At 50.9% G+C, this 52,528-nt stretch carries 47 protein-coding genes and 1 pseudogene (1 of these 48 only partly in view); 32 read left to right on the top strand and 16 right to left on the bottom strand.

The genetic code is table 11. From position 1 onward, the window contains the following. Positions 1–33 precede the first annotated feature (33 nt). Entirely contained in the window at positions 34–1,176 is a 1,143-nt protein-coding gene (locus tag DEP07_RS15135) for a chromate transporter (protein WP_287102686.1), read from the top strand. A 211-nt stretch (positions 1,177–1,387) separates the two neighbouring features. Here DEP07_RS15135 and DEP07_RS15130 read toward each other — a convergent pair whose 3' ends face one another. Then, complete coding sequence (locus DEP07_RS15130) at positions 1,388–2,431, bottom strand: zinc-binding alcohol dehydrogenase family protein (RefSeq protein ID WP_287102682.1); 1,044 nt, start codon at positions 2,429–2,431, stop codon at positions 1,388–1,390. Positions 2,432–2,555: 124 nt separating this feature from the next. On the opposite strand from DEP07_RS15130, the gene DEP07_RS15125 reads away from it, so the two are divergent. Further along, the gene (locus tag DEP07_RS15125) at positions 2,556–2,933 is read left to right on the top strand and encodes a winged helix-turn-helix transcriptional regulator (protein ID WP_063231639.1); all 378 of its coding nucleotides are present in this window, start codon (positions 2,556–2,558) and stop codon (positions 2,931–2,933) included. Between the two features lie 424 nt (positions 2,934–3,357). Here DEP07_RS15125 and DEP07_RS15120 read toward each other — a convergent pair whose 3' ends face one another. From DEP07_RS15120 to DEP07_RS15060, 13 genes are all read right to left on the bottom strand, one after another. Beyond that, positions 3,358–3,915 (bottom strand): GNAT family N-acetyltransferase, encoded by a 558-nt coding sequence (locus DEP07_RS15120; protein WP_063231638.1) that lies wholly within the window; start codon positions 3,913–3,915, stop codon positions 3,358–3,360. 232 nt (positions 3,916–4,147) lie between these two features. Beyond that, positions 4,148–5,182, bottom strand: coding sequence for an ATP-grasp domain-containing protein (locus DEP07_RS15115; protein ID WP_287102681.1), 1,035 nt, complete (start codon positions 5,180–5,182; stop codon positions 4,148–4,150). Next, the gene (locus DEP07_RS15110; protein WP_233454152.1) at positions 5,183–5,863 is read right to left on the bottom strand and encodes a vWA domain-containing protein; all 681 of its coding nucleotides are present in this window, start codon (positions 5,861–5,863) and stop codon (positions 5,183–5,185) included. It abuts the gene before it with no gap. A 65-nt stretch (positions 5,864–5,928) separates the two neighbouring features. Then, positions 5,929–6,828 (bottom strand): TerC family protein, encoded by a 900-nt coding sequence (locus tag DEP07_RS15105; RefSeq protein WP_280648785.1) that lies wholly within the window; start codon positions 6,826–6,828, stop codon positions 5,929–5,931. A 17-nt stretch (positions 6,829–6,845) separates the two neighbouring features. Beyond that, positions 6,846–8,069, bottom strand: coding sequence for a TerD family protein (locus DEP07_RS15100; RefSeq protein ID WP_122962278.1), 1,224 nt, complete (start codon positions 8,067–8,069; stop codon positions 6,846–6,848). A gap of 129 nt (positions 8,070–8,198) precedes the next feature. Then, entirely contained in the window at positions 8,199–8,783 is a 585-nt protein-coding gene (locus DEP07_RS15095) for a TerD family protein (protein WP_122962279.1), read from the bottom strand. A gap of 36 nt (positions 8,784–8,819) precedes the next feature. Then, positions 8,820–9,401 (bottom strand): TerD family protein, encoded by a 582-nt coding sequence (locus DEP07_RS15090; RefSeq protein WP_063231632.1) that lies wholly within the window; start codon positions 9,399–9,401, stop codon positions 8,820–8,822. A gap of 59 nt (positions 9,402–9,460) precedes the next feature. Beyond that, positions 9,461–10,066, bottom strand: a complete 606-nt coding sequence (locus tag DEP07_RS15085) for a TerD family protein (protein WP_287102680.1) — start codon at positions 10,064–10,066, stop codon at positions 9,461–9,463. A 155-nt stretch (positions 10,067–10,221) separates the two neighbouring features. Further along, positions 10,222–11,037, bottom strand: coding sequence for an HAD family hydrolase (locus DEP07_RS15080; RefSeq protein ID WP_280648786.1), 816 nt, complete (start codon positions 11,035–11,037; stop codon positions 10,222–10,224). Beyond that, positions 11,034–12,179 (bottom strand): cysteine protease StiP family protein, encoded by a 1,146-nt coding sequence (locus DEP07_RS15075; RefSeq protein ID WP_287102679.1) that lies wholly within the window; start codon positions 12,177–12,179, stop codon positions 11,034–11,036. Before DEP07_RS15075 ends, DEP07_RS15080 begins: the two co-directional genes overlap by 4 nt. 23 nt (positions 12,180–12,202) lie before the next feature. Beyond that, the gene (locus DEP07_RS15070; protein ID WP_287102678.1) at positions 12,203–13,582 is read right to left on the bottom strand and encodes a phosphoribosyltransferase family protein; all 1,380 of its coding nucleotides are present in this window, start codon (positions 13,580–13,582) and stop codon (positions 12,203–12,205) included. Beyond that, the gene (locus DEP07_RS15065) at positions 13,515–14,720 is read right to left on the bottom strand and encodes an HpcH/HpaI aldolase/citrate lyase family protein (protein WP_173597215.1); all 1,206 of its coding nucleotides are present in this window, start codon (positions 14,718–14,720) and stop codon (positions 13,515–13,517) included. The genes DEP07_RS15070 and DEP07_RS15065 overlap by 68 nt, the downstream gene beginning before the upstream one ends. 88 nt (positions 14,721–14,808) lie before the next feature. Then, positions 14,809–15,264 carry a tellurite resistance TerB family protein gene (locus tag DEP07_RS15060; RefSeq protein WP_063231626.1) on the bottom strand — a complete coding sequence of 152 codons (456 nt, stop codon included), beginning with the start codon at positions 15,262–15,264 and terminating at the stop codon, positions 14,809–14,811. A 691-nt stretch (positions 15,265–15,955) separates the two neighbouring features. Between DEP07_RS15060 and DEP07_RS15055 the strand changes: the two genes are divergently transcribed. The 30 genes and pseudogenes from DEP07_RS15055 (at position 15,956) to DEP07_RS14910 (ending at position 51,180) form a co-directional block, all read left to right on the top strand. Beyond that, positions 15,956–17,500: a malate:quinone oxidoreductase gene (locus DEP07_RS15055; RefSeq protein ID WP_287102685.1), complete on the top strand. Its 1,545-nt coding sequence runs from the start codon at positions 15,956–15,958 to the stop codon at positions 17,498–17,500. 268 nt (positions 17,501–17,768) lie between these two features. Then, positions 17,769–18,539, top strand: a complete 771-nt coding sequence (locus DEP07_RS15050) for an SMI1/KNR4 family protein (protein WP_229049778.1) — start codon at positions 17,769–17,771, stop codon at positions 18,537–18,539. 130 nt (positions 18,540–18,669) lie between these two features. Further along, a complete protein-coding gene (locus tag DEP07_RS15045; protein WP_173598930.1) occupies positions 18,670–19,671 on the top strand; it encodes an ABC transporter substrate-binding protein in 1,002 nt (333 codons plus the stop codon). A gap of 308 nt (positions 19,672–19,979) precedes the next feature. Beyond that, a complete protein-coding gene (locus DEP07_RS15040; protein WP_173597218.1) occupies positions 19,980–21,167 on the top strand; it encodes an ABC transporter substrate-binding protein in 1,188 nt (395 codons plus the stop codon). Between the two features lie 61 nt (positions 21,168–21,228). Beyond that, complete coding sequence (locus DEP07_RS15035; RefSeq protein ID WP_287102677.1) at positions 21,229–22,251, top strand: ABC transporter substrate-binding protein; 1,023 nt, start codon at positions 21,229–21,231, stop codon at positions 22,249–22,251. Next, complete coding sequence (locus DEP07_RS15030) at positions 22,248–23,063, top strand: alpha/beta hydrolase (RefSeq protein WP_242773498.1); 816 nt, start codon at positions 22,248–22,250, stop codon at positions 23,061–23,063. The genes DEP07_RS15035 and DEP07_RS15030 overlap by 4 nt, the downstream gene beginning before the upstream one ends. Before the next feature lie 184 nt (positions 23,064–23,247). Then, positions 23,248–24,393 carry a VanZ family protein gene (locus DEP07_RS15025; RefSeq protein ID WP_280648791.1) on the top strand — a complete coding sequence of 382 codons (1,146 nt, stop codon included), beginning with the start codon at positions 23,248–23,250 and terminating at the stop codon, positions 24,391–24,393. Positions 24,394–24,545: 152 nt separating this feature from the next. Beyond that, complete coding sequence (locus DEP07_RS15020) at positions 24,546–24,905, top strand: YxeA family protein (protein ID WP_173597222.1); 360 nt, start codon at positions 24,546–24,548, stop codon at positions 24,903–24,905. A gap of 18 nt (positions 24,906–24,923) precedes the next feature. Then, complete coding sequence (locus DEP07_RS15015) at positions 24,924–25,961, top strand: DUF418 domain-containing protein (protein ID WP_280648792.1); 1,038 nt, start codon at positions 24,924–24,926, stop codon at positions 25,959–25,961. 147 nt (positions 25,962–26,108) lie between these two features. Continuing rightward, the gene (locus DEP07_RS15010; protein WP_122962291.1) at positions 26,109–26,819 is read left to right on the top strand and encodes a response regulator transcription factor; all 711 of its coding nucleotides are present in this window, start codon (positions 26,109–26,111) and stop codon (positions 26,817–26,819) included. Between the two features lie 3 nt (positions 26,820–26,822). Further along, positions 26,823–28,229, top strand: coding sequence for a sensor histidine kinase (locus tag DEP07_RS15005; protein ID WP_242773516.1), 1,407 nt, complete (start codon positions 26,823–26,825; stop codon positions 28,227–28,229). 323 nt (positions 28,230–28,552) lie between these two features. Further along, entirely contained in the window at positions 28,553–29,941 is a 1,389-nt protein-coding gene (locus DEP07_RS15000; RefSeq protein ID WP_122962293.1) for an amino acid permease, read from the top strand. Positions 29,942–30,132: 191 nt separating this feature from the next. Then, positions 30,133–31,182 carry an LLM class flavin-dependent oxidoreductase gene (locus DEP07_RS14995; protein ID WP_122962294.1) on the top strand — a complete coding sequence of 350 codons (1,050 nt, stop codon included), beginning with the start codon at positions 30,133–30,135 and terminating at the stop codon, positions 31,180–31,182. Between the two features lie 168 nt (positions 31,183–31,350). Further along, positions 31,351–31,878 (top strand): hypothetical protein, encoded by a 528-nt coding sequence (locus DEP07_RS14990; protein WP_122962295.1) that lies wholly within the window; start codon positions 31,351–31,353, stop codon positions 31,876–31,878. A 4-nt stretch (positions 31,879–31,882) separates the two neighbouring features. Continuing rightward, positions 31,883–32,806, top strand: a complete 924-nt coding sequence (locus DEP07_RS14985) for a helix-turn-helix transcriptional regulator (protein ID WP_242773518.1) — start codon at positions 31,883–31,885, stop codon at positions 32,804–32,806. Positions 32,807–32,880: 74 nt separating this feature from the next. Next, positions 32,881–33,603, top strand: a pseudogene (locus DEP07_RS14980) (alpha/beta fold hydrolase); the annotation flags it as partial. A 45-nt stretch (positions 33,604–33,648) separates the two neighbouring features. Then, positions 33,649–34,494, top strand: a complete 846-nt coding sequence (locus DEP07_RS14975; RefSeq protein ID WP_287102684.1) for a DUF2785 domain-containing protein — start codon at positions 33,649–33,651, stop codon at positions 34,492–34,494. A 217-nt stretch (positions 34,495–34,711) separates the two neighbouring features. Then, complete coding sequence (locus tag DEP07_RS14970) at positions 34,712–35,491, top strand: DeoR/GlpR family DNA-binding transcription regulator (RefSeq protein ID WP_173597228.1); 780 nt, start codon at positions 34,712–34,714, stop codon at positions 35,489–35,491. Positions 35,492–35,519: 28 nt separating this feature from the next. Continuing rightward, positions 35,520–36,383, top strand: a complete 864-nt coding sequence (locus DEP07_RS14965) for a class II fructose-bisphosphate aldolase (RefSeq protein WP_063231603.1) — start codon at positions 35,520–35,522, stop codon at positions 36,381–36,383. Positions 36,384–36,426: 43 nt separating this feature from the next. Beyond that, positions 36,427–37,518 carry a bifunctional phosphoglucose/phosphomannose isomerase gene (locus tag DEP07_RS14960; protein ID WP_287102676.1) on the top strand — a complete coding sequence of 364 codons (1,092 nt, stop codon included), beginning with the start codon at positions 36,427–36,429 and terminating at the stop codon, positions 37,516–37,518. Between the two features lie 2 nt (positions 37,519–37,520). Then, a complete protein-coding gene (locus DEP07_RS14955; protein ID WP_287102675.1) occupies positions 37,521–38,465 on the top strand; it encodes a 1-phosphofructokinase family hexose kinase in 945 nt (314 codons plus the stop codon). An 18-nt stretch (positions 38,466–38,483) separates the two neighbouring features. Next, on the top strand, positions 38,484–39,494 hold the full coding sequence (locus tag DEP07_RS14950; RefSeq protein ID WP_287102674.1) for an ROK family protein: 1,011 nt from the start codon (positions 38,484–38,486) through the stop codon (positions 39,492–39,494). A gap of 14 nt (positions 39,495–39,508) precedes the next feature. Continuing rightward, on the top strand, positions 39,509–42,613 hold the full coding sequence (ebgA, locus tag DEP07_RS14945; protein WP_287102673.1) for a beta-galactosidase subunit alpha: 3,105 nt from the start codon (positions 39,509–39,511) through the stop codon (positions 42,611–42,613). A gap of 91 nt (positions 42,614–42,704) precedes the next feature. After that, on the top strand, positions 42,705–44,438 hold the full coding sequence (locus tag DEP07_RS14940) for a cache domain-containing sensor histidine kinase (protein WP_217022004.1): 1,734 nt from the start codon (positions 42,705–42,707) through the stop codon (positions 44,436–44,438). After that, positions 44,410–45,600, top strand: coding sequence for a response regulator (locus tag DEP07_RS14935; RefSeq protein WP_173597234.1), 1,191 nt, complete (start codon positions 44,410–44,412; stop codon positions 45,598–45,600). Before DEP07_RS14940 ends, DEP07_RS14935 begins: the two co-directional genes overlap by 29 nt. Positions 45,601–45,719: 119 nt before the next feature. Further along, positions 45,720–47,021 carry an ABC transporter substrate-binding protein gene (locus tag DEP07_RS14930; RefSeq protein WP_287102672.1) on the top strand — a complete coding sequence of 434 codons (1,302 nt, stop codon included), beginning with the start codon at positions 45,720–45,722 and terminating at the stop codon, positions 47,019–47,021. Between the two features lie 57 nt (positions 47,022–47,078). After that, positions 47,079–47,999 (top strand): carbohydrate ABC transporter permease, encoded by a 921-nt coding sequence (locus tag DEP07_RS14925; RefSeq protein WP_173597297.1) that lies wholly within the window; start codon positions 47,079–47,081, stop codon positions 47,997–47,999. Next, positions 47,996–48,808 carry a carbohydrate ABC transporter permease gene (locus DEP07_RS14920; protein WP_083955838.1) on the top strand — a complete coding sequence of 271 codons (813 nt, stop codon included), beginning with the start codon at positions 47,996–47,998 and terminating at the stop codon, positions 48,806–48,808. The genes DEP07_RS14925 and DEP07_RS14920 overlap by 4 nt, the downstream gene beginning before the upstream one ends. 13 nt (positions 48,809–48,821) lie before the next feature. Further along, positions 48,822–49,493 carry a YesL family protein gene (locus tag DEP07_RS14915; RefSeq protein ID WP_274874607.1) on the top strand — a complete coding sequence of 224 codons (672 nt, stop codon included), beginning with the start codon at positions 48,822–48,824 and terminating at the stop codon, positions 49,491–49,493. Beyond that, positions 49,483–51,180 (top strand): amylo-alpha-1,6-glucosidase, encoded by a 1,698-nt coding sequence (locus DEP07_RS14910; protein ID WP_287102671.1) that lies wholly within the window; start codon positions 49,483–49,485, stop codon positions 51,178–51,180. The genes DEP07_RS14915 and DEP07_RS14910 overlap by 11 nt, the downstream gene beginning before the upstream one ends. 63 nt (positions 51,181–51,243) lie before the next feature. Here the strand turns inward: DEP07_RS14910 and DEP07_RS14905 are convergent, their stop codons facing one another. Further along, positions 51,244–51,756 carry a hypothetical protein gene (locus tag DEP07_RS14905; RefSeq protein ID WP_122962309.1) on the bottom strand — a complete coding sequence of 171 codons (513 nt, stop codon included), beginning with the start codon at positions 51,754–51,756 and terminating at the stop codon, positions 51,244–51,246. Between the two features lie 79 nt (positions 51,757–51,835). After that, a protein-coding gene (locus DEP07_RS14900; protein WP_287102670.1) for a hypothetical protein crosses the window boundary here: on the bottom strand, positions 51,836–52,528 show its 3' portion. 630 nt of this gene lie beyond the right edge of the window; only the last 693 of its 1,323 coding nucleotides appear in the window; its start codon lies off the right edge, out of view; its stop codon occupies positions 51,836–51,838.

Genomic DNA, 52,528 nt, shown 5'->3' with positions numbered 1-52,528 from the left:
AGAATTAGATTAGCATTCACAATAGAGGTATTAATGGTTTCAACTAAGCTTGGTTTGACTTCCTTCGGCGGTCCCGTTGCTCATCTTGGATATTTTCATAATGAGTATATTAAGCGAAGAAAATGGATGGATGAGAAAAGCTACGCCGACCTAGTTGCGCTATGCCAGTTTCTTCCAGGTCCTGCGAGCAGCCAAGTCGGAATTGGTATTGGGGTCATGCGTGCTGGGTTGTTGGGAGGAATAGCTGCATGGATTGGGTTTACCCTCCCTTCCATTATCGCCTTAGTACTATTTGCTCTTTTCCTACAAGGCTTTGATATCGGAAGCGCTGGATGGATTCATGGGTTAAAATTAGTCGCGGTAGCAATCGTAGCTCACGCAATATTAGGTATGGGACAAAAACTTACTCCTGACCGAAGCAGGGCTACTATCGCCATATTAGCTGCCGCAGTTGTTTTATTATGGCAAACGGTGTTTAGCCAGGTGATCATAATTCTTGTGTCGGGTTTAGTTGGTTTGGTTTTGTTTAAAAATCACAATATTACTGAGCTTTCGAAAATCCATACTCCTATTAAGCGTCCGCTCGCGGTAACTTGCCTATTACTATTTTTCGGCTTATTAATTTTATTACCGTTACTAAGGGGAGTAATTTCTTTCCATTGGCTTGCTGTTTTTGATAGCTTTTACAGGGCTGGTTCTCTTGTTTTTGGTGGAGGACACGTTGTCCTTCCTCTTCTCGAAAGGGAGGTAGTGCCAACCGGCTGGTTGTCAAAGGAAGACTTTCTTGCCGGATATGGTGTTGCCCAAGCTGTACCGGGACCATTATTTACATTCGGCACCTATCTTGGAGCCATTATGAATGGTTGGTTAGGGGCTATTGTAGCTACTTTCGCAATATTTTTACCGGGTTTTTTATTAGTCGTTGGAGCCTTGCCCTTCTGGGATTCGCTCAGAAGATTCTCGAAGATTCAAGGCGCACTGGTCGGCGTAAATGCTGCGGTGGTAGGCATTTTATTAGCTGCTTTCTATAATCCAATCTGGACAAGCTCCATATTGGCACCTGTAGATTTCACAATGGCAGCGATACTTTTTATTATGCTCGTTTTTTGGAAGACACCGCCTTGGATGGTGGTCATTGCTGGAGCCGTCGGTGGTACAGTTATTGGCTATCTTTAATGACGAACAAGGGGGAACAAATCATAACTGCTGGATTACTTTTTTAGAGAAGGGTCGTACACAGTAGCGAGTTGTTGCTGATACAAACAATTTGCCCCCAACCCCATACCGTTTATACTCAAAAAGGCCCCACATTAGCAGGGGGCCTTAAAGCTGTCTATTCACATTACCGCTATTTGGAACCAAACGTGACTACTTCGTCTTCGCAGTATCAGAAGTTTTCTAAAACAATTTTCCCAATGGTCCGTCCGGATTCCAACTTTTCATGCGCGAGACGAAGGTTTGCTGCATTAATGGGCTCCAGTCGTTCAGCCAGTGTGGTTTTTATTTTTCCATCATCGATTAAGTTCGCCAGTTCATTCAACAATTCGTGTTGTTTCATCATGTCATTGGTTTGAAGCAAGGACCGTGTGAACATGAACTCCCATACAAATGTTACACTTTTAGAAAACAGCAAGTCCATTGTCAGGCTCCCTGCCCAGGTAGCTTTATTTACAGGAACGATCGAGCAAATTTTACCTTGGGGCACGATGACTTCCGCCATATTTTCAAGATGTTGAACAGTATCACTCAAGCAAAAGATATAATCTACAGCGTCAATGCCAACTTCCTTGAGCTGAGGGTGAAAAGCGTTGTTGTGATTTATGGTAAAATCCGCACCGAGATTTTTGACCCATTGAATTGACTCTGGACGTGAAGCCGTACCGATGACGGTCAAACCTGCTGCTTTTGCAAGTTGAATGGCAATCGATCCTACTCCTCCAGCTGCACCGATAATCAGTATGTTTTTGTTTTCACCTGTATTTGCGCTAATTGCCAAACGATCAAACAGGCCCTCCCATGCAGTTATCGAGGTAAGCGGTAATGCAGCGGCGGCTGCGAAATCCAAACTTCTCGGCATATTTCCCACAATACGTTCATCAACCAAGTGAAATTCACTGTTACTGCCTGGACGAGACACACTGCCCGCATAATAGACCTTGTCCCCAGGTTTAAACAATTGGCAGTCCGGACCAACTTGTTCTACGATTCCAGCAGCATCCCAACCAAGAATTTTCGGTGACTCGGCTTCGTAGTTATGTGTTTCGCGAACGCCTACGTCTGCAGGGTTGACTGCGATTGCTTTTACACGTACAAGCAAATCGCGGCCTGTAGGTTCCGGTTTATCCAAGTGCAGATCAATAAGGCTTTCCGGATTGGAGATGGGGAGGTATTGGTTAGCGCCGACAGCTTTCATCTTTTGGTGAGTATTCATGGGTATCATCCTCTCAAATAGGAAATGTTGTATAGTTGCATTGTAAATGGACGCAATTACTTTAAGTAAGTACGCATATTTTTATGGTATAGTATTAAAAATCAAACCATTGGGGGATAAGCTGATGGGAGACCGGAGAAACAAATATGGAGCAAGTCCGGATATGCAAGCATGTCCGGTTGAAACAACGCTGGATGTTATTGGTGGAAAATGGAAGGGGATCATTCTCTATCAGCTCCTAAACGGAACGAAAAGATTCAATCAATTAAGGCGCCTCAATCCGGGAATAACGCAGTTTATGCTCACAATGCAGTTAAGAGAGCTTGAACGGGATGGCATCATTCATCGCGAAATATATAAAGAGGTTCCTCCGAGAGTGGAATACTCCCTTACTGATTTCGGAAGCACTTTGGAACCGATCATTATGTCAATGAAAGCATGGGGGGAGTCTTATAAAGTACGGCTTACTGAAAATCGAACGATACAAGAGGAGGAGAGCTAAAGGGAAGTGGGGCTCCTTAGTATAATTGCCTGTCGGGTGGAATAGACAAGCTGATTGCTCTTAGAAGTGCAAGTGTCTCTTTTTCCCGGACAGATACGCATATGGCTGAAGGAGTGAGGGGATTGAGATCTATCGATCTCAATCCCGCGGCTTGCTACAGCATGAAAATCCTTTAGTTCATTCAAGCTTTTTTTGGCTCGATGAACAGTGTCTTTTCAGATGCTGTTCTTCCGTTCATAGCGGAAATGCATCCATGTCCTACTTCTGGAAAATTTCTTTTCATTCGCTCATTGATAGGAATTTCATCCTTGACTATTAAGATAATAGCCACTCCGATCATTTTAAGAGGAGGATAGCATGGGGATGTCATAGGGGTGGAATATCGTAAATGAGATAGATGAGTTAAATCCAAAATTCATTAAATTCAGGAAACTACTTCTGTGACCAACACTTCCGAAAGCGGAGGACATTCCTCTCTCATCATAGACAGGAAATCCAGGTCATGGTATTTCCCTCGTGCGAAGAACGCTTTTCTCATCGTTCCTTCCAAGACAAAACCGCATTTTTCGGCAATTCTTCTCGCTGCTGCATTTTCCTTCACTGTGCATATTTGAAGCCGCTGGATTGGCTTTAGCTCAAACAGGTAGGAGCAAAACAACCGGAGCGCTTCTGTCGCGTGGCCTTTCCTGCGATCCTCCTCTCTGTAGATTTGAAGGCCGATTTCATATCCTTCGCTGTCGCCTACTCCCTTGAAGAACGTGATCGCTCCCAACATGCGACCGGACTTGTCTGCAATCAACATTCTGCCAAAATCTTTTTCCCAAAAGCCTGCCTCTGTGTAGTACTTTTGTATTTTCGTTTCATGATGCAGCTCGATTCCCAGGTAGTCCCCTCTCTGATGCAAATTATTCATCAGAGCAAGCAATTCTGGCAAATCCTCCTCGTGAATCAATCGAAGATTCACGTTTTTCCCGGTCAACATATCCTTACCTCCCTTTAAAATAAGCAACTTTTGCGCTCGCAGTGAATCTTTTCCAGCGATCTCCTTCTCTTCATTTATATCTTTTGTCATGTGGATATTCAAGCTGTCCCAATCATGAAATCAATAACGATTTTCCTGATAACTGGAAGTTGTCTTATCAGTAGGACGTCGGTTGACATTGATCTGAAACGATTTGAATGACGTAATGGGTTTATGACAAGGCAATCCGCGTCTACAGAAAAACGTCTTTTATATTCACTAATTCAATCTCGCGCTCCACATGAGTCGTGAGAATATCCAGCTTCGGTACAGGCACGTCCGCTTTTCCGGTCAACAGCAGTTTCAGTGCCAAGTACGGGAAGTTCACCCCGGAGCGGCAAGATGCATACATTCCGCCGGAAGCACGCGGATTGATTTCCAGGAGCTTCGGTACGTTGTCTTTGTATTTGATTTGCACATTGTACAGGTAGGAAAGCTGGAGCTGTTGCTGTACTGCTTCGGCTATGCTCAGCAACTCTTCGTTATGTTCCAGCTTGCGAATACGGCCCTCGACTTTTTTGCGCGGCACTGCTGCCAGCAATTGTCCTCCGTAGGCGAGGCAGTCGATGCTGTATTCATACTGGTCCAAATACTCCATAACCATGATGTCGTCAAAAGCCTCGCGCGTGGACAGCACGCGGAGCGCTTCTTCTGGCGTGATCTGATAGTGGGCTGATCGAAACAGGCGATCAAACGGATCGAGCTGATCTTCCACTACATAAAATCCCGCCCCGCCTTCGCCACGGGCAGGCTTGAAGCACACCTTGTCGCCATTTTGCTTGAGCTGTTCATAGGCAGACTGGAACTGCTCGGCCGTGTTCACAATCTGATACGCGGGAAGCGGTACTTCCGGCACGTCTTGGAACAGTTGAAACAACTTGCCTTTATCCGAGATGTCCTCCAACAACTGATGTTCCTGAGCGATCATAACCTGTGTGCCCAGCCGTTCAAATTCCTCGATATGCTGGGAGATTTCCACGAGGCGATAGTTGGGGAGAAATACGTCAATCTTGTGCTTTTGACAAAACGACAGGCAATAGTCGATGTATTGCGGTACATCGAGTGTCGGCTCCAGTTCAGCATAGTCTGCGATTTGCAGCATCACGCTATGGCGTTTCGGGTGAGTCACAAAAATCTCGAAGGCGATATTGTCAGGGTTATTGCGAATCATTTCAACGATTGGATACGCCGTAGCAAAAGTCCGATTGAACCAGAGCCGTTTTTTCATTTAAGCCAAAACTCCTTTTTGTTTTGCTTCTTCCAGCCAAAGCGGGAACTCGTTCAGCAGCAGGTCGTAGAGAGCTGCGTTTGAAATCGTGTCGATGTTATCGATTTGAAAAAAGTTGGCGTTATCGACAAAGCGTCCTTCGATTGTATCGAGCTTTTTCAACACGCCGAAATCTGCGTTGCCGATCCCTACGAATTGCCAAAACAGCGGCTTTGTGGCTGACTCGATGATCAGCTTCTGAACGGAATCGCCAGCTTCATTTGCCCCTTTTTTCACGCCGCCATCGTTGATGAACGTGATGTAGGTGGGCAGACTGCTCGGCTCTTCTTGCGTATATTTGGCGATAATATCGCGCATGACTAACGGCTCGTCGTTCCGGCCGAACTTTTCAACAGCGGCGTTTTCGAGGATGGCACGGTTTACGTAGTTTTCAAAGTCTTGCTCAGTTACGGATGGAAGTCGGGAGAAGCGATGATCATAGACCCATACGTCGAGTGTCTGGTCATCGTCAAACTGGCTGGCTACTGCCAAAATGCGTTCTACTACCTTTTGCACCGTCCCGTTTTTATAGTACGGACGCATCGAGCCGGTTATATCGAGGACCAGGGCAACCCGTGCCTTCACCTGTTGCAGCTTTTTCTTTTCCAGGACCACCTGCACGTCTTTAACAAACGATATCATCATCTAGCCTCCTTTTTTCGAAAAGAAAAGCGAGTGTCTGTTGACCTCGCTTTCTGCCTTTTCTATCATGCTGTTTCCGCAACTTTGTCTTTTGAAGCATCTTGATCTTTGTGTTTGCGCTTTTTCGCCCTATGCACGATGAATGTAGCGAGGAAGGTGAGAACGAGAACACCGAAGAAGATGTAAGACTCGATGTGGAAGCCAGCTGCGCCCAGGAACATTTTCACAGAGATGAGCGCAATCAGTACGAACGCTGTCGTTTCAAATTCAGGAATACGTGCGATCAGCTTCAGGAAGATTTGAGCGACACCCCGCATCATCAGGACGCCGAGAATCCCACCGAGGAACAGTACCCAAACCTGGTTGCTGACACCAAAGGCAGCCAAAACAGAGTCGATGGAGAAGGCGATATCCATCATCTCAACAGCAAGTACCGTTTTCCAGAAACCTTTTCCTTTGTTCTCGATTTCTGGTTCGTCGTCGTTGCCACTTTTGAATACGCGGTAGAGCAGCCAGACGATCAGCAATCCACCGAGGATTTGTACCGCCAGGATTGGAATGAAGTACAAGCATGCCGCCATTCCCAGATAGAGCAATACATTGATTGCTTTTTGGGCTTTCTCGTTTTCACCAACGAAGTAATCGGCCGCGATTTTGAGCAAGTAGAGGGCACCCATTACTTTGATCGCCGTCATTTTGACTAAGAAGACCCCTAAGCCGATCGCCAGGAAACGGAATAAATAGGCGCCGAGCAAGCCGTAAAACAAGGCGCGTTTCTTTTGTTTTTCTGGCAAATGATTGACCATGACTGCCAGTACAAGTGCATTGTCTGCTGACAGCAAACCTTCCAGAATGACCAATGAGAGAATAATGGTCCAGTTGGCAGGGTTCGTTAATACTCCTTGCAAGACTTCCCACGAGAAAAAGCTTGAATAGGTTTCAATCAGCCCATTCAAAAATTCCATTTTGTCTTCCTCCTACGCTATTTGCTGCCTGCGGCCCAACGCATGTTCCAACCATAGTGGCGATCCATTTGTTCGTGTCCATTGAAGTATTCGACCAGGCGCTTGATTTGGAACGTATCGTCTTTTCTCTCAATCATGGCAATGGCGCACATGATCTTGCGCGGGTCATGAACATCCATGCGGACGACGATTTCCGGGTTGTCCGCTTGTTTGATCGTGACAACACCGTCTGTTTCCGCCCATTTTGCCACACCATCGTAAATGTAGGCAAAGATCAGAACCCGACTAAACTCGCGTACTTGGTTGCCGTTAATGCGGAGGTTCTCCCCATCTGTTCTGGCTCCCGTGCGGTCGTCACCATCCAGCTCGATGAACGGGAAGTCCGTGTATTGGCCAAACTTCCTGCCAAGCGCTTGAATGCACCCTTTGTATCCGTCTGACAACTCATACAAGCAGCCGAGGTCGAGATCGATGCCAGAAGATTTGTCAAAACCTAAAAACCCGATAGATTTTTTGACTTTTCTGTTCCAGTTCAGGTTCACGCTGATTTGCCCAAGTGCTCCGCTCGATTTGCGCAGGCTGATTGTTTCGCCTTTTTTCGTCAGCTCTACTTTGGACAGATTGATAGGCGGTTCCGGCGGTTGCTCAACCTTTGGCGGCGCTGGAGGAGGTGGTGGTGGAGAAGATGGTTGTTCCTGTGCCACTTCCACGCCAAAGTTTCCGCACAAGGCAGCCAGCCCGCCGTTAAAGCCGCTCCCGATCGCATTGAACTTCCATTCACCCTTGTAGCGATACAATTCACCAGTCACAATCGAATTTTCCGTAGTGAAATCAACTAATGGGAACCGGATCATTTCAACAAAGGTCACGGGGTGCATGATCCGCAAATAAAGATCGGAAACCTGACGGAACGTTTGTCCGCGTGTAATGGCATCGTAAATCGTAATGGTAAAAGCGATCTTTTCCACGTCGGATGTTATTGCCGCAAGGTCCAGTTCGAATTGCTGATTATCTCCAGAGCCGTCGCGCAAGGAAACCGCTCCGTTTACTGATCTGGGGTTTCCGTAGAAAATGAAATCTTCCTCACGGTTCACTTTCCCGGACGCGCCCAGTTGAAAAGCCGATGCATCCAGCTCAATTCCGTTGCCAGCGCGCCAGCCAAGGCCGACAATTACTTTGCTCAATCCCGGAAACTGCTTAGTAATATCGACTTTTTGCCCCTTCACAATCGTCATCGTCATCACTATCACCTTTATCTTCGAAAACTTGGCTTGGCCAAAAGCATGGCGTCGCCGCATTGTGTCCAGCTTAAAAAAAGCAAGAAAGGATGCTAGTCCCTACTATCAAACTAGCATCCTCAGGTTGACGAATTACCCTGCTTGTAATCCGAAGTTATTGCAAAGCGCTTTAAGTCCGCCGGAGAAACCGCTGCCTACAGCAGCAAACTTCCATTCGCCCTGGTGGCGATACAGTTCGCACACGACGATAGCCGTTTCTACGGAGAAATCCTCGCCCAGATCGTAGCGGAGAACTTCGCGGTTTGTCGTTTCATCAACGACGCGAACGAAGGCGTTGGAGACTTGTCCAAAATTTTGTCTTCTCGCTTCGGCATCGTGAATCGTGATAGTAATGGCGATTTTTTCGATCTCCGCTGGTACTTTGGTCAGATCGATTTTGATTTGCTCGTCGTCCCCGTCGCCCTCACCTGTCAGGTTGTCGCCTGTGTGCGTAACGGAGCCGTTGCCGCCTTGCATGTTGTTGTAGAAAACAAAGTCTTGAATGCCAGTCGCTTTGCCGCCTGCACGGAGCAAAAACGCCGCAGCGTCAAGGTCGAAATCAGAGCCACCATTGTATTTGTTCGTGTCCCAACCAAGTCCAACGACTAATTTGGTCAGGTTAGGATTACCTTTCGTCAGATCAATTTTTTGACCTTTGGATAAGCTGATTACTGACATGGGGAGTTCATCCTTTCCACAAATCGTAATGGGTTATTAACCGATGTTTACACCGTAATCGCGAGCCAGTCCTGCGAGACCGTCTTTGTAGCCTGCACCCACTGCGCTGAATTTCCATTCGCTTCCATGACGATACAGTTCGCCAACAACTACAGCAGTTTCAACGGAGAAATCTTCGCCGAGGTCGTAGCGGATCAGTTCCTCGCCGCTGCTTGCGCTCAGTACACGCGCATACGCATTGGATACTTGACCGAAGTTTTGGTTGCGGGTAGCCGCGTCGTAGATTGTGATGGTGAAAGCAACCTTTTGTACACTTGCGGATACTTTGGACAGGTCGATTTCGATTACTTCGTCATCGCCGTCTCCAGCGCCAGTGCGGTTGTCTCCGGAGTGAACCACGGAGCCGTCAGGGCTTTGCGGGTTGTTGAAGAATACGAAATGTTTGTCGTCTTCCACTTTTCCGAGTTCATTCAGCAGGAATACGGATACATCGAGGTCAAATTCGCCGCCGCCATCGTACTTGTTGGTGTCCCAACCAAGACCGACTTTGATTTGGGTCAAGCCAGGGTTTGTTTTGGTCAAATCTACTTTTTGTCCTTTTTGCAATGAAACGGCCATGTGTGATTCCTCCTAATAATTGGGGTTTTATTGTGATGGGAAGTACAACCGGCAAAGAGCTATGTGTATCGTCCGACAAGATGGGAAATCGAAGTATCTGCTGTTCCTTCACCAATAGCAGCAAATTTCCATTCACCAGAGTGGCGATACAATTCACCCACGATTAGCGACGTTTTCCCTGCGTAGTTATCTGTCAGGTTGAATTTGCACAGTTCCTGGGTGGTAGATGGATTCATGATGCGGATATACGCGTTGCCGATCATCCCGAAATCTTGGCGACGGCTGACGCAATCGTAAATATTTACAACGAAAATGAGTTTGTGTACATCGGCAGGGACGCGGGAAAGCTCGACAGAAATTTGTTCATCGTCCCCCTCGCCATCACCCGTCAAATTGTCTCCGGAGTGAACGACGCTGCCACAACCACTTCTCTTATTTCCGAAATAGACGAGATTTGTTTCTTTTGTAAATTTTCCGTTTTCGTTCAGCATGATGACAGAAGCATCGCAATCGATGTTGGCTTGTCCACCACCAAACAGTCCGCCAAGCAGTCCTCCCGATTTTTTCACCGGGTCCCAACCAAGTCCAACCAGCACTTTGCTCAAGCCAGCATTTCCTTTGGTCAGGTCAATTTTTTGCCCTTTTTGCAAACTGATAACTGACATGTACACCCTCCACTCTGTCCGGGTTTTCACCCATTCTTTTGCAGATTACAATTCGATTATTTCATTGCATGACGATAAAATCTACATAAATTTGCAAAAAACTTCAATTTATGCCTGATTTGTAACTTTTTCGGTCGATTTCCCGCGTTTCTTGTCTAGCGTGCTCGCAGCTCCTGGCGCAAGGAGGCGAGAACCGTCTGCAAAATCTCCTCGGAAGCGCTCATTCCTGATGCTTGCGTAAAATGAAAGCTGGCTACGGCATCATTGTGGCCGCGAAGCTGATAGATTTCCCCGTGTGGAGGAACGACAGCGAGGTGTGCTGCTTCCAAAAGCGGCATGTCCAGCAGGGAATCGCCAGCAGCAATCATCCGATCGTCTTGCTCCAATGCGCACACGTACAGGGAAGCATCGCGCTTGTTTACGGCTTGCGGTACGAGGTAGAGCTTTCGGCCTTGAATGGACATGCTCCAGTTTTGCTCAGTGACCCACTGTTCGAAGTCGCGCAGTTCGTCGACAGGCATTTTTTCGCGATCGATGATGCTGTAGAAAAACAAATCTTCAGCCATTCGCTCGCGGATGACCCACTGCTCGTGGCTGATCTGGGCGAAGCCTGCCAGCATGTCGTGGATTGCTGCGCATTCGTTGATCATTTTACTGCGCACCTGATGGCTCCATTGCTCGTCGATTTGTCCGTCACGAAGCACATGGCCGCCGTTGCTCGTAATGGCATAGCGCGGTACAAGCTCGTTTTGGAAAATGGCAATGCGCTTATACTGCTCAATCGTTCTTGTAGTCACTGGTACAAACAAACACTGCAAGTGCACCTCATGAAGCAAGTGAATCGCCAGGTCAGACATGTGCGAGATAGGCGCGCCGTCCAGCACCTCGACCACCTGAAACGGTTGTGTATGGTCTGCAAGGAAGCGCGTTCCGTACAGGAGCGTCTGATCCAGATCGCTGGCAAAAATCATTGGTTTTCCCCTCTCATCGGTCGGATAATGCCGCAGCAGGAATAGCTCATATCCGAACGTTCCTCCACCAATACACCCCTGTCTTTGGCGAGCATGATGATATGGGCAAGATTCGGGTTGTCGACTGAATCGACGAGGATTTTCCACGGCACTCTGCGCAAGAGTACGCGAGTCGTTTCACCAACCCCCGGTTTGATCAAATTGACATCATCTATTTCCAGTTCCTGCTGAATCCGCGAAATATCGTGCATTCCTTTCCAGGTTGGCACGTAGTCGTCTTCATGGCGGATCAATTCGGCTGCTTGTTCCTTGGCTTCGGCGGCAATATCGGCAAAATGGGCCGAGATCGTATCGACGAACAAGTTCGAGACATCTTCTGCGATCCATTCCCGATAAAATTTGGCTCCATGAAATTCGCCAGTTGCAAGGAGATCATCGCGGTGGACGGTACGGCTGATCAAGCCGGACACAGTCGAGTTCAGGCAAGCGCTGGGGATCAAAAAGTCTTCGCGGGTGCCAAATGTTTGGACGCAATGCCCCGGGTCAGCGAGTACAGCCAGATCGGCATCAAGCCGCAGCAGGTACTTTTGATTGAAACGGGATATCGCCTCGTGCAACACGGACGTAATCGCCCCTTTTCCCGTCCAGCCATCCACGAACTGAATCTTTTTGCCCGGATGCTGTTCCAGAATGTAGTGCAGCGCGTTTTCGTCAATGCCTTTGCCGCGAATGATCGAAATGCTGTAGTGAGGTGCATCGAGCTGATGAATTTGGCGCAAATAGCGGCGGATCAAAACACCAATGGGCGTCCCGGCCCGCGCCAGTGAGGCCAGCACAAGCTCCCTGCCTTTTCGCGCCAGAATCAATTCAGCTACGACTGCTGACGCCAGCGCCACTTTGCGTGCCGTCGTCTGCAAGGCGTGATGAAACAAGGAGATGTACTCGGCAGAAGGCTGATACTCAACAGGAAGCATTTCCGAATAGTGGGTGCCTGCCTGAATCAGTTCTTCGCGGTCTTCCGTGTTGGTTTCTTCCATCAATTCGCTGATATCTTTCAACAGGAAGGTAACATCTTCTGCTGGATAGCTCCCCATTTGGGACGGCTTCATAAGTTCTACAGCGTATACTGATCCTCGATCCATGCGGTTTCCCCCTCTCTTGGCTGTTAGCAAAACATGACGACATACTTGTGCGGAATCGGCAGTTGAGCCAAAGCTGCATACAAACTGTTCAGCCGCTCATCGCTCGTCCCGCGTTCAAGGAACAGGAACAACTCGCTATACGGCTGCTCCGGGATGTTGTAAATAAAGTTGGGAATGGCAGGATCATCGGGGCTCTCGTAGGAAAATGCATTTTGCACGGCATAAGCCTCTTTTGCTGCCGGATGGATGGGGCTTCGCGTCGTCGATTGATACAAGACGTCGTCGCCCATAAAAGCGGCGATCATCATCGGAACGTACATAAATTCGCCCGTTCCCATACATAAGGCCCTGCCTGTGCGGTATTGCTGCAAAGCTTGTCCCAACTCGCGAAGTGTGCCGTGCAATTCACGCTGCTTCTCGGCTGTTATTCCGAAGCGGCCCGTTTCCAGCAAGTATGGTTGTGTGTTGATGAACCCTGACGGAGTGATGGAAGAAAAGGACAGTTTGGTCAGCGCAGCCGTTTCCAGCGGGATAACAACCGGGGCTGTGCCTGCGTGGGCAGAGGCAACGATTGTTTGCTGTGTCGGTTGCTCGCCTATTGCTCCGTTTACTTCAATCTCCCCTTTGAGCAGAGAAATGGCCGTGATTTTGATGTCCAATTCGGCTTCAAGCTCCTGGAATTTGCGATGATCCTCTTGGGAACGCCAATCCAGCAAGGAAGCGACGATGTATTGCTTTCGCGGGAAGTGACGCTGAATCTCGCGAATGATGTTCAACGCTGTCTTGCCAGTCGTAATCTCATCATCTACTAATACGATTGGGCACTCAGAACGTAGCAAGTTTTTATTTACCGGATAAAAGTGATGAGCTACTGCGTGGGAATGCTCTTCTTCAAAGTCAATCGTGGACGGAAGCTCATTGATGCGCTCCCTGGTCGTATGAATGTATTCGGTCTTGCTGCCAAACGCACTGAACATGCTGTGTCCAAGTGCCGTAGCCGTCTCCGCAAAGCCGATGAACAACAACGGTTCGGGCAATTCAAAAGGATGCAGCAGCAGCTGGTGAAGAATCTCATCGCTTTTTTCCTGATGGACGATCCCTTGCACAATCGCGGGCAGCTCTGCGACTTCGAGGGAGTACCGTTCTTCGAGGAGCCGGGCGGCCAATGCCATTCCGCTCAGCACAGATGTGGCGGGACGAACGGGCAAATGCTTGCCGAGAACTTTGCTGACAAACAGAAAGCTTCGTTTTTTGTTAATGCGGGCAGCCATCTGAAACAGTGCTTCCGGCGGGAGTTGATACGGATTTTGCTGAACGCGGATGGTGATGTCCAGATTACCGAGAATATTGAAGTTGAATATTTGATGTTCGGGCGAGGAGGTTGATAAAGTTGTTATGTTCATGGAACACCCCGTACACTTTTGATTTGATCATGATTTTTTTCGCCCAGCTCGTATGCGGCTTGATTTCGTTCATCTTGTTGGCATATTGGCTCTTGGTCACGCCGTTTGTCTGGCTTTGCAGGATGGTACAGGCATCCTCGTATTCTTCTCGTGTAATCACTGCAAGGGAGTGGACAATTTTGATGTGGCTCGGGTGAATAATGGTTTTGCCAGTCAGGCCGTTTTCCTTGTCCAGCAACACTTCCTTGATCAGCCCGTCCTGCCAGTGATTCAACAGTTGTTGGCGAAGCCTTCTCCCGGATGAACCGCCGAGTTTTTGTTCAAAAGGAGACTGGCGAAGTTGCGGTTTCAGCAATCTTTCTCCGGTTCCAAAATACTCCCAGACCGGACCTGATACGACGTGCTCGCTGCCCTGGCGGGTAAACATGTTGACGATGTCGCCGATGCAGTCGCGAATCGTGGAAATATCGTAAATCGACACGTCCGGCCCCCGGCGTAATCCGAACAGGCTGGAAAAGTCGGTTGCTCCCATGCGCACGTTCAGAACGAGGTGCCGATATTTGTCTATCGTATTTTTGATAGAGAGCAGCTCGGCTGTCCGGGTCTCTTTGTAAATAACGTCGGCAGATTCCAGAATGGGCATGCCGTACACGGGAAAGGAAACATGCCGATTGCAGGATTCCAGCGCCTCCAGATACTCTTCTGCGTTGTGGCTGGTAAACTTCGGGAACACAAACCCTGTCAGGCAAATCAAGTCTTCTTGCAGCTCATCGACAATCCGGTTCATTTGGGCGACATCCCGTACCCGCACGAACATGATCGGAATATCGTCCTGGTGGATCAAGCCGTGCCGCATTTGGCTGGAAATATCGCGCACTTGCCGAATCAGCGATTGCTCCGCCTCTGGCACCTCATGATCACCGATGGCGTCTTCCAGGCAAATCACCATCGAAATCAAGCCTTCGTGTTTTTTGGTCATGACGTCCTGGGAGATGGTAGCCCGCATGGCTGGCATATAGAGCGTTGCTCCCAGTGCGTGGGCAAGCACTTCCTTTTCGGTACTTCGATTGATCGGAAGAGGGTGTATACTGAACAGTTCTGCTCTTTCATCTTCTAGCAAGTAATCAAAATGCCGCATAAAAAGAAACGACTCCCCTCTTCATCCCAATTCGCCATACGATAAAAAAACAAGACTGCCTCTGGTATAAGGCAATCCCGCTTGTTGGTTACAGCTGGAAATCGCCTGGATTCAAATTAACGGTCTGGCAAATTTCCCGAACTACCATTTTTTCTTTCTCATCAAAATCGCCGTCTGCTGCACCAATGGCACAACACACACTGATGAGAACTCGTGCTGCTTCCGAATTATTTTTGATTTTTCCGATTGCTTTGAGCGCTTCCATCTTGCCTACGCCATGATCAAATTCAAATCCGCTGACAAAATGGTTGAACCGGGCGATAACATCGTTCATATTAAAAACTTTCAATTCTTCGCTTCGGTTGATATAAGCGGCCATCTTTTGTTTTTCTGTGGAGTCTATTTGTCCATCGGCTGCGGCAACCAATGCGCATCCCGCGACGACTGCATCCATAAAGTCACGATTCTGAAACTTTTTAACCTGGTCCCGCAAGGTCGATTGCGTGCTTTTAAGCCAGTTCGAAAATGTGCCAGAAATTGACATTTTATTACCTCCATCAACAAACTTCTGAAACTATGACGCCTATGCTACAATCTTACAACATTTGATATAATTTGGCAAAATCATAACGGATTTGTAAGAATTCCAGTATTCTCTTAAATTATTTATTGTTGGTGAAAGTCTGTTTTTGCATGATTTTCGCTTAATACCGTTCGACAAAAACAGATAAATTTCCACAAACAACCAGCCTATATGTAAAAATTGATCCTTTTATACAATTGTGTGATCAAGTTCCGACTGACATAGGCTACTTGTTGCAGGCCATCGAATGTTACAATGTATGTTTGACCAGACGGGTAGATGGCATGAATATCGTGGGGGGCAGAGCAATTGTACACATCCCCGAACGCTTTTTTGCGATGCGATCATATAATATCCCGCTATAAGGCAAAATAACGGAAGAACCCTGCCGATAACCCCGCAACACTCATCGAGCAGTGGCTTTGGTTTTTGTGCCTTTATAAGGTTTTATGACCGTTTTTCAGTATGTCTCTATTAAAAGTGCATCATTACTAAAATTTAAGGCACCTTTAATAGCATATAACTATCAATATATAGCAAATATTTTATTCTAAAGATAAAAGTGTTACACTATATACAGGTTGTAATTATTCCAGAAAAGGTGTGTACTAGGTAGCACCCTGACTTGCAACGGGGCCAGATCAGGAGCCGCCTGCATCTTTTCTCCAAATACCAGCGAGTTAGGACGGTAAAAATGAGTAGCAGACAAATGCAAACAGACGTTATCTTAATTGGTGCCGGCATCATGAGTGCGACCCTGGGGTCACTGCTGAAGGAATTAGTACCAGACTGGAAAATTACAGTGTTTGAAAAGCTCTCAAAAGCAGGAGAGGAAAGCTCCAACGAGTGGAACAATGCAGGAACTGGGCATGCTGCACTCTGTGAGCTGAACTACACCAGCGAAAAGAAAGACGGATCGGTCGACATCAGCAAAGCAATCAAGATCAATGAGCAGTTCCAAGTTTCCATGCAGTTCTGGTCTTATCTGGTGAACAACAAGCTGATCAGCAATCCGCAAGATTTCATTATGCCATTGCCCCATATGAGTTTGGTGCAAGGGGAGAGAAATGTATCGTTTTTGAAGAAACGTTTCGAAGCGATGGCAAACAATCCTTTGTTCCAAGGCATGGAGTTCTCCGATTCTCCAGAAAAACTGAAGGAATGGATTCCGCTTGTGATGGAAGGCCGCAACTCCGACGAGCCAATTGCTGCCACAAAGATCGACTCTGGAACGGATGTCAACTTTGGGGCCTTGACGCGTATGCTGTTTGATCACTTGAAGAGCAAAGACGTTGAAGTGAACTACGAGCACAGCGTTGATGACCTCAAGCGGGCCAGCGACGGTTCTTGGGAGCTGAAAGTGAAAAACCTGCATAACGGCAGTGTTCAACGCCATAAAGCGAAGTTCGTCTTTATCGGCGGTGGGGGCGGAAGCCTGCACTTGCTGCAAAAATCCGGTATCCCGGAAGGAAGACGCATTGGCGGCTTCCCGGTAAGTGGTATTTTTATGGTCTGTAAAAACCCGGATATTGTGGCGCAACATCATGCAAAAGTATACGGTAAAGCCAAGGTCGGCGCTCCGCCGATGTCCGTACCTCATTTGGACACACGTTATATCGACAATAAAAAATCGTTGCTGTTCGGGCCATTTGCTGGCTTCTCGCCTAAGTTCCTGAAAACCGGCTCCATGTTCGATTTGATCACTTCTGTCAAACCGAACAACGTGATGACGATGCTGGCAGCAGGCGCGAAAGAGATGTCATTGACCAAATACCTGATTCAGCAAGTCATGCTTTCGAAAGAACAACGCATGGAAGAGCTGCGCGAGTTTATTCCGAATGCGAAAAGCGAAGACTGGGATATGGTTGTTGCCGGTCAGCGCGTACAGGTAATCAAAGATACCGAAGTTGGCGGCAAAGGAACGCTCCAGTTCGGTACGGAAGTCATCACGGCTGGCGATGGTTCGATCGCAGCTTTGTTGGGGGCATCTCCGGGTGCTTCTACCGCAGTATCTGTCATGCTGGAAGTCCTCAAAAAATGCTTCCCGCAACATGTAACCGAGTGGGAAGTGAAGTTTAAAGAAATGATTCCTTCTTATGGCATGTCTTTGATGGACAATCCAGAGCTGTTGCATGACATTCATGTAAACACAGCAAAGACGCTGGGGCTTGACAACAAACTGGTTGCTGTCCAGTAGACGGCAGACGGTTCTTTAATCCAATCATAAGCAAGCGGCCTTTCTCCTGCATGTTGCGTTGCGGGATGAGAGGCCGTTTTATTTTGGCTGTTTGCTTGGTCAGCCGCTCGTCTGTTCGTCGATGACAGGCTGGCATGGGATTGCTACGGATAGGCCGCAAGTAGCATTTTCAAAGACTTCCCTGATTTCAAAGGAATATGTTGGAGAATGGTGGAAAAAGAAAGAGAGTCATTTCGGGAGACAATTTTCAGACAAAGTGGTGAACCGCGTGGAACCTGTATATTCGCAAATCGATGCTATCCTTTCTCAGATGCGGTCAGTCGTGCAAGCAATGTGCGAACAAGACCCTGACTTTTACGCGAAACATCCGATGCAACTGCTTGCCGAAGCAGACGAGCAAGCAATCAAAAGCGTGACGGAAACATGGACGCTGCCTGAGGAGTACGTGTACTTTTTGCAGCACTATGTTCCACAATCTGTGTCCTGGAGCACGGATGATTATATCAACCTGGATATATACGGGGCAAAGGATTTGCCGGATGGCCAGCTCGGGTACAACTACAATCCGGTGACAGATGAAGTGATAGAGGACTGGCCGAAAAGCTTTTTGGTGATTGCTAACGACGAGGGCGATCCATACTGCATCGATCTGTCCAGAGGCGACACCGTGATTTATACCGCAGAACACGGCAGGGGAGTCTGGGATTTTGCTGTCGCGTACGACAATCTGGCGGAGTTGCTGCGCAGCGCTCTGCGACCGCGGAGCATCACGGAAACAGACGTAGAAGAGATGGAAGACTTTATATACAACAAAGTCATGATCACAGGTGCGGGTGCTGACAAGCTCAAGACGCTGCTGTTCATCAAAAAATGGTTCAAATGCGATTACGGGCAAGCAAAAGCTCATCTGGAAGCGGCTCCTCTGCTCGTGTTCAAAGGACTGGAGTCAGTCGCTGCCAAGGTCGCAAACGAGCTGGCCAGCATAGGTGCGGAGTACGAGGTAAGCGAAATCAGTTTTACGGAATTTGTGCAAAGATAGGCTGGTGGGAGCATAGGGCTTTCTTTTTATTTACCCGCATGAGCACTTGATGTATACTCTTTTAGTGATAATGATTATCATTTTCTTTATTGATCGTTATTCATTAATAGAGAGGGGCTTTGATTCAGCTATGTTTAAAAAGGAACGCCTGCTTTCTCTGCTCGGTCTGCTGCTCGTGATGGCGTTTTTGTCAGCTTGCGGCGCAACGACTGCACCTGCCACACCTGATGCTGGAAAAGCGAATGCGGGTACCGAGACAAGCAAAGACGCTGCTCCCGATACAAAACCGGCTACAAAAGTCGTAAAAGACGTGCAGGGACGCGAAGTGGAGTTCCCGGTTCAAGCGCAGAGGGTTGTTTATGTCGGCAGCAATCCGGGTGATTTGCTGGCGATCGGCGTGAAGCCGATTGGCGCCACCTTGAGCGTCATCGCGAGTCAGATTGCCTACCCTGAACAAATAAAAGGAATCGAAGACGTCGGTTATCCATACTCGCAGGAAAAAGTATTGGCGTTAAATCCGGACCTGATCATTTTCGACGACTGGGATGAAAAAGGGCTGGCGGCTCTGGAGAAGATTGCACCGACTGTCGTCACGGGGCTGGACGATGCCACACCGACCAAAGAGCGCGTGATGTTTACGGCAGATGTGCTCGGACGGACGGAGGCGGCAGAAGCTTGGTTCAAAGCGTACGAGGAAAAAGCAAAAGCGACCAAGGAGAAGCTGCAACTGAAAGGCGATGAGACTGCCGTATCGCTGCTGCTTTTGGGCAAAGAGATGTATGTGATGGGGAATCAAGGGCTGAATACGACGGTATACGGCCAGCTCGGTTTCAAGCCGTCACCAGGAACGCAAAAACTTGTAGACAAAAACGAGCGCTTCGTGGATGTCTCGAACGAAGTTCTCCCTGACTATATGGGCACCGATATTTTTCTGCTGACGGATGGTGGCAACGAGACGGTTGCCCTCCAGCAACAGTTGATGGACAGCTCCGTCTGGAAGACGATTCCGGCTGTGCAGCAAGGTCGCGTGTATATTTTGGATAGCAAATTCAACTACGATGATCCGCTGACCTTGGACTTGCTGCTGGACGAAATCGTTTCAGTCATGTCGGCGAAAGCAAACAAAAAATAACGGTCAACCGACCGGGTTATCAGAAGCTGCTCGCCACTTTTGCGGGCAGCTTTTCATTTTTCACCCGCCGCATAATCAAAGCGCAACAGGCAGCGGATCATCCGCGATGGAAATGATAAGACAAAAAGGAGTTCCCATGCAGATGCAGCTCGGGGTGGCCGGGAGTGTTATTTTGCGGGGAGGGTCGCGTGGTCGCTACCCGCGATTGTCTTCGATAAGGCGATGGACTATAGTAATAATATGAAAATGATTATCAATATCATAAATAAAACCGATTTTCTATGAAAAAGCGCAGGAGGTGGCTGAGCATGTTCAGGAATGAACGGAATCAAGGCAAGGAAAGCGGCATGGCTGCTCGTTTGTCGCTTGCGGAAGTCCGGGAGTATATCGCCAGCCGTTTTGCCGAACCTATATCGATTCATGAGCTGGCCCAGTTGACCGGACTTAGCCCCAATTACTTTGGAGATGCGTTCAAAAAAGCGTACGGACAGAGCGTGATGGATTATGTGACGGAGCTGCGCATCGGGCGTGCCAAGCAGCTTCTGCGCGATTCCGATTTGTACATGCACGAAGTGGCGCGAAAAGTCGGCTACACGGACGAGTTTTACTTCAGCAGAAAATTCAAGAAAGCAGTCGGCGTATCGCCTTCCGCATACAGCAAGGAGACGCGAAGGCGGGTAGCGGTCACGTCCACGGCCGGGACGGGAAATCTGCTCGCACTGGGGATTGTTCCGGTTGCGGCTCCGCTTGATCCGAAATGGAGTCCTTTTTACCACTATTACTATCAAGACCGGATTCCAATTCATTTAAGCTCACCGGAGACGGAGTTGGACGAGGAAAGCCTCAGAAAGCTGAGCTTGGCCAAGCCGGATTTGCTCATTTTGCACCATGAATACGACCAGGCGATTCGCAGCCAGCTTGAAACAGCCGGGATTAAGTGCGTCGAAATCAAAGCAACCAAATGGCGGGAGCAGCTTAGGGAAATGGCAGCAATGGTGGACAGACAATCAGATTGTGAGCAATGGCTGCAAGCCTACGAGGAAAGCGCAGGGCAAGCCAGGCAAAGCGTGCGCGAAGCAGTTGGAAATGACGTTTTCGTCACCTTGCGTATCTCCGGGGAGGACATCTATCTTTACAGCAACAGGGGGATTCGCGACATGCTGTACCAGGATTTGGCCCTGGCAACGATCCCGGAGCAGAAAAAGCTGTGCAACGAAGTGATTTCGCTTGAACAACTGTCTCACATTAATCCTGACAGACTGCTGGTATTGATCTGCCCGGACGCGCGGACGCGAAAATTTTGGCTTTCCTTGCAGTATCACATGCAATGGAGAAGTCTTGAGGCGGTCAAAAACAGCAAGCTGTACGTCATTCCGTCCAACCCGTGGTTTGAGTATTCCGCCCTGGCGATTATTCGGATGATGGAAGAAGCGACGCTGATGCTAACAGGGAAAAATCCAGCCTCTTCTCTTGTTCCTGTCCATGGAGTCACCTGATGTTTTCTTCTATAATCCTTTCTTGTGAGAATGGTTATCATTCAAGGAGGGGGATTTATTTATGATAAAGAGATGGAGCAAGCGACCAAGTCGCGCCCACAAAACAATGGCTCTGCTGTCAACCGTGCTGCTCGTATCCGGGCTGCTTGCCGCATGCGGTACAGAAACAGCCAAGCCACAGGACAGCAAGCAACAGACGGCAGCCGAGAGCACTCCGACCGATTCGGCAAAAGGTACTGCCCAGACAGAGGTTGCCTACCCGTTGACGGTAAAAGACGAGCTTGGTCATGAACTGACGATTCCAGCCAAGCCTGGCAAAGTATTTGCACCTGTCATGGAGGATTCTCTGCTGTCACTCGGGATCAAGCCCGCGATGCAATGGTCGAACGGGGTAAGCCCGCAAGAATACTTGCAAGACCAGCTTGGCAGCGTGCCGCAGATCAGCTTCGCTGGCGGAACCCCTTCTTTTGAAGTCATTTTGGAATCGCAGCCGGATCTCATTATTTTGCACAATTCGTATTCGGCGGAAAACGGCGCGTATGAGAAATACGCCAAAATCGCTCCCACCTACGTTTTCAAAAGCGCCTCTACTGATTTGAACAGCTCGGTTCGCACGTTGGGAAAACTGCTGGGGGTTGAAGACAAGGCGGAGCAAGCTTTGAAAAACTACGCGGACAAAGCAGCCGATGCAAAGGCAAAGCTTGCGGCAAAAGCAGAGGGTAAAAAAGCCGCGATCATCCGCTTTAACGCAAAAGGAATGTTTTTCATGAACAGCGATTACTTCAGCGGCTATGTGCTTGCCCACGATTTGGGCTTTGAACCGAGCAAGCTGGTCAAAGACGGCGCGTTTGAAGTATCGATGGAAATATTGCCTCAACTGGATGCCGACTACATTTTTCTCGTGAACGACGGCAACCAGGGGGATGCATTTTTAAAGGAATTGAAGGACAGTGCCGTATGGAAAAACGTCCCGGCAGTGAAAAGCGGCCACGTATTTGAGACATCCAATGACTACTGGCTGAGCGGCGGTTTTATCGCCCAAAGCAAAGTGATTGACGAAGTGGTGAGGTTCATGCAGCCATGAACAAGATGATCGAAACACCTCATATTCCGGAGCGTTGCTACGAATACAAGCTGACATCGAAAAGACAGCTGGAATACCGGATTTTGCTCGGGAATCCAGCAGATGAGGCACCTCCCGGCGGGTATGCTGTCATCTACGCCCTGGACGGAGATGCGCTATTCCAGACGCTTGCCGAAGCAGTCAAGCTCCAGACTCGCAAGCCTAAAGGCTTCGACCCCATTTTGGTTGTCGGCATCGGGTATCCTTCACGTGAGCCGTTTGATGTGGAGCGGCGATGCCGTGATTTTACGATGCATGTCGACGAAGCGTCGCTTCCCGAGCGGCCTGATGGCAGACCGTGGCCACCGCATGGCGAAGCGGATCAGTTTCTCGATTTTCTCGAATTTGAGCTGATGCCGGCGATTGCCAAGGAATGGCCGGTTGATCCGAACCGACAATTGCTGGTCGGCCATTCGTTGGGTGGATTGTTTGCCTTGCATGCTCTGTTCACCAGGCCGCAATTGTTTACGCATTACGTGGCGGGCAGTCCGTCTGTCTGGTGGGCCAACAACGAGGTGCTCAAGGAAATGCAGAAGTTCAAAGCGGGCTGGCAGGGCGAGTATCAGCGTCAACTGTTGTTGACCATTGGCGCTGACGAGCTGGAGGATATGCTGGAAGGCGCAGAAGAAGTCGCCGCGGGTATGGCGACGCTTGCCGAGCAAGGTCTTCATCTGGAGTGGATAAAGTTCACAGGGGAAGACCATGTGACGGTCTTGCCTGCCATGCTTAGCCGTCTGCCGCGTTTTGTGTGGTCCGGCAAAGAACCGAAGTAAAGACAAGAAAGCGGATTGGCTGTCAAAAAGATGACAGCTGATCCTTTTTTGCGTTGCACGCTGACGAGCATCTATGATAATTTTTGTAAGGTCAACCGAGACAGACTAACCGTACAGCTGGGCGGGCGTCAATCCAGTGGCGCAAATGGCGTCCAGCGTCCAAGACTATTAAACGAGGTGCAGCATGTCGGCATATTTCATACCGATTCAAACGGCATTTATCGCATTCATCCTGCTGGGATTCGTGCTGGTCATTCCCTGGCTGATCTACAGCTATCGGAAGTACGGCTTTTTGAGCCTGTGGGCTTCCATCGTGGCCTATTCTTTTATGTACTATATGTTGTCTGCTTTGTTTCTGGTGCTGTTGCCTTTGCCGGAGTCCCGCAACACATGCGCCTACCAATCAGCGGATACCGTGTATTACTCGCTGATCCCTTTTTCCTTCGTCACAGATACGTTGAAGGATGGGGCGATCGTCTTGTCCAATCCCGCGACGTACATGCAAATTTTCAAGCAGAGCGCTTTCTGGCAGGCAGCCTTCAATTTCTTGCTGCTGCTGCCGTTCGGGGTCTACTTGCGCTATTTTTGGCAAGACAAGCGGTATTGGAAAAAGGCATTTGGCTTCGGCTTTGCCCTCTCCCTGTTCTATGAAATCACGCAGGTAACCGGGATTTACGGCATCTACAATTGTCCGTACCGCATTTTTGACGTAGATGATCTGATGCTGAACAGCACAGGAGCGCTTGCTGGCTACTGGATTGGCCCGATCATTCTCGCCTTGTTCCCGTCCAAAAAGACGCTGCTTGCGAAAAAGGCAAAAATCGAGTCTAGCCGACTGGTGCCGCCGCTGTCGCAATTGCTGGCAGTGTGGGTCGACTATTTCTTGATTCAGGCAGTCTGGCTGGTCACGATCGGATTGTTCTCGTCCAATGACGTGATGGAGATGGTGTACACCACGGTCGGTTTCCTCGTTGTGTACTTCGTCCTTCCGCTGCTGTGGGGCGGCCAGACAGTCGGAACGAGATTGCTGCGTTTCAGGCTGGCAGGCCCGCAAGGAGAGGTTCCTTCGTGGAAGGCGCTGTTAAAAAGGACGTTTGCCTTGTACTTGCCTTGGGGAATCTCGGCTTTCATTGGAATCTTGAGTCGGGTGGAGATCGAGATGGATTCGGCACTGTACCCGATCCACGTCTGGATGACCGTTGTCCTCTTCGCGTGCATGGCGATCATGGTCGCCGTTCTCTGCCTGCACGTTTTGCTTGTGCTTCTGAAAAAGGGAGAGCGTACCTTCTACTTTGATGCCGCCGCCGATATCGTTCCGAGCAAAAAGTGAATACGTTGTAACCGCAACAGCAAATCTCTGAGCGAGGTTTGCTGTTATTTTTTTAAGGATTAGTTAAGGTTCGGATTAAAACGCTGTAAGGTACGGACAGCTATAATCGTCTCAGAAGCAATCAAAAGGACACGAGGTTGGGAGAGGAAGTCATGAAAAAGAGCATGATTACGTGGATCGTCATTGCCGTCATCCTGATTGCTGCCGTGCCGCTTATGCAAAAAGTGAATTTGAACAGGCTGGGAGCAGACGTCTACTATACGCAAATTCAAGGAGAGGGCAAGAAGCTGGTCGACAAAATCGGCGGCGGAGAGACGCTGGTCCGTTACGAATACGAGTTGCCCGCCTACGACCAGGACGGCAGTCAAAAGACATTTACTTTCACGGCAGATAAACAACTGCGGGAAAAAGCATACTTGAGTCTGTTTGTGAAAGAGGGCAAAGGCGTGACTTCTTATCAGGAAGTAGCCAAGGAAGAATTGCCAAAGAAAGCGGACGAAAAACTGCAATAAAGAAAGGAGCACAGTCTAATGAATCCCTCTGTCCCGCAAAAGGAACGGATTGTCGCTTTAGATATCATTCGCGGTCTTGCCTTGTTCGGTATTTTGTTTATTAACATCAAAGGCTATATTATTCTGACGGAAGGAATGAGCATTCCTGAATTTACAGGAGTGAACCAATGGATTGATACGCTTACCCTCATTCTCATTGAAAAGAAATTTTTCTCGATTTTCTCGTTTCTGTTCGGAGTAGGGTTTTACATTTTCGCTTCACGGGCCGAGATGCGGGGAGACAGGCCGCTGCGCCGTTTTTCCCGGCGCTTGCTGATGATGTTTTTGATCGGAATTGTGCATGTGTTTATTTTTTGGGGCACGATCTTGCCAGCTTACGCACTGATTGGATTTCTCCTGCTGCCGTTTTACCGGGCAAAGCTTGCCACGATCAACAAATGGCTCGCCGGAGTTGTCGCTGTGTACGTAGTGGCGCTGATTGCCAAGCTGATCGGAACAGAAGGTGTCCTGTCTACGGTGCTTGATGTGATCATCGGTGATTGGACTTTGATTTTCACTATGTTTTTGGCTGGGTTCTCTGTCGCAAAGGCTGATCTGATCAAACGCGTCGGTGAATGCAAAAAGCAGCTGCGTCTTCTGGCAGCAGGTTTGTTGCCTGTCGTCGCTGGTTTTGCGATCTGGACGTGGTTTGCTTCGGCAGGAGCAGCCGAGAGTTTGCGACTGATCGTTTCGCTTGGCACGATTCCAACGGTCTTGTTCTATGTCGCTGTGATGTTTTTGCTTCTGGAGCATGCGGCGATTCGCGCTTTCTTCGCGCCAGTTGCCCGGGTCGGACAGATGGCGTTGACCAATTACGTGGCGCAAAGCTTTATCGGCTTGCTGATCATTTCGATCATGGGGCTGGAGTATGTATCTCCGGTGAATGTCGTCATCATCGCCAGCCTGATCTTCGTCGTCCAAATCATTTACAGCAATCTGTGGTTCAAATTTTTCGCGATGGGGCCATTGGAGAAGATGTGGCGCTTTATGACGTACGGCAAGCAAAAGGCGAAATAAGCAAACATGGCGCGCGCAAAAAGGCTGGCAGCAAAAGTCTTTTTGCGCCTTTTCTCTATGGAAGAACGGCTTGGCTTGCTAAATGGAGGGCGGTCAGGCATACTCTCACATAAAAAGGGTTCGGTTTTTAAAGGAGGCGAAGCGGCAATGTCCGGGAAAAAGGTACTGATCATTGACGACGAAGAAGATATTTTGAAGCTGATTCAAACGGTTCTGAAAAAAGAAGGGATCGAGCACGTCTGGACTTCGACCACCGCCAAGGACGGCCTGGCTCAATTTCAGGAGAAAAAGCCCGACCTCGTGCTGTTGGACATCATGCTGCCAGACGGAGAAGGTTATGAAGTATGCAAACAGATCAGAGGCTTTTCCAAGGTGCCGATTTTGTTCATCTCCGCTAAAACCGAGGAAATTGATAAAATTTTGGGCTTTGCCATTGGCGGCGATGACTATATTACGAAGCCGTTCAGTCCCAAGGAGCTTGCCTACCGGGTCAAAGCGCAACTGAGAAGAGCCGATTATGCGGTCGTTGAGCCTGTAGTCGAGGAAGACCCTGTGCTCAAGGCTGGGCCGTTTGAGTTGGACCCGCAAAAAGCAGAGCTTTTGAAGAACGGCAGTCCGATTGACTTGAAGCCGAAGGAGCTTGGGCTGATGAAGGTTTTTTTGGCAAACGCCAACAAAGTCATCAGCAAGGAAAAGCTGTACGATACAGTCTGGGGCGAGGATTTTATCGGGATCGACAACACCGTCATGGTGCACATACGCCGACTGAGGGAAAAGATCGAGGACCAGCCTTCTTCTCCCGAATATTTGATTACCGTGAAGGGTTTGGGTTATAAACTGGTGATCGAGGAGCAGTGATGGATGAAGTGGAAGGTCACAGGACGGTATTTGCTGTCCGTTGTCTTGGTTGTGATTTTGGTTATTTTCATCAATTTTTTCGTTATGCTGGGATTATTTATTGCTCAAAAAGGCTTCGACGTCCCGATTTTTCAGGATCAGGCGGCTTCTCCCGAGCAATTTACGAGAGAGTTTGAGCAGCGGCTCGATCTAGCGGGAGACAGCATCGCGATAACCGCAGAAGGAAAAGACGAGCTGCAAAAGAAAAACGCCTGGCTACAGATTCTGGACGAAAACGGCAATGAAGTGTTGACTTACCGAGTGCCCGCCGGACTAAAGAAGCACTACACGCCCGCAGACATGATTCAAATGTACAAATACCAGGAAGTAGATGGGGATACGACCGTTTTCGTCGGGGAAAAGGCAAGTGCAGCAAAGCGCTACAGCTACTTGATCGGGATTGAAAACCGCGACTTGAACAGGTACGTCATTTTCTACGACAACCAGGTTATCTTGCGCGCATTCAATGTAGGGCTCATCATTTTTATGATCGACATCCTGATCGCTTTGTGGATTGGCTATTGGTTCAGCAAGCGGCTTACGCAGCCTATGCATTCGCTGATCGACGGGATCAAGCAGTTGGCAAACAATCAGTTTTACGTCCATTACAAACCGGAAGGCGTCTACCAGCACGTATTCGATAACTTGAATCAGCTGTCGCACCAGTTGCAGGCGAACGAAAAGGAGCGCAAAAAGCTCGATCAATTAAAAGAGGAATGGATCGCCAACATTTCCCACGACATGAAGACGCCGCTTGCTTCGATTCAAGGCTACTCGGAAATGATCAAGGACCCGGACTATCAGTTTACATGGGACGAGATCAGGGAGTACGCAGGAATTATCGAGAAAAAGTCAGTGTATATCAAAGAAGTCATCGAAGACCTCAATTTGACGACACGCTTGCGGAACAAAGAACTGTCCATTCAAAAGAAGACGGTCAACATCGTTACCCTTTTGCGCGGCATCGTGATCGACATCCTGAACGATCCCAAGTATGCGAAGCGCCACATTGAGTTTACGGTAACCGAAGAGTTCATCCCAGTGGAAGTCGACGAAATCTTGATGGTGAGAGCGATCAACAATCTGATTTACAATGCGATCGTCCACAATCATGACGAGGTAAAAATCGAGGTGCGCGTGGAAAAGCAAGAACGCGTGCATATCTCGATCAAGGACGACGGGAAAGGGATCAAGAAGGCGGAACTGGAACGGATTTTTGACCGCTACTACCGAGGAACGAACACAGGCGATGCCCACAAAGGATCGGGGCTTGGGATGGCGATCGCACGCGATATCATCGACGCACACCAAGGCGAGATTGTCATCAGCAGCGAAGAAGGACAGGGGACGTCGATTGAGATTGTGTTGTAAGACGTAGACTAAGGCGAGACACCTGCATAAGGTGTTTTCTTTTTGTGCAAAAGAATTTATTTTATCTATCATATATTTTTTAATTTTATATAATCCGAATATATTGATTTACCAGCTATTTTTCCAGGGAATATAATTGTTATTATCAAAAAAACGTATTACAATAAACAAGTGTTGCTGAAGTAAAGCATTAATAGGGAGAAGAATAATCTGACCAACTATTAGGAATGCTTTACAAGAGCTCACATGAAGTGGATGGTTTGCCCATGTTCCACAGTTTTCTGAGCATACGCTAGCCAAGGCAGAGAGGAAGAAGAACCGAAGTGGAAAACAAAGAATTGAAAAGGGGTCTGGAAGCTCGTCACATTCAGATGATCGCTTTGGGCGGCACGATTGGTGTAGGGCTATTCATGGGCTCTGCAAGCACGATCAAATGGACAGGTCCATCCGTAATGCTTGCTTATGCAATTGTAGGAATTTTTATATTTTTTATCATGCGCGCCATGGGAGAAATGCTGTATGTGGAGCCAAGCACTGGCTCATTCGCAACTTTCGGGCATAAGTACATTCATCCGTTAGCTGGTTATTTGACGGCCTGGAGCAACTGGTTTCAGTGGGTAGTCGTCGGGATGTCGGAGATTATCGCGGTCGGGGCGTATATGAAGTATTGGTTCCCTGATTTGCCAGCCTGGATTCCCGGGATTATTGCCATGGTGATTTTGGGCGCAGCGAACTTGTTCTCCGTTAAATCGTTTGGTGAGTTTGAGTTCTGGTTTGCCATGATCAAGATCGTTACGATTGTGTTGATGATTATTGCCGGACTTGGCCTGATTTTCTTCGGAATCGGCAACGGCGGTCATGCGATTGGCTTATCCAATCTGTGGGAAAATGGCGGTTTCTTTACCGGCGGCTGGACAGGCTTTTTCTTCGCTTTGTCATTAGTGATCGGGGCTTATCAAGGGGTTGAGTTGATCGGGATTACGGCTGGTGAGGCAAAAGATCCGAAGAAGACGTTGACCAGCGCGATCCAGAGCATCATTTGGCGGATTCTGATTTTCTACATCGGTGCGATTTTTGTAATTGTAACCGTTTACCCGTGGGATCAATTGCAGTCGATCGGCAGTCCGTTCGTAGCGACGTTTGCCAAGATCGGCATTACCGCAGCAGCGGGACTGATTAACTTCGTAGTCATCACAGCAGCGATGTCTGGCTGTAATAGCGGGATTTACAGTGCGGGCCGCATGCTGTATACACTCGGTGTCAATGGACAGGCGCCGAAAATTTTCACCAAGCTGTCCCATAACGGTGTGCCGCTTTTGGGAACGATCGGTGTTCTCGTCGGCTTGGGTGTCGGCGTCATCCTGAGCTATATCGCGCCGGAAAATCTGTTTGTGTACGTGTACAGCGCGAGCGTGCTTCCAGGGATGATTCCTTGGTTTGTGATTTTGATCAGTCAAATCAGATTCCGCAAACAAAAAGCGGCCGAACTGGGCAACCATCCGTTCAAGATGCCGCTTGCTCCACTGACGAACTACATTACCATCGCCTTTTTGCTGATGGTGCTGGTCGGAATGTGGATCAACGATGACACGCGCATCTCGCTGATTGCCGGGATCGTGTTCCTGGGGATCGTGACACTTAGCTTTTACGCTTTTGGCATTAACAAAGCCGTTCCGCTGGATGAGCAAGCACAAAGCGGCGAGCGAAAATAAGTATGCAGCAGAAAGGGACATCAGCGACGATGTCCCTTTTTTTATTTAGACGCGACATGTACGACACGCATTCGAAAAGCGGAAAAGTGGAAGGCTGATGGAGGGAATGCAGTTGCAGACTTGAAATTTAAGATAGAGATTCTTAAAATAAAGATATTATTCGGAGCGAGAAGAAGAGGGAGGGCTTTGTGGTGGAGATTGGCATTAGCACGTTTGTAGAGACGACTCCTGATGCACAGACAGGTGAGGTCATCAGCCATGCGCAACGATTGCGGGAAGTCGTCGAGGAAATTATTTTGGCCGATCAGGTAGGACTGGATGTATTCGGCGTGGGCGAGCATCATCGCGAAGATTTTGCGGCGTCTTCACCTGCGATGGTGCTTGCGGCTGCTGCGCCACAGACCAAGCGGATACGGTTGACCAGCGCAGTTACCGTGCTGTCGTCTGCTGATCCGGTGCGGGTTTTTCAGGATTTTGCTACACTCGACGCGATTTCCAACGGGCGTGCAGAGATCATGGCGGGTCGAGGTTCTTTTATCGAGTCTTTTCCGTTGTTCGGTTATGACCTGAACGATTACGACGAATTGTTCGAAGAAAAGCTGGAGCTGCTGCTGAAAATCCGCTCGTCGGAAAAGGTGACCTGGCGAGGCAAGCATCGTCCGGCCATTCAAAATCTCGGCATTTATCCGCGGCCAGTGCAGGACCCGTTGCCCGTCTGGATTGGCAGTGGCGGGAATACGCAGTCGGTGATCCGGGCAGGACTGTTGGGACTTCCGCTCGTTCTCGCGATTATCGGAGGGCGTCCGGTGCAGTTTGCGCCGTTAGTCGAGTTGTACAAGCGAGCAGCGATCCAGGCAGGCCACGACCCGCGAAAGCTGAGCGTGGCTTCCCATTCACACGGGTTTGTCGATTGGAACACGGAAGCGGCAGCGGACAAATTTTTCCCGCCAACCCAGCAAGTGATGAACGTACTCGGACGGGAGCGCGGCTGGGGGCATTACGACCGATCGAGCTTTGACGCGGCGAGAAGCTTTGAAGGCGCGCTGTATGTCGGCGACCCGGAGACGGTGGCAGCGAAAATCATTCACCTGCGCAAACAGGTCGGGGTTACCCGCTTCATGCTGCACGTACCTGTGGGCACGATGCCGCACGACCAGGTTATGCAGGCAATTCGGCTCCTGGGCAGCGAAGTCGCACCGCGCGTACGCGAAGAGGTTGCGAAGTGGGAAGCGACTCAGTGAGTACATTCGGGAAGAGCGCAAGGCAGTCGTTGCATCAGGCAACAGGCTGTCTTGTTCTTTTTTTTTCGTCCAAATGTTTTTTCGAGCGAAAAAGGGAGAGACATAAATGGCAGATGAATCGTATAACTTGTAAGCAAATTCCAATCTGTCCATAAGGGTGAGTTTCCAGTGAAAAAAGCGCTCATCGTCTGCTTTGCGTTGGTCGTCGTGGCGGGCTTGCCAGGTTGCAGCCCGGAACAAGCCGCCAATCAGAGTCCAGTAACCATATCGGAAGGCAAAGGCACGTCCCAAGTGGAGGAAGCACAAAATTCTCCCGAGTATAATCAAATCTTCAACTATATGAAGGAAGAATCGAAAAAGGCTTTCTCCGCGCATTACGAATTGCTCGGTTTCGAGTTGTCTGATTATCAGGAGTCGAATGTGGCAGGAAAGGTGGAAGCTACTTTTGGCTACAAAGTGATGTACAAAAATTTTGACAAAGACCCGGACACCGTCGCCTACATCAAGGAGGCAAAAGAAAAGGGCGATCCCCACTATCAGCAGCTTCACGATGAATATTTGCAGCAAAAAGAAATGAATTTTCAACTGAAAGCCGTCATCGAAAACGCCGATTCGGTCACGCTTTATACCAATGTGAATCCGAAAGGGATACAATGGGAGAAGGTTGTCATGTCTGATTTTATTTTGGAGAAGTAAGCGAGTGCGAGTAAACCGATTGTTATCCATGCTGCTCATTTTATCGCAAAAAGGGATGGTCACCGGAAAAGAGCTTGCCGACCATTTTGAGGTTTCCTTGCGAACGATTTATCGGGATATCGAAAAAATAGGGGAAGCAGGCATTCCCATTGCTTCGCTTGGAGGACGGGGCGGAGGGTACTACTTGATGGAACATTATCAGGTAGACAATCTGTTTCTGAACAAAGAAGAAGCCAATCTGTTTCTGGCAGTAGTGAACGATCTTGATTTTCTGTTCGGCAAAAATGAGGCGTTTAACGATGTGCTGCTCAAGCTCGGGCATACATGGAAAAGGGACAGTGGCGCCGCAGACAAGTGGAGCGTGGACATGTCCCATTTCAGCATGGAAGAGGAGCTGAGAGAGTACCTGCTGCTCATGAATCGGGCGATCACAGAAAACAGGCTGCTTCACTTCGAATACATCAACAGAAACATGGATGCTGCGTGCCGAGTGGCAGAGCCTGTGCAGATCGCGTTTACGTCCGGGCACTGGTTTCTCGTTGCCTTTTGCCGGGTTCGCAATCAGTACAGAAGGTTCAAGCTCGTGCGGATGAGGAACCTGACCATCGGGGAAGTTTTTGCAAAAAGAGCGGCTTCCCGAGAAGAGATCGCAAAAACGATCGAAGCGAGCTATCAGGAACGCGGGGTTACGGTGACATTGCGGTTTTCCAGCCGGATTGGTGAACAGCTCACCGAGTATTTTTCCAAAGAGAGTATTACTAAAGGAACGGACAGTCAGTACATCGTAGTGAAGTCGTTCCCGTATGAGGAAGGGCTGCTGAAGTTCATTCTGGGCTTTGGCAAGGACTGCGAGATTGTCGAGCCTCAATCGCTGCGGGAAGAATTAAAAGAATACGTTCGGGAACTGATGCTTTCCTACAATGGCTGACAGACTGGTGTCAGTCATTTTGTTTTATAGTGGGGGTGTGAAGACAATGGCTGGTGAAACGGATGTGATCAGGCATGACAAACTCGCTTTCCTGCACAACAACATGGCTGCGGCGTCAGGGGCGCATGCTTTACTGTCGCTACTCGTTGCGACAAGACGCTCCTGCGGTTATTTTCATAGCGGGTTTGGGAGATAGCTGCGAGACGTGGGATAAGGTGCAAGCCCGGATCGCGCAGATGGCATCGACCTTTTCCCATGACAGGGCGGGCATCGGCAAAAGCGAGGCGGCCGCCAAAGTTCCCCGGACCTGTGCTGACTTGGTGGAGGAGCTTTGCGAGCTGATAGCGCAGACCCCCGTAAAGCCGCCCTATATTTTGGTCGGCCACTCGTTTGGCGGATTGGTCGCCAGGCTGTTTGCCAGCCGCTTCCCGAAACTGGTAGCAGGCATGGTACTGGTCGATGCAGCCGCCGAGTATAAAGAGCTTGCTTATGAAAAAGTGCTGCCCGCCGCGTTGATTGCGGAAAATCGGGCGTATTTGGAAAATCCGCTGTTGAACCGGGAGCAGATTGATAAACCGCAAAGCTACAGGCAAGTCTCGGCGCATACAGGCGTGAGCCGTATGCCTTTAGCGATCTTGATGCGGGGTCGGCCAGATTACGCACAAAATGATTGGCCCCACGAGGAAATCTTGCAGATTGAACAACAGTTGCAAGCCGATTTTCAAAGACTGTCGACGGCGAGCCGGATCAAGGTAGCCAAGGACAGCGGGCACGATATTCATCATGACGACCCTGATCTTGTGGCGGAAGAAATTACGATAATCGTGAATGAGGTGCGAAAAATGAGCGAAATCAAGCAGCAATTTGTCCGGGATATGGAGAGAATCGCAGCGAATCAATATCAGCTTGATGCAGGTGAAAAGCCGGGGGACTTCGTGGAGCTGATGCTGCAATACATCGGCGACCCCGATCCACAGTTGCGGGATGAATCGATCTATCCGACGTTTTACGCCTGGATTCATCGCGAAAACAAGTTCACAGAGGGCGAGCTGCGCCGTTTGCTGCTCGTGTTGACGGATGAGCAGCATTTGTTTTATCAGATTGGCAGCGCCGGGGATGACAGCGTGTTTACGCGAACTTTTTCTGTCCTGCCGATCGCTTTGATTTTGGGACAGCATCGGAAGCAGCCTTTTCTCGATCAGACCGATTTCGAGCATGTCAAACGGGCGCTGCTGCGGTATTACAGGGGGGAGCGGGATTTGCGCGGCTACGTTCCCGAGGGCGGCTGGGCGCACAGCGCGGCTCACGGAGCGGATGCGTTGGACGAGCTGATTCAGTGCCCGGAGAGCGATGAGGCGTTGCAGCTGGAGGTGTTGGACGCCATTGCCGGGATGCTGCACAATGGCGCGCATATTTTTTGCGAGGAAGAGGACGAGCGGATGGCGACGATTGTCCATATGATGCTTGGAAAAGAGTTGCTGCCGATTGAGCAGATTGCCGATTGGATAAACAGTCTGGCTGAGTGTGGCAACTGGCCGCGGAGCCGCAGCCAACGCATCGCCCAGGTGAACAGCAAGCAATTTTTGCGTGCGCTCTTTTTCAGAAAAACAGGGCCGCAGGGCTGCGATCAGCGTGTCGCAAGCGCAATAGTGGGTGCAGAAGCGAAGCTGAACCGATTTGCGGAGTGAGGGGCTTGGGGAAGACAAAAACACAAGGACACTTTCGATTCCATGCGGAGGTGTCCTTTTGGCATGTTTGCCTCTGCGCAAAATGATTATGTGAAATTTTCTGAATACGGTTTGACATTCTTTTTTCTCGGGTGATATGATCTAAATGAAACAAAACGAAAGTATACAAAATAAAACGAAAGACAAAATAATCGCTGTAGTAAGGAAGTGAAGCATCATGCTGGCAGCTGAACGGCACAGCAAAATACTCGAGCAATTGAGAGCGGAGCAAAGCGTGACAGTCAGCGAACTCAGTCAGGCTCTCGATGTATCGGAAGTGACGATTCGCAAAGATTTGATCAAGCTGGAAAACGACGGGCTGTTGACGCGCATACACGGAGGGGCGACGATCACTGACTTTCTCCCTGTGGAACGCAGTTTTACCGAAAAGCTCGCGGAGCGCAGCGAAGAGAAGCTGGCGATTGCCCACCAGGCGCTATCCCACATCCAGCCTGGCGACACGATCATGATCGGCGCCGGAACGACGACGATGGAGCTGGCCAAGCTGCTGCGCGGGATGAACGATCTGACGGTAGTCACCAACGCGGTCAATATCGCGATGGAGCTGAACAGCCAGGGAAAACATCACGTCATTTTGATCGGCGGGGAGATGCGGCACAAGTCGTTTGCGCTCGTTGGCTCTGTTGCCGCAGAAAACTTGCGAAATCTGTCTGTCTTCAAATGCTTCATCGGAGCCGATGGCATCCATCCGGAGCATGGACTGACCACATTGAACCTGGCCGAAGCGCAGATCAACCAAGTAATGATGGAGCGGGCGAGAAAAGTGTACGTGCTGGTCGACTACAGCAAGTTTGGCGAAACGCATTTAGCCAAATTTGCCGGAGTGTCTGACGTGGACCGGATCATTACGGATGCAGCCGCACGCCCTTTTGTGGAAAGGTACGTAGAGCTTGGCATCAACCTGGAGCTGGCCAGTCCGCAAGGGGTATCGAGATGAAGCTGAGCAAGGGAATGGGGGAATCGTTATGGCGTTAGTATCATCGACACAAATGCTTGGGGAAGCGCGGGCGGCAGGGTATTGCGTCGGGGCGTTCAACGTTCACACGCTGGAAATGCTGCAAGCGGTAGTGGAGGCGGCAGAGGAAGCGAACGCGCCGCTGATTTTGCAGACAACGGTTGGGACGGTGCGGCATCTGGGACCGGAGTATGTGGCTGCGATGGCCCGGGTGGCGGCTGAGCGCGCTCGGGTGCCGATTGCCCTGCATCTCGACCACTGTCAGGAGGAGGAGCTGATCGCCCGGTGCATCAAGGCCGGGTATACATCGGTCATGATTGATGCCTCCATGCACCCTTTTGCGGAAAACGTGGAGCGGACGCAGCGGGTGGTGACATTGGCGCGGGCTTTTGGAGTCAATGTGGAAGCGGAGCTTGGCAAAGTCGGCGGGGTCGAGGACGATCTGGTCGTGGATGACGCAGACGCTTCTCTGGCTGACCCGCTCGAATGCGAGCGTTTTATGGAGCTGACAAAAGTCGATACGCTCGCACCAGCGATTGGGACGGCTCACGGAATCTACAAAGGGGAGCCGCGCATTGATTTTGTCCGACTGGAGGAAATTGCCCGGCGCGTCCCGGCACCGCTAGTGTTGCATGGCGGCTCCGGGATTCCTGAAGCGCAAGTCAAACGGGCTGTCGCGCTGGGGATGGCGAAAATGAATGTGGCGACAGAGCTGCGCATCGCCTTTTCCAATGCGATTAAAGCAACGTTCGAGGAGCACCCAGCAGAAAACGATCCGCGCACCTACATGAAGCGAGCCAAGCAAGCCGTGAAGGAAGTGGCGCTCGCCAAGATGGAGATGTGCGGTTGCACGGGAAAAGCGTTGGTCAGGTAAGGGTAAGCCAAAACAAGCGATAGCGAGGAAAGGGACGATTGGCATGCGTATCAATCTGGATGATGTGAAGGTTTTGCGAGAGCTGGATACGATTCGGGCGTTGCAGGACACAGAAGCGTATGAGGAGCAGTTCCAGGCAGGCCTTAAATTATCTGATGATTTCGATGTATCAAACATTTCTGCTCCGATTGAAAATATTTTGGTATTGGGCACGGGTGGCGGCTCGGCTGCGAGCGTCAACCTGATCAAATCGTATTTGTTTGACGAGCTGCAAGTCCCGCTGCAACTGAATCAAGGCTACACGATCCCGGCTTTTGTCAACGAGCGCACGCTTGTGATCGTCGTCAGCCACTCCGGCAACACCGAGGAAGTGGTTAGCGGATATGAGGCAGCGATTGCCAAAAGCGCGCAAGTAGCTGTCATCACCGCAGGCGGAACGGTGCTCGACATGGCGCGGGAAAATGGGCATGCATACTTGCTTGTGCCGGGCGGAATGATGCCGCGGATCGTGCTCGGCTATATCTTTTTGCCGATCCTCGCCATCCTGACCAAGTTGCAGCTTGTTTCCGACAAGCGCGCCGAGGTAGAGGAGACGATTGCCCTGTTTCGGACCTGGAAGCAGGAATACGGGCCAGATTCGCCGATCGAGCAAAACGAAGCGAAGCAAATCGCGGTGGAGCTGGATGGGCTGGTGCCTGTTGTGTACGGAACGCTGCCTTATTTTGATGCTCCGGCCTGGCGCTGGAAAAATCAGTTGGGGGAAAACAGCAAGCTGATGGCTTTTTGGAACGCCATTCCGAGCTTGCATCACGACGAGGCGGTCGGCTGGGATTCTCCTGCGGCTCTTTTGAAAGGCTTTCATTTTACACTGATTCGAGATTGCGAGGACAGCGAAAAGACGGTGAAGCGGGTAGAGATTAGCGCGGATATTTTGCGAGAGCGCGCAGGGGCGGTGCGGGTTGTGCATTCGCGCGGCGAGTCACGTTTGGCCCGGTTGTTTTCCATCGTTTATTTGGCTGACTTTGTCTCCCTGTATGCTGCCTTGATTAGAGGTGTTGACCCTACCCCTGTGGAGGTCATCAATTTGTTTAAACAAAAAATGGGGCAGCCGCTCGTGACCGTGCAGGTGAAATAGCCATGCTCGTCACAGTGACGCTGAATGCGGCGATCGACAAAACGTACCGCCTCGCTCATTTTCGCGCGGGGGAACTGCATCGCACTCAGGAAGTATGGAGTTTGCCGGGGGGAAAAGGCATCAATGTAGCGCGGGTCGCGAATACGCTGGGCCAAAAGGTAGTGACGAGCGGGTTTGTGGCGGGGCATAACGGGAGGTTCATCGCCGAAGGATGCAACCGCGAAGGGATAGCCACCTCGTTCGTCGAGGTGCAGGGAGAGTCGAGGCTGTGCCTGACTTTTCTCGACGAGCAGGCAAAAACGGTGACGGAAGTATTGGAACCGGGGCCAGCGGTTGGAGCGGATGAGCTGGCTTTGCTGCAAGCGAGGTTGACGCGCTTGGCACAGCAAGCGACGTATGTGGTTTTTTCCGGGAGCTTGCCGCGCGGACTTCCGGTGAACACGTACGCCGTACTCATAAAAGGGCTGGCTTCCTCGGGAGCCAGATGTGTTCTCGATACGAGCGGTGCGGCGCTGGCAGAAGGGATCGGGGCAAAGCCTGAGTTGATCAAGCCGAATCAGCCCGAAGCGGAGGCGATTCTCGGCTACTCGCTGGACAGTGACGATGCCCGGTATCGAGCCATTCGCGAGCTGTGCAGTCGTGGCGCCAAGCGGGTGCTGCTCTCGCTGGGACAGGAAGGAGCCTGGTTCGGCGATCAAGACCAGACATGGCGCATTTCGGCTGTCCCGTTGACCGAAGCAGAAGTGAACAACACGGTAGGGTGCGGCGATTCGCTGCTTGCCGGAGTGCTGACCGGGCGCATGCGCGAGCTGGCATGGCCGGACGCGATCCGGTTGGGCATGGCTTGCGCTGCTGCGAATACAAGCTCGTTTGGAGCAGGCGTGGTGACGGCCGAGGCCGCTCAGAGCATGATGAACAGGCCGATGCATGTGGAGCAGGTTGGGTAAAGGAGAGGAGGGAGTGTCATGCGTCATGTAATCGGGCTGGATGTCGGCGGCACCACCATGAAAGGCGCGGTTATGGACGAGGCAGGGCGGATTTTGGTTCGGGGAGAAAAGGAGACGCGGGTGTACAACGATTTGCCCATTCTGATTGAACGAATGGCTGGGCTCATTGATGAATTGCGGAAGCAAGCAAAAGGGAGCGTCGAAGCGGTAGGCATCGGCTTTCCCGGTCCGTTCGACGCCGAGCGCGGCATATCGGTACATTCGCCCAATTTTCAGCTCCATCAGGCGGACATTCGTACGCCGCTCGCCAGGCTGGTCGACTTGCCGCTGTTTTTTGACAACGACTTGCGCACGGCTACGCTTGGGGAAGCCGTATTCGGAGCGGGACGGAACGCGTCTCACCTCGTCTTTGTACCACTCGGCACAGGCGTGGGAGCGGGGATCGTGAACGAAGGACGGCTCGTTACTGGCAGCAGCGGGTTTGCGGGAGAGATTGGGCATGTCCATGTTCCCGGGCTGACCGCTGCCTGCAATTGCGGCAAGATCGGCTGCGTCGAGACGGTCGCTTCTGCTACGGGAATCGCGAGGCTGGCCCGCGAGCGACTTGCTCGGGCGCTGGCGGAAGGAGCGCCAAACGCGGAACTGTCGTCGGTCATGCATGCCTTGTGCGGCGGTGAGCTGGAGCGTCTGACAGCGGAACACGTGGCAAAAGCGGTTGCGCAAGAGGATCGGCTGGCGATCGAGGTGTGGGAAAAAGCGTGCGACGTCATCGGCTGGGCGCTGTCTGTCCTGATCAATGTGTTCAACCCGCAGCTTGTGGTGGTAGGCGGAGGCGTTTGCCGTGCCGGGGAACTGCTGCTTGCGCCCGTGCAAAAAAGCGTAACGCGCTATGCCATGGATGTGGTGGGACAGCAAGCCAAGGTTGTTTTGGCGCAGCTTGGGGCAGATGCAGGAATGTTGGGTGCGGGAGCGCTGGCGCTGCAAGCGATGCAGCGGGAACAAGGCACTTGCGAATCGTTACGAGGATAAAGGAGTGGACGCAGATGAAACAACTGAATGACTGGGCAAACCATCAGCTGCTGCAAAGGAACCGCTTGTCGGCTCGGGCTTACTTTTTATCGTACCCGGAGGCGACGCAAGCATTGACTTACGACAGGGGCGCGACCCCGTGGTTTCAGCTGTTGAATGGGCAGTGGCAATTCGCCTATGCGACATCGCCGCTGGGTGCCCCGGATGACTTTTTTGCCGACGACTATGACGCTGCGGACTGGGGGCGAATCCAGGTTCCGGGTCATTGGCAGCTGCAAGGCCATGGGAAGCCGCATTACACCGACTTGTACTACCCGTTTCCCGTCGATCCGCCGCATGTGCCTTCCGATAATCCGACTGGCTGCTACTTGCGCGAGTTTACCGTTTCCCCGGAATGGGAACAGCATCAGGTCATTTTGCGATTTGAAGGGGTGGACAGCGCTTTTCACGTTTGGCTGAACGGCGCAGAGGTTGGCTACAGCCAGGGAAGCCGCCTGCCGTCCGAGTTCGACGTGACGCAATTGCTGCGTACCGGGAAAAATCGTCTCGCGGTTCAGGTGTATCAATGGTCGGATGGAACGTATCTCGAAGACCAGGACATGTGGTATTTGAGCGGCATTTTCCGCGACGTGTCGCTGATTGCCCGGCCCAAGCTGCACGTCAGGGATGTGGCGGTCGTAACCGAGCTGGACGACAAGTATCAGGATGGCATCCTGCGTGTGCGCGTACATGTGGAAAACAGCGGGGCGGAGCGACTTGGCGGGGTAAGCGTGACAGCCAAATTGCTCGATCAGTTCCGGCAGCCTGTGGCGGCGGAAGTGCAGCGGATTGGCGGTACGGTTGAAGCAGGCCAGGAAACGCTCCTCGATTTGCGACTGCCCGTGTCAGGGCCGAAAAAATGGTCGGCGGAGGAGCCGAATTTGTACCACTTGCTGCTGGAGCTTGGGCAGGAGGCGAGCGGAACGGTGGAGGTCATTCCGATTCGCGTCGGCTTCCGTTCGATTGAGGTAAAAGGGAACAACTTTTTCGTCAATGGCGTGCCCATTCGTCTGAACGGCGTCAATCGGCACGATCACCACCCCGATCTCGGGCGCGCCGTTCCTTTTGAAACGATGCGCGAGGACGTGCTGATGATGAAGCGCCACAACATCAATGCCGTTCGCACCGCGCATTACCCGAACGATCCGCGCTTTTACGACTTGTGCGATCAATACGGTCTGTACGTCATGGATGAAACGGATTTGGAGACGCATGGCTTCCAGTTGACCGGGAACATCAGTCAGCTCAGCGACGATCCCGAGTGGGAGAACGCCTATGTCGAGCGGATGGAACGCATGGTCGAGCGGGACAAAAACCATCCGTCGATCATCATGTGGTCGCTCGGCAACGAATCCGGCTTCGGCTGCAATTTCCGCGCGATGGCGGCGTGGTGCCGACAAGCCGATCCGACCAGGCTCATTCATTACGAGGAAGATCGGGAAGCGGAAGTATGCGATGTGTTCAGCACGATGTACTCTTCCGTCGAAAAAATGATGCAGCATGGAGAAAACGAGCAATTGCAAAAGCCGCATATCATGTGCGAGTACGCTCACGCGATGGGCAACGGTCCTGGCGGCTTGCGCGATTACGCCAACGTCTTTGACAAGTATCAACGCCTGCAAGGCGGCTTTGTCTGGGAGTGGATTGACCACGGTCTGCGTCAATGGACGGAAGATGGGCGGGAGTATTTTGCCTACGGGGGAGATTTTGGCGACTACCCGACGAACGGCAACTTTGTCATCGACGGTTTGATCCGTCCTGACCGCACCCCGTCGCCTGGTTTGCTCGAATATAAAAAAGTGACCGAGCCGATTACGGCAGCCGCAGTCGACTTGAAAGAAGGCGTCGTTACTCTGCACAATCGCTACGATTTTTGCACGCTCGATCACGTGCGGATGGTCTGGAGCATCACCGCAGATGGACATGTTTTGCAAAGCGGAACGATGAGTCTGCCTGACGTAAAAGCAGGAAGCCGTGCAGACGTCGTGATCCCGTATAAAGTGCCGGAGTTTGCAGCAGAGCAGACCGATTATTGGCTTACCGTATCATTTGTGCTTGCCCAAGATGAGACATGGGCGCACGCCGGGCATGAGCTTGCCTGGGCACAATTCGCTTTGCCAGTGTCCGCACCGCAGCCAGCAGCAGCGGTTTCCCGGAAAATCTCGCCTGGACATCTGGAAGCGGCAGAAACGAAGCGAGAGATAACACTTGCAGGCGGCGACTTCCGGTTTGTTTTTGACAAAGCAGACGGCGTGCCCAAAAGCTGGGTGTTTGCGGGCAAGGAATTGCTTGTTGCGGGGCCGCGGCTGACTTTTTGGCGGGCGCCGATCGACAATGACATGTACGTGGTAGAAGACTGGCGCAAGGCGTTTCTGGACCGTTTGCAGACACGGGTCGACTCGGTCGCTTTGCAGCAGGAACGCGATGATCGCGCCGTCATTGTTTGCGATGTGCGGATTGGCCCGCCTGTCTACGCCTGGGCATTTGCCTGCCGATACACGTACACGGTATTCGGAAACGGCGAAGTGCATGTTGAGGTGCAGGGAACACCGCACGGCACGCCGCCAGCCATGTTGCCGCGAATCGGCTTGAAGCTGTTGATTGCCAAAGATTTGGAGCGCGTATCCTGGTACGGCCTCGGCCCAGGGGAGTCGTACAGTGACAGCAAGGAAGCGAATCGCGTCGGCGTATACCACGCCAGTGTCGATGAGCTGTACACGCCGTATGTGTTCCCGCAGGAAAACGGAAACCGCACGGACACGAGATGGATGTCGATCACTGATCAGCGCGGGATAGGTTTGTTCGCGAGCGGCCAGCCGACGATGGATTTCAGCGCCCTTCGCTACGATACAGACGATCTGGAGCAGGCCAAACATGTGACCGACTTGGTGAAAAGGGACTATGTGACGCTGCATCTGGATTATCGGCAAAACGGTCTGGGAAGCAACAGCTGCGGTCCCAAGCAATCGGAACAACATGCGTTGCGTCCAGAAGCATTCCGCTTCCAGCTACGCCTCGCTCCCTTTTTCAAAGACGCCATTTCGGAAATCCAGTTGAGCAAACAGCAAATAAGTGACTAAAGCACACCTATTAGCCACCTGAAAAACGTTGTACAATTTAATTAAAGATTGAATAGTGCAACTAATCGAATAATGGTGGTGGTTCTGTCACATGAAATCATGGTTGCTCGTTCCGCGCAGAAGTATCCACGCCAAGCTGCTCGCTTGTATGCTCATCGCCGCCATCATCCCGCTGTTTATTCTCGGCAGCATGGCTTACTGGAAGTCGTCGATGGTCGTGCGGGAGCAGTTTGGCACATCCGGGGAGTACATTGCGACACAGCTGCAAATCCAGATCGACAACTACCTGAGTCAAATGCGCTACATCGCCTACGACATCAACACGTACTTGTCCGACCCCACGCTGATCGTCATGCGCGAGGAGCAGCCGAAAACATACGCGGGCTTTCTGGAGCAAAAAAACTTTGAACGTTTCTTGGGGGCGTACAGCACGCAGGATACGAAAGGCATCTTCATCGTGACGCCCTCGGGGTATTTTTTCGGGAAAAATGTGATCAACGGACAAGACTTGCAGCGCGAACAATGGTGGAAGGCGTTGCCCGCGAAGCTCACAGGGGAGAGCTGGATCGGTTTTTACACCCCTCGGCATTACGTCGGGTTTGAACAAACCGAATTTCGCCATAGCGAAAAGGTGCTGGGACTGGTCGTGCCTGTTCTCAGCGGTTACGGCGTGCTCAAGGACAGCCGGATTTTGATTGAAATGAAAGCCGGAAAGCTGTTTCAGCTGTTTCAGAAGCTGGAAGACGACATGAAGGCGTACGTAACGATTACCGATGAAAACGGCCGCCTGATTTACCAGACAGCGGGCCGTTTTACCGAACAAAAAGACGACATCGTCTGGAACAAGCCGCTGGAATCGAACAACTGGATGATGCAGGTGCGCTTGCCTTACGAGCAGATGAATCGTTCTGCCGATGTGATTGGCTCTTTTTTCGTGGCTGCCCTCGTCTTGTCGGCAGCGCTGGCAGTCATGCTCGCCTATTTGTTTTCCCGACGAATCACCGGAAAAATTCGCAGGCTGGAAGAAACGATGCGGCTGGTCGGCACAGGCGAGCTGCAAACGCGAGCGACAGTCGATACGGAAGATGAGCTGGGCAGGCTCGGCGTGAGCTTCAATCAGATGGTCAGGAAAATCCAGACGCTGGTCGCTGAGGTGAGCAAAACCGAGCAATTGAAAAAAGAGGCGGAGCTGCGCGCCGTCCACTACCAGATTAACCCACATCTGTTGTTTAATACGCTCAACTCCATCCAGTGGAAGGCAAGGCTCTCCGGAGCGAATGAAATCGGCAGCATGCTCTACCACCTGATCAAAGTGCTGGAAGGCAACCTCGACATCTCGCAGGAGCTGGTGCCGCTGGAAAAGGAACTGAAGACAGCCGGGCATTTTTTGGAGATTCAACAGTTTCGCTACGGGCCTGTCTTTTCGTTTGAGCAGGACGGCGTGGAGGCGTGCAGCCGTTATTTGATTCCGCGGATGACGCTCCAACCGCTCTTGGAAAATATTTTTTTCCACGCTTTTGAAGACGGAGAGGGAGTCATCCGGATTGCGGTTCAGGAAGAAGCAGGCATCGTGACGCTGCTGTTGCGCGACGATGGCGCGGGAATCGAGCCGCAGCGGCTTGCCCAGCTCTTGGACCCGGAACTGAAACGCTCCAGCAAGCGGGGTCTTGGCGTGTTCAATGTGGATCAGAAATTCAAGCTTCATTTTGGCAAGGAATACGGGTTGAACATCTCGTCAGTCAGAGGAGCAGGAACCACGATTCAGATCACATGGCCGAAAAGGGAGGAAGTGCCTGATGAGCATCAAGGTAATGATTGTGGATGATGAGGTGCTGGTGCGAAAAGGTCTGAAGGCGATGGTGCCGTGGAGTCGTTACGGTATGGAGGTAGTCGCGGATGCCCCGAATGGGCGCAAGGGCTGGGAAGCTTTTATGCAGATTCAACCTGAGCTTGTGATTACCGATATCGTCATGCCGGAAATGGATGGTCTGGAGCTGTGCAGGCGGGTCAAGGAACAGGCGCCGCAGACGAAAGTGCTCTTGCTGAGCTGCCACCGCGACTTTACTTTCGCCCAGCAGGGAATCTCTCTCGGTGTGTCTGGCTATTTGCTCAAAACTGAGTTTCAGGATGATGAGTGGGATTCCCTGCTGCAAAGGATGAGAGCTGAGCTGACAGGGGAGAAAAAGCAACCGCCTCAACCTCGCGAACGGCAAAAGGAGTGGAGGCTCGAATTTGGAACATGGCTGACGGGCTTGAATCGCGGCTTTGAGCAAAGCCTGGCTGCCATGCTGGAAGCGCAGTGGAGCTGGATGAACGATGCCACGCGCGTATGGCTGCTGGCAGGCATGGGCGAGTATCGGGAAGAGCAGGAGCGGGTGATGTTGTCACGGGAGCTGGATACGACCTGGGAGTGGATTCCGTGTGGAGATCACCGCTTCCTGTTTTGTCCCGCTGATTCGTGCAGGCAGGTGGAATCGCTGCTGGTGGAATGGAAGCTGGCTGGAACCGTGACAAGCTGGGAAACAGCGGGTCCTTTTAGCGGGCGCGAGCAGTGGCTGCTGACGGTGCGCACGCTGTACAAAAAGACGGAATGGGCGAAAAAATTCGGCGTGATGCAGGATGCGTGGCAGGAGCCGATTCGCCAGGCCGTTCACTATGCGCTCGATCGGCTGGACACGCCGCTGACGGTAAGCGAGGTCGCTTCACAGGTGGGGCTGAGCCGCAGCCACTTTAGCGTGTTGTTTAAAAAAGGCGTGGGCGAGAGCTTCGGGGAGTTTCTCGACAAGCGTCGCGTGAGAATCGCGCAAGGCATGCTTGGCGAGACAACGATGTCGATCCAGGAAGTGGCGGAACGCGTCGGTCTGCCTGACGCCAAATACTTTAGCAAATGGTTCAAAAAATACACAGGCATGAGTCCCAGTCATTACCGTTTCAAACAAAAAGAGGAGTCTGGCCGAACAATCGTCCACTCCACCGCGCAAACTTGATTCGGCCCGGAAAAAGGAAACAAATTCGCGTACTAATTACGAACAGATGGCGGTTTCCCCATATTTTTTCTTTCATTAGAATGGAGAAAAATCAGGCTGTAACTCAAGGGGGGGCACAGATGAAAAAGATGGCGTCAAAATGGATGACAGCCGGGATGGCACTACTTCTCGCTGTAGTGACGGGTTGTTCGCAAAGCCAGCCAGCAGAGACACAAAACACGGGCAGTAATACGGGCAGCACAACGCCGACATCGTCTGAAAAAAAGGAAACGGTTACATTGCGCTTTGCGACATGGGACACGGATGAAATGCTGAAAATTCAGCAAGATATCGCGAAGAAATTCGAACAAAAAAATCCCGGCGTGAAAGTGCAGGTCGAAGCGTATGCCGATGGTTTTGACCAGAAGCTGGTCGCGGCATTCGGTGCGAAAAACCCGCCGGATGTCATGTACATGTGGGATTTCCCGACTTACCATGCGTCGCTTGAGTCGCTGGATGAATTTGCAAAAAAAGATTCGACAGTCGCCATCGACGACTTTTATCAAGGACTCCTGAATTACAACCGCTACAACGGGAACTTGTACGGATTGCCTGCCGGGTTCTCGACGCGCGTCATGTTTTACAACAAAAAGCTGTTCAACGAGGCGAATGTGCCACTGCCGACAGACGGCTGGACGTACGACGACTTTAAAGCAGCAGCCAAACAGCTGACGATCCGTGAGAAGAAGCAGTACGGATTTGCCGTTCGCTCTGAGCCGGATACGTACGACCTGCAGGAAGTGGTCTGGAGCAACGGCAGCAGCTTTATCAGCCCGGATGGAAAATCGATCGATGGATTCATGAATAGCAAAGAAACCGCGCAAGCTTTGCAAGTTTTCAGCGATCTGACGAAGGAAAAGAGCGCGGTGCTCGTCGGAGGCAAAAATCAGCAAAGCGGAAACGACTTGTTCAAAGCTGGCAAGCTGGCGATGTATGACAACGGCGTATGGTCGCTGGAGTCTTACAAAAAGGCAAACGTCGATTTCGGCACGGTTGTAATGCCGCAGTTCCCTGGCAAGCAGGGCAAAGGTGTCATCGCCACTTCCTCGGTGTCGATCGCCAAAGACTCCAAGCATAAAGAGCTGGCTTGGGAGTTCGTGAAATACTTCGTTTCCAGTGAAGCGATCAAAATGCGCACGTCCGATCTGCCTGTACGGATCAGCGTGGTTCAGGAGAAAAAGCTCGATCAGGACGCCCTGTACGCTCCGTTTTACAAGATGCTGGAGAAGTCGAACGATACGCCAGCGTTCCTTTTGCACCCGCATTGGAACGAGATCAATCGCAACCTCTCGGCGGCGGTCAATGCGATCATGCTGGGCCAAAATGCCGAAGAGCTGCTGAACAAGGCGGTCAAGGACTCCCAGAAGTACATGCAAAAATAAGGGAAGGATGTCAGGGACGTGAAAACAGAGACAATCGTGACGCGTGAGGAGCCTGCCATGACCGTACAACCCAAAAAAATGAACTGGGGGGCGCTTCTCACCCCCTATCTTTTTATCCTCCCATGGATCATCGGCTTTCTCGCTTTTACGCTGGGACCGATGCTGTTTTCGCTCGTAATGAGCTTTTTTGACTGGCCTGTAGTGGGGGAGGTTACCTTTGTCGGGCTGGACAACTACGTCAACATGTTTACCGATGACCCGCTGTTTTGGCAATCGCTTTGGGTAACGATCAAGTTCGCCCTGCTGTTTGTGCCGCTCAATCTGATCATCGCCCTGTTTTTGGCGATCATGCTTAACCAAAAAGTGCGGGCAAGCGGCTTTTTCCGGACGGTGTTCTACTTGCCGAGCGTGATTTCCGGCGTAGCGCTGGCGATGATCTGGGCATGGGTGTATGACGGCGAGTACGGCATTTTCAACTACTTGCTCAGCCTGATCGGAATTACCGGGCCGGATTGGTTGAATGACACTTCGTGGGCACTCGTCGCCATGGTCATCGCCAGTCTGTGGGGGCAAGGCTCGATGGTGCTGATTTTTCTCGCAGGGCTGAAAGGGATTCCCGAAAGCTTGTATGAAGCTGCATCCATTGACGGCGCGGGTACGGTGCACAAGTTTTTTCGCATCACACTGCCGATGATCAGCCCGACGCTTTTGTTCAACCTGATCATGACGATCATCAGCGCGTTTCAGCAGCTCAGCCTGGCGCTTTTGCTCACCGGGGGCGGGCCGTTGCAATCGACTTACTTTTACGCCATGTACGCGTACGACAACGCCTTCAAATACTTCAAGATGGGATATGCGTCGGCGAACTCGTGGTTTATGTTTTTGATCATTTTGGTGCTGACTTTCATCGTCTTCAAAACATCCGGAGGCTGGGTGTACTACGAAGGTGACAATCGCAAGGGAGGGGAGGAAGCTTGATTCGCAAAGCGATATCGTATACGAGCTTGATCTTTTTCTCCTTTCTGTTTCTGGCTCCGTTTTACTGGATGGTCTCTACTGCGTTGAAGTCGGATCAGGAGATTTACACGTATCCGCCCAAATGGATTCCTGACGTCTTGCACTGGGAGAACTTCGCCAATGCGTGGATGTCGCAGCCGTTTAATCTGTTTTTGCAAAATTCGTTGAGCGTGACGCTCTTGACGACGATCGGCCAGCTGATTTCCTCATCGCTGGTGGCATACGGGTTTGCCAGATTTACGTTTAAAGGCAGGGACTTCCTGTTCATGGTCGTGCTGGCGACGATGATGATTCCGTGGGAAGTGACGATGATTCCGCTGTATATGGAATTTAATTACTTGAACTGGATTAATACCTTGAAGCCATTAATTGTGCCCTCCTTTTTCGGGGCGCCGTTCTATATTTTCTTGATGCGTCAGTTTATTTTGACAATTCCTCGCGAGCTGGATGAAGCGGCACGCATCGATGGGGCAGGCCCGTTCCAGATTTACGCGCGCATCGTGGTTCCGCTGATGATGCCTGCGCTGATTTTGATTAGCGTCTTCAACATTATGAACACTTGGAATGATTATTTGGGGCCGTTGATCTTTTTGAATGACCAGAGCCAGTACACTTTGACGCTCGGGCTTGCGCAATTCAAAGGCATGTACGACGTGGAAGCGACCGGGCTGATGGCGGTTACGATCCTGATCTCGCTGCCGCCGCTCGTGCTCTTTTTCCTCGCCCAGCGGTATATCGTCGACAACGCGGCAGGGGTCGGCATCAAGTAAGGAGGCATGGCAGGTGAAACATCGGGAGAAATGGGAAGGGGCATTCTGGTCGGTTCATCAATGCGGAGAGTGGCTGTTGCGGCTGGCAGTAGCCCACCTGCTCTGGATCGGCGGCACGCTTTTGGGAGGCGTCGTGCTTGGCGTTTTTCCGGCGACCGCAGCTGTGCATGAGGTGCTTGGCGGGCAAGGCTCAGGCGGAAACAGGGATGACAGAGGGCTTGCAGCCGCTTTCTGGTATGCGTACCGCCGTTACTTTTGGCGAAGCCAGCTATTGGGATATGCCCTGTTGCTGTCGGGAGTCGTGTTGTGGGGCGACCTGATTTTTTTCCTTGGTCTGGGCACGAAATGGAGCCTTGTTTGCGCAGCTTTGTTGGCCGGAATCAGTCTTCTGCATACCGCGATTTGCTGTCACGCTTTTGCCTTGCTTGTGCGCTTGGATCGCGGCTTTTGGGCAGGAATCAGGCAGTCGTTCTGGGCGGTGGCGGCTTTTCCCCTGCACGCTATGGTGACGGTCGGCGGCGTGTTTTTGTGCGTGGGCGTCATGCTTGTCTTGCCAGCGCTGCCGATCTTGCTGGGGGCAAGTGCGCTTGTCTGGTGGATGGCAGTGCGGACGGTTCGCTTGCTGGAAAAGTGCGAGCGCAAAGCAACTACACAGCAACTACGGGGTGAAACATATGCAGTTTGATTTGGGAATCGTTCCTTTTAGCCGATACGGGTCTTTTCTCGTCGTTTCCCGGCTTGGCAGCGACAAGCGGGCCGAGGGACTGTACTTGCGCAATGTGCGTGGCGGAGACAATCGTGACGGGGCTGTATTTCGACTGGAGCTGGTAGATGACGGGGTGGCAGTTCCTTTTGAAGTAGTCGCTACGCCAACTGTGCTCGTGCTGCGGGCAGAGCAAGGCGAGCTGGAATTGTGCATGGGCGAGCCGCAGCTTGTTCAGGTGCGCGGGCGGGGTGTCGGCTTGCGGCTGGTGTTGGAATCGGAGGCCGCGGATTACGTCATGCCAGCACCAGCCGACTGCCTGGTAGTCAACCATTTTACGACCGAGCTGCACTTTCGACTGACACCGCTTGCTGGAAAAGTGGCGGTAGAAGACGCGTGGAAGGCGACGCGAGACAGTCAGGTCAAGCTGTCGTTTTTGCCTGACGGTCAGACGGGTGAGCTGGAGGGCGTAATCGAGGAATTTCAGACGGTGTGGCGAGAGCGCAGCTATCCTGATTTTGCTTCCGGTCGCGCTCGGGTGGAGCAAGAGTATCGCGAATGGCTGGGACAGACGCTTCCACTCTCGGAAGCTGCTCGTGAAGACGGGCTGGCAGAAGCGCGCGAGCTGGCAGCGTATATAACGTGGTCGTGTGTCGTAAGGCCAGAAGGGTATTTGCCGCGTCCGGCGATGTATATGTCGAAAAACTGGATGACCAACATCTGGAGCTGGGATCATTGTTTCAATGCGATGGCCTTGACTCGCTGGAATTTGCCGCTCGCCTGGGATCAGTTGATGGTGTTTATCGACAGGCAGGATGAGAGCGGCGTGTTCCCCGATTTTATCAACGACAGGTATGCGCTCTGGAACTGCTGCAAGCCGCCGATTCACGGCTGGACGCTGGGCTGGATGCTTGCGCGCAACGACGATGTTACCGATGAGATGCTGACAGCGATATACGAGCCGCTATGCCGTTGGACGGACTGGTGGTTCCGCTACCGCGATGATGATCAGGACGGCATTCCTCAATACAACCACGGCTATGATTGCGGCTGGGACAACAGCACGGTTTTTCTCGACGGGACACCGATTGAAAGCCCGGATTTGCCCGCGTATCTCGTGTTGCAAATGGATGTGTTGGCGGGAGTGGCGAAGCGGTTGGGCCGGGATGACGAGGCGCAAGCCTGGGAAGAAAAGTCGGAAGCGACTTTGCAGCGATTGCTGGCGCAGCATTGGGATGGAAAGAAGTTTTTCGCGACGCGTTCGGGGAGCGACCAGCCCACTCGGGGCGACAGCTTGATCTGCTACATGCCGCTTGTGCTTGGCGAAAAGCTGCCCGAAGCGATGCGTGAGCAGATGATCGCAGACGTGCAGCAGCGTTTTTTAACGGACCACGGACTGGCTACGGAGAGTCCGGCAAGCCCGTTTTACCGCAGCGATGGCTACTGGCTCGGCCCGATTTGGGCGCCGGTGACCATGCTGTTGGTCGATGGTTTGCGCCGTGCGGGCGAAGAAAAGCTTTCCCAGGAAATTGCCCGACGCTTTTGCCGCATGGCGGCGGCAAGCGGGATGGCGGAGAACTTCGATCCCCTGTCCGGTGCGGGACTGAGAGACAGGGCGTTTACGTGGACGTCCAGCGTGTTTTTGCTGCTGGCGCATGAGTATGTGTGAGTGACAAAAAAGGACGATGGCTGCTGGAAAAGAGCGTAGCCATCGTCTTTTTCACCTTCCTTGCTAAGGAGTAGGGTTTTCTTTATAAGGATAGGTAATTTTCAAGCGGTAATAATCGTTACTCAAGTACTTATATTGTATCTTTAGAATTTTTCCTCCTTCATAAACTAAAAAACTTGATTCATTGACCAAAGCATGAAAGCTGCTAATCTTTCCTTCGTTTTTCAATATTGGCAATACTTCATTGTAAAAAGCATTAAACTCATTCTCATTGGAGTACGTCCGATAAAATGGTGAGCAGCTGTCTGTTATACCTTCAAAAACTGTACGTTCAGGAAGTGGCAGTTTGAGTTCCTCACACTGGAAGGAATGGCTAGGGGCCAGATAACTTTTTAGAGCATGTTGAAATTCTCTGTCCCAAAAAAACAATTGAATAAGGATGAGCAAGGAAAGAGCAAATACGATCTGCCACTTCCTTTGGCGCCATCCTGCGCGGCGAAGTACCAAAGAAAAGTAGATTAGGAAGATGACAAGAAAGAACAGGGAGTAAAAAATGTGGGACAGGGGAATTGGCATAGATCCTCCATGGTGAGCGTGTATTGCATTTTGAAATACAAAGTCATAACAAACCGCACTTCACTATCTGAAATACTATTTAGTTGTGTTTTATCGAAACATAGTAGGTAGACAAATAAATGGGGCGGATATAAGCGTCTTTAGAAGTCGCTCCCCAGTGATCATTTATCCTAAGAAACTCGTAAGTCCATACGTGGCGTGTATCATTGCTATCTCGAAAAGTTGCCTCGTATTCTTTGGCTCCCTTAACAGTGACTGTATGATCATAGTAAGGTTTCGAGTCTATGCTATAATACCCTGGCCCATCACTATCTAAATAGTTTTTAATATCGTCGTAATCTGGGGTGACTATCTCTTCATCATCACTTGTGGATTGAGATGAATCCCCTACTGCGTTAGCTGCAATTTTGTATAAGTTAGCATTATCCCAAGGATAGACCCCGTTGTCCGGTTTAACAAAGTATTTTGATTTAATCATTGCGTCGTATGCTTTCTTTTTATTGGAAGAGGATAAGTTAGAGTGATAGTTCATAATTTCTAATGTGCTAATTAATGCGCAATCATTATCGTAGTTATCCCATGGACTATCATCCTGATTTATTTCAGGAACATAGTAAGATTGGCTATACTCTTCGGATACTTTGACATTTGTATATCCATCATTTTCTAAGTATTTTTTTAACCATACGCCTGGATCTGTAATATAGTCGCCGTCGTATCCTTCGTTAGCACCTGAAAGAAAAGTTGAAAATAGTGAATCTAGCGTATCTTC

The sequence above is a fragment of the Brevibacillus sp. genome, from assembly GCF_003521185.1.
Lineage (GTDB): Bacteria > Bacillota > Bacilli > Brevibacillales > Brevibacillaceae > Brevibacillus > Brevibacillus parabrevis.
This window is presented reverse-complemented; position numbering and strand designations above follow the sequence as displayed.

Bases quoted from the DNA above. Each gene is read 5' to 3' on its own strand.
- DEP07_RS15005 (WP_242773516.1), top strand. From the start codon at position 26,823: ATGAAGTGGAAGGTCACAGGACGGTATTTGCTGTCCGTTGTCTTGGTT.
- DEP07_RS14950 (WP_287102674.1), top strand. From the start codon at position 38,484: ATGCGTCATGTAATCGGGCTGGATGTCGGCGGCACCACCATGAAAGGC.
- ebgA (WP_287102673.1), top strand. From the start codon at position 39,509: ATGAAACAACTGAATGACTGGGCAAACCATCAGCTGCTGCAAAGGAAC.
- DEP07_RS14925 (WP_173597297.1), top strand. From the start codon at position 47,079: ATGACCGTACAACCCAAAAAAATGAACTGGGGGGCGCTTCTCACCCCC.
- DEP07_RS14975 (WP_287102684.1), top strand. From the start codon at position 33,649: ATGAGCGAAATCAAGCAGCAATTTGTCCGGGATATGGAGAGAATCGCA.
- DEP07_RS15015 (WP_280648792.1), top strand. From the start codon at position 24,924: ATGAATCCCTCTGTCCCGCAAAAGGAACGGATTGTCGCTTTAGATATC.
- DEP07_RS14935 (WP_173597234.1), top strand. From the start codon at position 44,410: ATGAGCATCAAGGTAATGATTGTGGATGATGAGGTGCTGGTGCGAAAA.
- DEP07_RS15075 (WP_287102679.1), bottom strand. From the start codon at position 12,179: ATGGATCGAGGATCAGTATACGCTGTAGAACTTATGAAGCCGTCCCAA.
- DEP07_RS15100 (WP_122962278.1), bottom strand. From the start codon at position 8,069: ATGACGATGACGATTGTGAAGGGGCAAAAAGTCGATATTACTAAGCAG.
- DEP07_RS15040 (WP_173597218.1), top strand. From the start codon at position 19,980: ATGTTCAGGAATGAACGGAATCAAGGCAAGGAAAGCGGCATGGCTGCT.
- DEP07_RS15125 (WP_063231639.1), top strand. From the start codon at position 2,556: ATGGGAGACCGGAGAAACAAATATGGAGCAAGTCCGGATATGCAAGCA.
- DEP07_RS15085 (WP_287102680.1), bottom strand. From the start codon at position 10,066: ATGTCAGTTATCAGTTTGCAAAAAGGGCAAAAAATTGACCTGACCAAA.
- DEP07_RS15060 (WP_063231626.1), bottom strand. From the start codon at position 15,264: ATGTCAATTTCTGGCACATTTTCGAACTGGCTTAAAAGCACGCAATCG.
- DEP07_RS15105 (WP_280648785.1), bottom strand. From the start codon at position 6,828: ATGGAATTTTTGAATGGGCTGATTGAAACCTATTCAAGCTTTTTCTCG.
- DEP07_RS15095 (WP_122962279.1), bottom strand. From the start codon at position 8,783: ATGTCAGTAATCAGCTTATCCAAAGGTCAAAAAATTGATCTGACGAAA.
- DEP07_RS14905 (WP_122962309.1), bottom strand. From the start codon at position 51,756: ATGCCAATTCCCCTGTCCCACATTTTTTACTCCCTGTTCTTTCTTGTC.
- DEP07_RS15090 (WP_063231632.1), bottom strand. From the start codon at position 9,401: ATGGCCGTTTCATTGCAAAAAGGACAAAAAGTAGATTTGACCAAAACA.
- DEP07_RS15035 (WP_287102677.1), top strand. From the start codon at position 21,229: ATGATAAAGAGATGGAGCAAGCGACCAAGTCGCGCCCACAAAACAATG.
- DEP07_RS15020 (WP_173597222.1), top strand. From the start codon at position 24,546: ATGAAAAAGAGCATGATTACGTGGATCGTCATTGCCGTCATCCTGATT.
- DEP07_RS15135 (WP_287102686.1), top strand. From the start codon at position 34: ATGGTTTCAACTAAGCTTGGTTTGACTTCCTTCGGCGGTCCCGTTGCT.
- DEP07_RS15080 (WP_280648786.1), bottom strand. From the start codon at position 11,037: ATGATTTTTGCCAGCGATCTGGATCAGACGCTCCTGTACGGAACGCGC.
- DEP07_RS15115 (WP_287102681.1), bottom strand. From the start codon at position 5,182: ATGAAAAAACGGCTCTGGTTCAATCGGACTTTTGCTACGGCGTATCCA.
- DEP07_RS14955 (WP_287102675.1), top strand. From the start codon at position 37,521: ATGCTCGTCACAGTGACGCTGAATGCGGCGATCGACAAAACGTACCGC.
- DEP07_RS15070 (WP_287102678.1), bottom strand. From the start codon at position 13,582: ATGAACATAACAACTTTATCAACCTCCTCGCCCGAACATCAAATATTC.
- DEP07_RS15110 (WP_233454152.1), bottom strand. From the start codon at position 5,863: ATGATATCGTTTGTTAAAGACGTGCAGGTGGTCCTGGAAAAGAAAAAG.
- DEP07_RS14965 (WP_063231603.1), top strand. From the start codon at position 35,520: ATGGCGTTAGTATCATCGACACAAATGCTTGGGGAAGCGCGGGCGGCA.
- DEP07_RS15010 (WP_122962291.1), top strand. From the start codon at position 26,109: ATGTCCGGGAAAAAGGTACTGATCATTGACGACGAAGAAGATATTTTG.
- DEP07_RS15130 (WP_287102682.1), bottom strand. From the start codon at position 2,431: ATGAATACTCACCAAAAGATGAAAGCTGTCGGCGCTAACCAATACCTC.
- DEP07_RS15030 (WP_242773498.1), top strand. From the start codon at position 22,248: ATGAACAAGATGATCGAAACACCTCATATTCCGGAGCGTTGCTACGAA.
- DEP07_RS14940 (WP_217022004.1), top strand. From the start codon at position 42,705: ATGAAATCATGGTTGCTCGTTCCGCGCAGAAGTATCCACGCCAAGCTG.
- DEP07_RS14930 (WP_287102672.1), top strand. From the start codon at position 45,720: ATGAAAAAGATGGCGTCAAAATGGATGACAGCCGGGATGGCACTACTT.
- DEP07_RS15045 (WP_173598930.1), top strand. From the start codon at position 18,670: ATGTTTAAAAAGGAACGCCTGCTTTCTCTGCTCGGTCTGCTGCTCGTG.
- DEP07_RS15120 (WP_063231638.1), bottom strand. From the start codon at position 3,915: ATGTTGACCGGGAAAAACGTGAATCTTCGATTGATTCACGAGGAGGAT.
- DEP07_RS15025 (WP_280648791.1), top strand. From the start codon at position 23,248: ATGTCGGCATATTTCATACCGATTCAAACGGCATTTATCGCATTCATC.
- DEP07_RS15065 (WP_173597215.1), bottom strand. From the start codon at position 14,720: ATGCGGCATTTTGATTACTTGCTAGAAGATGAAAGAGCAGAACTGTTC.
- DEP07_RS14970 (WP_173597228.1), top strand. From the start codon at position 34,712: ATGCTGGCAGCTGAACGGCACAGCAAAATACTCGAGCAATTGAGAGCG.
- DEP07_RS14960 (WP_287102676.1), top strand. From the start codon at position 36,427: ATGCGTATCAATCTGGATGATGTGAAGGTTTTGCGAGAGCTGGATACG.
- DEP07_RS14910 (WP_287102671.1), top strand. From the start codon at position 49,483: ATGCAGTTTGATTTGGGAATCGTTCCTTTTAGCCGATACGGGTCTTTT.